We start from the raw sequence: 56,667 nt of genomic DNA, 5'->3' as shown, positions 1-56,667 counted from the left end.
GGATGACCTGGCCGCCTTCCGGGAGCGCTTCGGCGGGGAGCCCGAGGCAGCCTAGGCCGCGTCCGGCGAGGGCCGGTCCGGCCCGTCGGGGCGGCGGGCGAGGATGCGCCGGGTCAGCTCGGCGGCGGCGTCCTTGACGGTCCTCAGGTCCTTCTCGTCCCACGGCCTGGGCGTCCGGTCCTGGGCGCAGAGCGTGCCGAGGGCAACCCCCGAGGGGTCCATGAGCGGGGCGCCGAGGTAGGAGCGGATGCCGGCCTCGTCCACCACCGGGTTGGCGGAGAAGCGCGGGTAGTCGCGCACGTCGTCCAGCGCCAGGGCCCGGCGCCTGACGACCACGTGCGGGCAGAAGCCGTGGTCGCGCCCGGCGTCACGGACCAGCGGCTCGCCGGGCGGCAGGTGGAGGCCGGCGAAGTACTGCCGCGCGACACCGACGAGGGTGACCATCGCCTGCGGGGCACCCGTGGCCGCGGCGAGCTCCCGGGCGGCCGCGTCGAAGTCCGGCACCGGCGCCGGGGCGAGGCCCAGCTCGGCGTGGAGCTGGGCCCGCAGGGCGGCGTCGGGGTCGTCGGGGGTGAGCAGCAGGCGGCCGGTGTGGTCGTAGGCGGGGGCCGTGATCGGCATGGTCCTCCTCGGGTGGCGACGGGTGGGATGGCGGGCGGCGGGCGCGAGGCGGCTAGCGGTCGTCGGGCGCCCCGCCCTGGCGCGGCACGAGGTCCTGCTGGTCCCGGGCGCCGTCCCCGCCCCCGCCCCCGCCGGGCAACGCCGCGCCCGCCGCCGCCAGCGAACGCCAGGGCTGGTGGCGGCGTTCCTCCGCCTCCTCGGCCAGCAGCTCCTGCGGCAGCACCACCACCGCCTGAACGCCGCCGTAGACGTTGCTCTGCAGCTGCACCGCGACGCCGTGCCGCCTGGCGAGGGAGGCGACCACGAAGAGGCCGGCATGGCCGTCGTCGAGCAGCTCGTCGGCGTGCGCGCGCGGGTCGCAGGCGAGCACGGCGTTCAACCGCTCCCGCTCCGACGCGGTCATGCCGATCCCTCGGTCCTCCACCTCGACGACGAGGCCCGCCGCCGTCCCCCGCATCCGCAGCAGCACCTGCGTCTGCGGGGCGGAGAACTCCGCGGCGTTCTGGATGAGTTCGACGAGAAGGTGGACGACGTCGGCGACGGCCTGGCCGCGCAGCGAGCCCTCGACGGCGGGCGGCAGGATCCTGACGCGGGCGTAGTGCTCCGACTCGGCGACGCAGGCTCGCAGCAGCTCCGACATGCGGACCGGGCGGCTCCAGGGGCGGCGGGCGACGCTGCCGCCCAGGACGGCGAGGTTCTCCGCGTGCCGCCGGATGCGGGTGGCCTGGTGGTCGACCTGGCACAGGCCCTTGAGGAGCTCCGGGTCCTCCACCTCGTTCTGCAGCTCCTCGACGCACTCGATCTGCCGGTGGACGGAGCCCTGCATCCGGCGGGCGAGGCTGACGAAGAGGCCGATCCGCTCGTCGCGGGCGACCTGGTCCCGCCCGGGCAGGGCGATCGCCTCGGCCACCGTCGCCTCGGCGGCCCGGCGCAGCGCCGCGATCTCGTGGCGCAGCTGGGCGAGGGCGTCGCCCGCCGCCTCCCGCGTCTCCTCCGGCGCCTCCGGCGCCTGCCGCTCCTGCCGCGGGAGGCGCAACGGCGTGGCGCGCTCGCCGAGCTCCAGCTTGCGCAGCAGCGCCTGCAGCTCGATCCGGCCCCGGGCCGCCTGGCGGCACAGCGCGGCGATGCGGTCGGCCCGGGTGCCGGCCTCGGCCGCCGCCGCCACGGCCGCTCCGGTGACGACGGCGCCGGTGAGCAGCGCGGCCACGACCAGCACTCCCCACAACGCCTCGCCGCCCGGCTCGGGTTCGTCCTGCCGGACGGCGGCGCCGCCGAGCAACAGGAGCACGCAGACGACGACTGCGATCGCGATCGCGGCGACCAGCGCGGCGGGAAGTACGGCGAGGCGCAGCAGGGTGTGCCGGGCCGCGAATGGCTGGCGGCATGGCGGGTGGTGCATGGGCGTCCTTAGGGTCTCGTGTGGGGGGCGGGGGAGGCGAACCGGATGGCGCCGAAGCAACCGTATGCGTCAACAACCCTGCCAATAGGCACAGTTCCGGAAATCGCCACCCCGCGCCAGCTTCCAACGAGTGACCCGGGCGTTCGCGGACTTGACCGGCGCTCGGGCGGGCCGGAGGCGCGTTGGTAGCGCTCACGGCCGGGGGCGTGGATCACGCCCCGGGCCGAGGCGCGCCGCCGGGCGAACCGAGCCGGCACGCGACGACGCGGGCCCTCGCCCGGGCGGTCTCGCTGTGTCCGTCATCCGGTCCGGGCGGCGCAGCGCACCGTGCGCATCGCCTCGCGGGCGGCAGCCTGCGCGCGCGGATGGTGGCCTGGACCGTGCTGTGCCGGCGCTGACGCCGGGGCTTGTCGCGGAGCGGCCCGAGTACGCCGGCGCACGGCGGGGCGGCGTGCGGCGGCGTGCGGCGGCGTGGCGTCAGTGGTGGCCCCGGAGGGTGTCGGCGATGCCGCCCAGCAGGCGGGCGACGGCCCGGAAGGGGAGCATGACCAGGGTGGCGAGAGCGCCGCCGATCGCGCGGAGGACGTCGGCGAGTGCCGTCAGCATGGCTGCCTCCCGATCAGGCGCGGACCTTGGCCCGCGCGACGGCCGACACTCCCACGGCGGCGAGGGCGATCTGGATCGCCAGCTCGATCCAGTCGATGCCGTCGGTGTCGCCGATGTCGAACCCCTCGGCGATGGCCGAGCCGATCAGCGCGGCGACGATGCCCACCGCGATCGTCCACAGCAGGCCGATGCGCTGGCGGCCCGGGAGGACGAGCCGGGCCAGCAGACCGATCACCAGGCCGACCAGGATGGCGCTGATGATGCCGGTTATCTCCATCTCGATCACCTTTTCGGGGGGAACGTCCCCATCCGAGTGCCCCGGATCCGGCGGGGGACACTCCCCCGGTCGGGGACACTCCCCGGTCGGTGCCTAGCCCCGGGCCCTGGCCAGTGCCTCCAGGGCGCGCTGGACCTCGTCCCCCGTGTTGTAGAGGTGGAACGCCGCGCGCAGGTTGCCGCCGCGGCTGGCGACCCCGATGCCCTCCGCCGCCAGCCGGTCCACCAGCCCGCCCGCGTCCGGCACCGACACGATGGCCGATCCCGGCGCGGCCACCGGCGCCAGCCCCAGCGCCCGCACGCCGTCGCGGAACCGCTCCGCCAGCGCCGCGTCGTGCTCCGCGATCCGCTCCGTGCCGATCTCCTCGATCAGGGCGAGCGAGTGGGCGGCGCCGGCGTACGGCAGGTAGGCGTGCGCCTGGTCGAAGCGGCGGGCGGTGGCGGCGTACCGCCTGACGGGCCCGTAGCAGTCCGTCCAGGGGTCCTCGGCCGCCGCCCAGCCGGCGTACCGCTCGCGCAGGTCGCCGAAGTCCTCGGGCACGGCCAGGAACGAGGTGCCCTTCGGGCACAGCAGCCACTTGTAGGCGCCGCACACCACGTAGTCGTAGTCGGCGGCGCGTAGCGGCAGCCAGCCGACGGCCTGGGTGGCGTCGACGAGAGTGCGCGCCCCGTGGGCCCGCGCCGCCTCCCGCAGGGCGGCGAGGTCCGCGATGCGGCCGTCGGCGGACTGCACGGCGCTCACCGCCACCATCGCGGTTCCCGGGCGGACGGCGCCCGCGATCTCCTCCAGCGGCACGCCGCGGAGCACGAGGTCGCCGCGGGCGGCGAAGGGCGAGACCAGCGAGCTGAAGTCCCCGTCGGCGACGAGCACCTCGGCCCCCGCCGGCAGCGTCGCCGCCACCAGCGCGACGTGCACCGACACCGCGCTGCCCACCGCGACCCGGGCGGGTTCGACGCCCGCGATGCGGGCGAACGCCGCGCGGGCCGCGGCGGCCGTCTCGAAGTAGTCCGCGCCGAAGGCCCCGGTCGTGGCGCCGTCGTCGACGGCGGCGTGGAGGGCGGCGACGGTGCGGGCGGGCAGCAGGCCACGGGAGGCCGTGTTGAGGTGGACGGCCTTCGGCGCGAACTCGGAGGGGCACAGAGAGTCCATGAGCCGACTGTACGGGCCGGGCCCGGCTATCCGGCTCCGGCGTAGGCCTCCTCGCCGTAGAGATCCCGCAGCCGGTTCTTCTGGTAGACGGTGTCGAGGTAGCGCTCGCCGAGATCCGGTGCGATCGAGACCGCGGTGAGGTCACGGCCCGCGTGCGTTGCTGGCGGGTTTGGCCGGGGGTGGGGGCCGTCGGCGGATGCTGCTCGAAGGGCTGTCGGCACATCGGGTTATCGTGTCTCCCGGTCTGAGCACCCGCGAGTGACAGGACGAGGACGGAACGACGTGGCGCAGCCCGAATCGCCGTTGCGGCGCGCGTCCCTCAGCGTCCACCCGGTTCGCGTGGTGGTCCTGGCCTTCGGGATCGCCATCCTCATCGGGACCACGCTGCTGGCGCTGCCGGTCTCCTCCGAGGACGGCACCTCCGCGCCCCTGCTGACCTGCCTGTTCACCGCCACGTCGGCGGTCTGCGTGACGGGCCTGGTCGTGGTGGACACCAACGCCTACTGGAGCGGCTTCGGCGAGTGGGTCCTGCTGGCGCTGTTCCAGGCCGGGGGCTTCGGGATCATGACCGTCGCGTCGCTGCTGGCCCTGCTGATGGCGGGCAGGCTGCGGCTGCGGATGGCGCTGAGCGTGCAGGCCGAGACGAAGACCACCGGCATCGGCGAGGTGCGGCGCCTGCTGGTGCGGGTGGCCCTGATCAGCCTGGTGATCGAGTCCGTGACCGCCGCGATCCTCACGCTGCGCTTCCACCTCGGCCACGGCCAGCCCTTCGGCAACGCCCTGTATCACGGCATCTTCCACGGCGTCTCGGCGTTCAACAGCGCGGGCTTCGGCCTGTACTCCGACAGCCTCGCGGGATACGCCAGGGACCCCTGGGTCATGCTGCCGGTGACGACGGCGGTGATCCTCGGGGCGATCGGCTTCCCGGTGATCATCGAGGTGCTGCGTCACCGCCGGCGCAGGCGGACCACCGGGCTGCGGGGCTGGTCGCTGCACCTGAAGCTCACGCTCGCCACCTCGGCCGCGCTGCTGGCGGCGGGCACACTGCTGACGCTGGCGCTGGAGTGGGGAAACTCGGGGACCCTCGGCTCGCTGAGCGTGGTGGAGAAGGTGCTCGGCTCCTTCTTCCACTCGGCGATGAGCCGCTCGGCGGGCTTCAACGCCACGGACGTCGTGGCGATGGAGCCGGCGACGCTGCTGGCGACCTGCGTGCTGATGTTCATCGGCGGCGGCGCGGCGAGCACGGCGGGCGGCATCAAGGTCACCACCTTCGCGGTGCTCGGCGCGGCGATGCTGGCGGAGGTGCGCGGCGAGCCCGGCGCCGGCATCTTCCGCCGGGTCATCCCCGCGCAGGTGCTGCGGCAGGCGCTGACGATCGCGCTGCTCGGCATCGGCCTGGTGATCGCCGCCACCGTCGCGCTGCTGACGCTGGTCGGGGAGCGCTTCGAGATCGTGCTGTTCGAGGCGGTGTCGGCGTTCGGCACCGTGGGGCTGTCCGCCGGGCTGACCCCGGACCTGCCCGCCGCCGGTCAGCTGATCCTGATCGCGCTGATGTTCATCGGCCGGGTCGGCCCGGTCGCCCTCGTCTCCGCGCTGGCGCTGCGCGAGCGCAGGCGCCGGTACCGGCATCCGGAGGAGTGGCCCCTCCTCGGGTGACGGGGCCGGTGAAGGCGTCGGCGAGTGCGCCGCACGTTCCGCCGACGCGGCCAGTCACCCCGGTCACCCCGGGAGACGCGCCTCGATCGCGGAGACGATCTCCTCCGACTCCGGCTCGGTGCGCGGCCGGAAGCGGCCGGCGACCGCGCCCTCGGCGTCCACGAGGAACTTCTCGAAGTTCCACTGCACGTCGCCCGCCTCTCCCCCGCCGTCGGGCGTCCGCGCCAGCTCGGCGTACAACGGGTGCCGCTGCTCGCCGTTGACGTCGGTCTTCTCGAAGAGCGGGAAGGTGACCCCGTACGTCGCCGAGCAGAAGGTGGCGATCTCCTCGGGCGTACCCGGCTCCTGCTCCATGAACTGGTTGCACGGGAAGCCCAGCACCGTGAACCCCTGGTCCTGGTAGCGCTTCTGCAGCCGCTCCAGGCCCTCGTACTGCGGGGTGAGGCCGCATCGGGAGGCGACGTTCACGATCAGCAGGACGCGGCCCCGGTAGTCGGCGAGCGAGGCGGCCTCGCCGGACAGGGTGCGCAGCGGGATGTCGTACAGGCTCACGCGTGACTCCTCGGGACGGGTCGGGGGCGCGACGGGCCGGGTGCCGGCCCGCCGCCGTCGGCTGTTGTCAGCCCTGCCATTGTCACCCGCCTCGGACACCTGGCCGAACCGGTGGGGTTGACTGGGGGTACGGCACGCGTAGCAGCCCGGCCGACAGGAGAACGAGCCATGACCCCGCCGACCAAGCCGACCAAGCCGACCACGCCGCGCACGTTCCGCATCGCCGCGATACCCGCCGACGGGGTCGGCGCCGAGGTCGTCGCCGCGGGCCGCGCGGTCCTCGACGCCCTCGCCCAGGACTCCGCCGGACGGTTCTCCTTCGCCTGGGAGGAGTTCCCCTGGGGATGCGGCCACTATGAGCGCACCGGCCGGATGATGGACGACGACGGCCTGGAACGGCTGAGGGCGTTCGACGCGATCTACTTCGGCGCCGTCGGCTGGCCCACCGTCCCCGACCACATCAGCCTGTGGGGCCTGCGCCTGGCCATCTGCCAGAGCTTCGACCAGTGGGCCAACGTCCGCCCGGTCCGCTTCCTGCCCGGCGTGCCAAGCCCTCTGCGCGCAGCCGACGACCACGACCTGGACTGGGTCGTCGTCCGCGAGAACAGCGAAGGCGAATACGCCGGCCTCGGCGGCCGCAACCTCTCCGGACGCGGGCCCGGCGGCGAAGTAGCCGTCCAGTCCGCCCTGTTCACCGAGGTGGGCTGCGAACGCATCATGCGCTTCGCCTTCGGCCTCGCCCGCACCCGGGCCCGCAAGAAGGTCTCCAGCGTCACCAAGAGCAACGCCCAGCAGTACGGCATGGTGCTGTGGGACGAGGTCTTCCGCCGCGTGGCCGCCGACTACCCCGACGTGGAGACCGAGAGCGTCCTGGTGGACGCCATGTCCGCGAAGTTCGTGCTGCGTCCCCAGGACCTGTCCGTCGTGGTCGCCTCCAACCTCAACGCCGACATCCTCTCCGACCTCGGAAGCGCCCTCGCCGGCAGCCTGGGCCTGGCCGCCAGCGCCAACCTCAACCCCGAACGCCGCTTCCCCAGCATGTTCGAACCCGTCCACGGCTCCGCACCCGACATCGCCGGCAAGGGCTGGGCCAACCCCATCGGCGCCGTCGGCAGCGCCGCCCTCATGCTCGACCACCTCGGCCTGCCCGACCAGGCAGCCCGCCTGGAACAGGCCATCGCCGCCGCCACCACCGCCAGAACCCTCACCCGCGACCTCGGCGGCACCGCCAGCACCACCGACGTCACCACAGCACTCATCGACGCGCTGTGAGACCACCCGCTGCCCGCATCCGCGACCGATCGGGCCCCGGCATCCGCCATGACGGCTTCGGAAGCGCCGCCTGACACCTCACGGAGACCCCATGACCCTGCTCCTCGGCATCGACATCGGCACCTCCGGCTCCAAGGGCGTTCTCGTCCGCTCCGACGGCACCCTGCTCGCCCAGGCCTCGCGCGAGCACGCCACCGCCACGCCCCGCCCGGGCTGGGTCGAGCACGACGCGCTGGCCGTGTGGTGGCGGGACTTCGCCGCGCTGGCCGGGGAGCTGCTGCCGCGCCTGCCGCCGGGGGAACGCCTGGCGGCGGTGGGCGTCAGCGGCATCGGCCCCTGCCTGCTCCCCGTGGACGCGGACGCCGCGCCGCTGCGCCCCGCCATCCTCTACGGCGTCGACACCCGCGCGGGCGCGCAGATCGAGGACCAGGCGGCGCGGTACGGCGCGGAGCGGATCCTCCGCCGCTGCGGCTCGCCGCTGACCAGCCAGGCCATCGGCCCCAAGCTCGCCTGGCTGCGCGAGGAGGAGCCCGGGGTCTACGCCCGCACCCGCCGCTGGTTCATGGCCAGCTCCTACCTCGTGCACCGCCTCACCGGCGCGTACGTGCTCGACCACCACTCGGCCAGCCAGTGCGCGCCGCTGTACGACCTGCGGGGCGGCGGCTGGATCGAGGAGTGGTGCGAGGAGATCGCGCCGGGGCTCGCATGGCCGCGCCTGGTCTGGCCCGCCGACGTCGCCGGGGAGGTGACCGCGGACGCCGCGGCGGCGACCGGCATCCCGGCGGGCACGCCGGTGGTCGCCGGCACCGTCGACGCCTGGGCCGAGGCGACGGCGGCCGGGGTCACGGCGCCGGGCGAGACGATGCTGATGTACGGCACGACGATGTTCCTGGTGAACGTGCTCGACGGCCCGGCGCCCGACCCGCACCTGTGGTGCACGCGCGGCGCGTTCCCGGACACCTTCTGCCTGGCCGGGGGCATGGCCACCTCGGGCGCCGTCACGGGCTGGCTGCGCGAGCTGACCGGCGCGGACTTCGGCGAGCTGGTGGTGGAGGCGGCGGGCGTCCCGCCGGGCGCGGAGGGCCTGGTGATGCTGCCCTACTTCGCGGGCGAACGCACGCCCCTGTTCGACCCGGACGCCCGGGGCCTCGTCCTCGGCCTGACGCTGCGTCACGGGCGTGGCCACCTGTACCGGGCGGCACTGGAGGGAACGGCGTTCGGGGTACGGCACAACCTGGCGGCCATGTCGGGGGTGCGCGGCGAGGTCCGCCGACTGGTGGCGGTGGGCGGCGGCGCCCGCGAGCTGTGGACGCGGATCGTCTCCGACGTCACCGGCCGGCCGCAGCAGATCCCCCGCCACACCATCGGCGCGGCGTACGGCGACGCGTTCCTCGCCGCCGTCGGCACCGGGCTCGCCACGGTGGCGGACATCGCGGCCTGGAACCCGGTGGAGCACACCGTCGAGCCCGACCCGGCCACCGCCGGCGTGTACGAGGAGCTGTACGGCCTGTACCGCTCCCTCTATCCGGCCACCCGCGAGGCCGCCCACGCCCTGGCGGCCCGGCAGCGCGCGTCCTCGCGGGTGGAGACGTGACGCTGCCGGGGATGGCGTAGCGTCGCCGGCAGTGAACAAGGTCAGCCACGGCGCCATCGGCGAACGGGGCCTTGACGGTGACGATGACCGTCAAGGCCCCGGGTCGTGCGGGCGTCAGCCGACCGCGCAGGGCTCGCCGTTGAGGGAGAAGCGCGCGGGGGCGGAGGCGTCGCCGGTGTGGGTGGCCAGGTAGCCGATGGTGACACTGCCGCCGGGCTTGATGGCGGCGTTGTGGTTGGCGTTGGTGGCGGTGACGATGTCGCCGGTCTGGGTGGCGGTGGTGCTCCAGTCCGAGGTGAGGGACTGGCCCAGGGGGAGGGGGAAGGTGAGCGTCCAGCCGTCGACGGGGGTGGTGGCGGTGTTGGTGATGGTGAGGTCGACGGTCACGCCGCGGCCCCAGGCGTTGGTCTCGGCGTCGATCCGGCAGGCGGGCTCGACCCGCTCGAACGAGACGCGGTGCAGGCCGCCGGGCAGGTCGTTGACGACGTAGAACTCGCCCTCCGGGGTCTCGCCGAACGCCGTGACCTGGGTGGGCATCTCGCCGATCTCGGCCTGGAGGTAGCCGCCCCTGCCGTCCTCGCGGAGCGCCCAGACCGTGGAGGAGCAGTAGTCGGTGGCGATGTAGGTGCCGCCGACCAGGTCGGCGAACCGCTCTCCGTGATAGACGCGGCCCCCGATGACGGAGCAGCCGTGCGTGTAGGGCGAGTAGGTGAGGACGGGTTCGGTGTAGTCGGCGCCGGGCGCGCACTGCGCCTCGTCGAAGACCTGAAGGCCCTCGTAGCAGGACCAGCCGAGGTTGGCGCCGGCCTGCTCGCCGGGGGCGAGGTGGTCGATCTCCTCCCACCGGCCCTGGCCGACGTCGCCGATCCACAGCGAGCCGTCCGCGTGGTCGAAGGAGAAGCGCCAGGGGTTGCGCAGCCCGTAGGCCCAGATCTCCTCGCGGGCGCCCTCGACGCCGACGAAGGGATTGTCCTCGGGGACGCAGTAGGCGAGGTCCCCGCAGCTCCGGGCGACGTCGAGGCGCAGGATCTTGCCGAGCAGGGTGTCCAGCCGCTGCCCGGTGTCCAAGGGGTCGCCGGCGCCGCCGCCGTCGCCGATGCTCCAGTACAGGTGGCCGTCGGGGCCGAAGGCGAGCTCGCCGCCGTTGTGGTTGTTGTACTCGGCGTGCTCCTGGGAGAGCAGCACCTCGAGGCCGGTGCCGTCGAGGCCGTAGCGGGCGAGGGTCACCGCGCCGTCCGGCAGCGCGGTGTACGCCAGGTAGAGCTCCCGGCTCTCGGCGAAGTCGGGCGCGAGGGCCATGGCCAGCAGCCCGCGCTCGTTGCCCGACTCGTCGATCCGGGCGGTGATGTCGATCAGCGGCGTCGCGGCGACGCCGGTGTCGGGGTGGTAGACGCGGACCGTGCCGCGCTTCTCGGCGATGAACAGCCGGCCCGACCCGTCGTCGGGCGCGGCGATGGCCATGGGGCGCCGCAGGCCCGAGGCGACCTGGGTGGTGGTCGCCCTGACCTCCGCCAGCGGCACGGAGGAGGTCTCGGCCTGACGCGGGCGGGCCGGGCCCCCGGTGGCGTTGGCGTTGGCGGTGTCGGTGGCGTTGGCCGCGGCGGAGGCCATCACCGGGGCGAGGGGCAGTGACAGTGCCAGCAGCAGGAGAGCTGTCCAGCGTCGTCTTCGCATGTCGGCTCCATGGAGGGGTTCCTCGTGACGGAGGCGCATCCGCTCACATTCGGTTCAGAAACAGCGGAGTTCATCCATGACTCGGGCGAATTCGTGACCTGATGCGCCTGGCGGGACCGTACCGACTCCGCCACCGTCACGCCAGGTCCACAACTCAGACGACGATCCACAGGCCGAGGGCTATGAGGAACGCCGACATCCCGAGGGTGGTCTCCATGGGCGTCGCGGGCGTCGCGGGTGTCAGGGCGAACGCCGGGTCGTGGCGTCGGCCAGCACGACGCCGGCGGCGGCGCGGGCGAGGTGGCCGGTCCGGGAGACCAGGCCCTGAAGCACGCGCTCCCGGCCGGCCTCGATCTGCCCGACCACGAGCTCGCGGGCGCGGGCGCCGTCCCGCGCGAGCAGCGCGTCGTAGAGGTCGTGGTGCTCGTGCGTCATCTCCGAGGCGCTGTCGCGGTTGTCCAGGCTGATGAAGAACAGCCGCTGCATCTCCTCCAGCAGCACCCGCAGGGAGCGCGCGAGCCGCTCGTTGCCGGTCGCGCGGGCGATGCGGACGTGGAACTCGCGGTTGTCCTGCAGGAACCGCTCGTAGCTGGCGGTGTCGCCGGGCACGTAGGTCTGGTGCGCGAGCGTGTGCAGCGCCTCCAGCTCCTCCCGCGGGGCGCGCAGCGCGGCCAGCTCCACGGCGGCGGGCTCCAGCAGCAGCCGCATCTCGAACAGGTCGCGGACGCTGGCGAGCGTGACGGGCGAGACCCGGTATCCCTGGCGGGGCCGCACCTCGACGAAGCCCTCCTGGACGAGGCGGCGCAGCGCCTCCCGCACGGGGGAACGCCCGAACCCGGTGGACTCCGTCAGCGCGATCTCCCGCAGCTCCTCGCCGGGCGCCAAGTCGCTCGTGAGGATGAGGCGTTTGAGGTGCTCGTGGACCTTGTCGGTCGCGCTGCCGCGCTGGGGTGCCTTGCGCACCGGGGCTGTCATGAGCCGTCCACTCCTGCCGTCCCGCACTGGCACGTTTCGTGACACATCAGGCGCGTCGATCCTACCCCAGCGGCACGTCTCCCTACGCCGGTGTGCGGGTTTCCGCAGGCCAGGGCGCGAGCGTGCGGTCGGGCGCGAGGAAGCCGACGTCGCGCGCCGTCGTGCCGTCGGTCGCCAGGTCGGCGAGGACGCCGCCGACGGCCGGGGCGAGCCTGAAGCCCGCCCCGGGGAAGCCGCAGGAGCGGAGCGGGGCCGAGGGCAGCCTCCGTCACGTCCCGACGGCCTGCTTCGCGCGGTACGCGGCGCGCGCCTCGGCGCTGGTGTGGTGGCCCGACAGCTCGTGCAGGTCGGGCGGTCGTTCGCCGTCGACGACGGGGTGCAGGTGCACCACGGCCGACTCCAGGTGCGGGGTCGCGTGCAGCAACTCGTGCTCGACCCGGTCCGCGAGCCGGTGCCCTTCCAGGACGGACAGCTCACCGGAGACGGCGAGGTCGATGTCGGCTTCGAGGCGATGACCGCACCAGCGGGCGCGGACGCGGTCGACGGCCAGGACGCCCTCGACCGAGGCGGCCGTTGCGGTCATCTGGTCGATGACGCCGGGCTCGACGCCGTCCATCAGACGCCCGAAGACGGTGCGCATCGTGCTGATGAGGATGCCGAGGACCATCAGGCCGATGAGCAGGCCGATGATGGCGTCCGCGCGCTCGAAGCCCAGCCACACGCCGACGACGCCGACGACGACGGCGACGGAGCTGAGACCGTCGGCGCGGGCGTGCTGCCCCTCGGCGATGAGCGCGGCCGAGCCGATCCTGCGGCCGGTGCGGATGCGGTAGACGGCCACGATCTCGTTTCCGGCGGCGCCGACGAGGCCCGCCGCGAAGACCCACCACAGGTTGGTGAGCTCATGGGGATTGATCAAGGAGTCGATCGACTCCCAGAGGATGAGCACCACGGAGGCGGCGATCACCACGGAGATGAGCACCCCGGCAAGGTCCTCGGCACGCCGGTAGCCGTAGGTGTATCGCTTGGTCGCGGCCCGCCGGCTCAGGCGGAAGGCGATCACCAGCGGGATCGTGGTGACGGCGTGCCCGAGGTTGTGCAGCGTGTCGGCGAGCAACGCGACCGACCCGGAGAGGGCCACGATCACGATCTGCAGGACAGCGGTCGCCATCATCCCCGCCAGACCGATCCACGCGGTGCGGATGCCCTGCCCAGTGGTCTCCTCGGCCGACTGGATGACCTCGTTGGCGTCGTGCGAGTGCGGCACGACGGCGTGCTTGACCTTGCCCAGGAACCCGTGGCCGTGCTCGTGGCCCTGGTCGTGATCATGGTCATGCCCGTAACCGTGCTCGTGGTCATGGCCGTCGCCATGACCGTGGTGGTCGTGATCGTGCCGATGGTCGTGGCCGTGGCTGTCCGTGCTCATCGAGACGCGAGTTCCCGTCTGTGAAGTGGTGGACGAGTGTCCAGCACGTGATGTTTCACGAAGCACATTACCGCCGCTCCCGCGCGGCCAGGTCGCGCAGCCGCCGCCACGCCGGGCCGAGGGAACGCCGGCGACGGCCGAGACCGCGCGACGGGTCGCCGACGGCGTGCAGGCGGCCGGGAAGGGTGCGCAGCGTCCAGCGGCGCGGCCCGAGGTCCGGGTCGTCCAGCTCCTCCCAGGCCAGCGGGGTGGCCACGGGCGCGTGCGGCCGGGCGCGGACGGCGTAGGGCGCGACGGAGGTCTGGGCGTAGGCGTTGCGCTGGGTGTCGAGGTAGAGGCGGCCCCGGCGCTTGTCCTTGCGGGTCTCGGTGGTCAGCCGCTCCGGGTGGCGGGCGGCGAGCAGCTCGGCGGTCTCGCGGGCGAAGGCGCGCACGGTGTCGAAGTCGTCGCGGCGGTGCAGCGGCAGCAGCAGGCGCAGGCCGCGCGAGCCGGTCGTCATCACGGCGGGCCGCAGGCCGAGCTCGTCGAGGAGCCCGCCGAGGGCGCGGGCGGCGAAGCGCACGGTCTCGAAGTCGTCGCCGGGCGGGTCGAGGTCGAAGACCAGCCGGTCGGGGTGGTCGGGCCTGTCGGCGCGGCTGAGCCACGGGTGCGGCGTGACGCACGCCTGGTTGGCGAGGTACGCCAGGGTGGCGGCGTCGTCGCAGACCGCCATGGTGACGCTGCCGTCCTGCTTGGGCACCTCCTCGCGGCGGATCCATTCGGGGAAGTGGCCGGAGACCTCCTTCTGGAAGAAGGACTGGCCGTCCAGTCCGTCGGGGCAGCGCTCCATGGACACCGGGCGGCCGCGCAGGTGCGGCAGGATCGGCCGGGCGATCTCCCGGTAGTACGCCACGAGTCGGCCTTGGTGATCCCCTCACCGGGGAACAGCTCCTTGTCGGGCCTGGTCACCTCGACGGTCCGGCCGCCGGCCCGGACCTCGCGTCGGGCAGTCACCCCGCCCGGGTGCCCGCGCCGTGGCGGGCGGAAACGAGGCCGAGTCGGCGGGGGCGCGCCGGGTACCCGGCGCGCATGAGCGAGATAGTGAAGCGACTGGAAACCACCGGGGTGGCGGTCTGGCTGGACGATCTGAGCCGGGAGCTCCTGACCGGCGGCGAGCTCGGCCGGATGGTGCGCGACCTGGGCCTGAAGGGCATCACCAGCAACCCGACGATCTTCGCGCGGGCCGTGAGCAAGGGCGACACCTACGACGGGCAGCTGCGCGACCTGGCCCGCCGCGGCGTCGGAGCCGAGGAGGCGGCCCGCCTGCTGACCGCCTACGACGTGCGGTGGGCGTGCGACGTGCTGGGGCCGGTGTACCGGGCCACGGACGGCGAGGACGGCCGGGTGTCCATCGAGTGCGATCCGCGCCTGGCCCACGACACGGAGGCGACCATCGCCGAGGCGCGGTCCCTGTGGTGGCTGGTGGACCGGCCGAACCTGTTCGTGAAGATCCCCGCGACCGAGGAGGGCCTGCCCGCGATCAGCGCGGCGCTCGGCGAGGGCATCAGCGTCAACGTGACGCTGACCTTCTCCCTCGACCGCTACCAGCGCGTCGTCGACGCCTTCCTCACCGGGCTGGAGCGGGCGGTGGCCGCAGGGCACGAGCCGGCGCGCCTCGCCTCGGTGGCGTCCTTCTTCGTCAGCCGGATGGACACCGAGACCGACCGGCGGCTGGACGCCATCGGCACCCCCGAGGCGCGGCGGCTGCGCGGCCGGGCGGCCATCGCCAACGCCCGCCTGGCGTACGAGCACTTCGAGCGGATGCTGGGCGGCGAGCGGTGGCAGGCGCTGGCGGCGCTGGGCGCCCGCCCGCAGCGCCCGCTGTGGGCCTCGACGGGCGTGAAGGACCCGGCGTACCCGGACACCCGGTACGTGGACGCGCTGGTCGCGCCGACGACCGTGAGCACCATGCCGGAGCCGACGCTGCGCGCGGTGGCCGACCACGGCCGGGTGGACGGGAACGCCATCCGCGGCACGTACGAGGAGTCCCGCGAGACGCTGGCGGAGCTGGCGCGGGTGGGCGTCAGCTACGACGACGTGGTCCGCGCGCTGGAGGACGACGGCGTCGCCCGGTTCACCAAGTCGTGGCACGAGCTGCTGCAGACGGTGCAGGGCGGGCTCTCCTCGGGCGGGTGAGCGCTCGGGCGGGTGAGCGCTCGGCCCGGCCGCCCCGGCTGCGCACTCGCCCTTGCTCACCCCTTGTCGGCCTGGTCCAGCTGGAGCGATTGCTCCAGCTCGTGGATGCGCCGGTGCAGGTCCTCGGTGCGGCGGGCCCGTTCGGGTCCGGAGGGCGGGGGGTGTGAGGTGATGACGTACCGGGCGCAGCGGAGGGCGAAGGCGGCGGGGAGGGTGAGAGGCCAGGCGAGGCCGAAGAGGAAGGCGCTGGTCGCGGCGCTGGACCGGTCGTTGCTCTCGAATCGTGCGACGGGGTCGTCGTCGACGTGCCAGTCGGCCTCGCCCTCGATGATCCGGGCGCGCTGCCGTCCGTAGGCTGCCCGCGCCGTCAGGAGCGTGACGGCCAGGTAGCCGAGCGCGCCGGACAGCACATACCAGGCGAGCATGAGAGGACATCCCCTTCTTCGATCGCGACTAGGACGTCCCTTCCGGTTACCCGCCTGGCGCGGGGTCTCACCGATGCATCAGCCCCATCGCGGTGAAATAGGCGGTCCCGGTCACCACGGTCACCAGGCACGCCACGAACAGCACCCGCATCGCAACGCGACCTCCCACGCTCGGAGTCCCTTCCTCCTCTTCCCCAGACTCCCCCAGGCGCCGCGCACGCGCGCGTCGGGCGCTGACGTACGCGATGACCCGGGGAGGCGGTCGGGTGCCTCGCGGAGGAGGCCGGACACGCCGACCCCCCAGACGGAGAAGCAGCGCGGCAGCGGGATCCACCGGGGGTGAAGGCGTGGCCAGAACGCCCGACGGGCCGGGCCGTCGGGCGTTCTGGCCCGTGCGAGCGTCACGCCTGTCCGGCGGATCGGGAGGAAGGCTCCGCCGGACAGGCGCCCTGATCACCCGTCCGGGGGTCCGGGGACGGGCCAGGTCGTGAGGTGTGCCCGGGCGCCGGCCAGACCCGGGCCGATCCGGCATGACCGCCCGGACAGGGCTAGGTGAGCCAGCTCGGGAGCGCCGTGCGCACGGCGCTCAGCACCAGGTCGGACGCGGCCCGCGAAGCGTCCGCGTGCCCCGCGGCGTGGCCGGCGTGAGCGCTCGCGCCGTCCTGCGCCGCGTGCGCCGCGTGGGTGGCCTGCGCGTCCTGGACGGCCGGGGCGAACGAGTCGGCGACCTGCTCGGCGCTCATCGTCTGCCCGCTGCCGTAGGTGACCTCGCCGTTGCCGCCGTCGAAGACGATGTCGGAGCAGGAGTAGAAGTTCTCCTGGCTGTCGGAGCGGATCCAGTGCACGTAGAGGATGTGCTGGCCGGAGCGCTGCGGCAGCTGCACGTTCCAGTAGTAGTGACCAGCGTCGCTGCCCACGCTGCCGCGCTGCGGCGGGTCCGTCACGGAGCTGATCTTCTCCAGGTCACCCCAGGCGAGCTGCTGGCTCGGCGACCAGCCGCTCTTGGTGATGTAGACGTCGAACCTGCCCGGGTGGTGCGCCCAGTTGCTGTGCCGCAGCTCGATGGAGGAGCCGGAGGTGAGGTGCGTCTTCGGCCAGTCGCTGCGAACGGCGTTGTACGCCGCGAAGTTGAACGGGCCCCGGTTGCCGCCGCTGCACAGGGTCCCGTCGGGGACGTAACCGGTGGTCCGGCCGCCGCCGTTGGAGTCCAGCACGGCGAACCAGTTGTACAGCGGGCCGGTGCCGCCCTGCTGGACGGCCGCGGCGCACGCCGGGTTGTCGGGCATCTGGGTGCTGCTGTTCTCCAGCAGGTCCAGGTAGCACAGGTAGGTGCGGGAGCCCGGCATCACGGTCGCGCCGTGAGCCGAGGCGGGAGCGGGGATCAGGGCCATCAGGAGGCCGAACAGCCCGGCTCCCAGGACGCTCAGCAGGCGGATCTGGCGGATCTGGCGGATCCGTCTGCCAGAGGGCTTTCTTCGGTCGGTGGATCGCTTGGTCACGGGTTCTCTCCCAGAAGAGTCGTCTGCCGCGACGGGAGCAGGCAGCCGACAGCACCGCCCACTGACGGTCTGCTCGGTGCACCGGCGGCCCGTCGCCGGTGGTACGGCCGTGCATGTGGGAGCGCTCCCGCCCTCAACGTAGCGCCGGGGGGGTCATTCGGGAAGCCACCGTTCACACCGAAGAAAGCGGCGTCTTGGGCCCGTTCGGCGCGGGGTGCGCGGCCGCCCGCCCGCCGGGCGACCGGAAACCTTTCAAATCCTTCCGGTAGGCGGCGTTCGGCGACCGTTCGGCGAACCGCAAGGGCCCGAAGGCTTGACGCTCCTGACGAGGGTTCCTATCGTCCCGACGTCGTCGGCAGCCCTCCGGAAGTTTTCGATGGCCGCCCAGCGAGAGCCGCCCGGAGCGCGGAAGCGGCCGGCGACCCCCGAGCCCCGCCCTGAGGGAGAGTCATGCGACGGACGATCGCCGCCCGCCTCACCGGCCCCGCCAGGCCCTCCACGGCCCGCGGGCCGACGCGCGTTCCGGTGGCCGGACTGGTCGCGCTCCCGCCGTGCCTGCTCGCGGCTTCCCCGGCGCGGTCCACGCCCGCGAGGGGGGCGCCCGCCGTCAGCGACCCCGTCGTCGCGCCGCGGGTCCCGCTCCCCCTCTTCCGTTAGCGCCACACCCCCACACGAGCCGCCGGCCAGGAAGGACAAGGACCATGACAGGGACATTGATTGTCAGGAGCACACCAAAGAGAAGCGCGCCGCGAAGGAGGCTCCGGGCGGCGATCGCCGCGCTCGTCGGCGCGATCGTGCCGCTGCTGGCGGCGCTGACCGTCGCGGCGCCGCCCGCCTCGGCCGCGCAGCTCACCGAGGTCACGAACTTCGGCGACAACCCGAGCAACCTGCGGATGCACGTCTACGTGCCGGACAGCGTCACCGACAACCCGGCGGTGCTGGTGGCCGTGCACTACTGCACGGGCAGCGGCGAGGCGTTCTACTCCGGCACCGAGTTCGCCTCCCTGGCCGACCAGCACGGCTTCATCGTCGTCTACCCGACGGCCACCCGCAGCAGCAAGTGCTTCGACGTGTGGTCGCCCGAGGCGCTGACCCGCGACGGCGGCAGCGACCCGGTCAGCGTCAAGTCGATGGTCGACCACACCCTGACCACCTACAACGCCGACGCCGGCCGCGTCTTCGTCACCGGCGCCTCCTCCGGCGCGATGATGACCAACGTCCTGGCGGCCAACTACCCCGACGTCTTCGCGGCGGGCGCCGCTTTCTCGGGCGTGCCCTACAGCTGCTTCGCCACCGGCAGCAGCACCAACGAGTGGAACAGCACCTGCTCCGGCGGCCAGGACCAGCGCACGCCGCAGGCGTGGGGCGACCTCGTCCGTGCCAACAACCCCGGGTACAGCGGGCCCTGGCCGCGCATGCAGCTGTGGCACGGCACCGAGGACACCACGCTGGCGTACCCCAACTTCCAGGAGCAGATCGACCAGTGGACCAACGTCCACGGCCTCACGCAGACGCCCGACGCCACCGACACGCCGGAGCCGAACTGGACCCGCACCCGCTACGGCGGCACCGGCGACCGGGCCCCGGTCGAGGGCATCAGCATCGCCAACACCGGCCACACCCTCCCCACCAGCGGCATGGCCGCGCGGGTCATCCACTTCTTCGGACTCGACCAGTCCCAGTGACACCGCGATGAGCCGGGCGCCGGCCCGGGTGGCGATGGCGCCGCCCGGGCCGGCGCCCTCGGCGTGCGGCGTTCTCGCCCTCAGGCAGTGACCCACCGTGCCGCGCTACACCCGTGCCCCAAGAGCCGTGCCTATTCCCGCTCTTCACCGGAACGCCATCGAAGCAGGGCCCGGATGTCAGCTTGGCTCCACAGCATCGGGCGGGCAATTCCCGTCCCACCGCTGGAGGAACACGCATGTCAGCGCCTGCCAGACCACTCTCCCGCCGCGGCGTCCTCGGAGTCGGCGGCGCGGGGGCCGCCGCCATCCTGCTCGGGACCGGGGCGTGGAGCGCCTCGGCCGCGTTCGCCGCGCCCGGACGGGGCGTCAATCCGTTCACCCTGGGCGTCGCCTCCGGCGACCCGCTGCCCGACGGCGTCGTGCTGTGGACGCGGCTCGCGCCCGACCCGTTCGCCGTGGACGGCCGCGGCGGCATGCCGGACCGGCCCGTGCGGGTGGAGTACGAGGTGGCCCTCGACGAGCGGTTCCGGTCGGTCGTCCGGCGCGACAGCGTGGTGGCCACCCCGGAGCTGGGGCACTCGGTACACCCGGAGATCCGGGGCCTGAAGCCCGACCGCGCGTACTTCTACCGCTTCCGCTCCGGCGGGGAGATCTCGCCGACCGGCCGGACCCGCACCGTGCCCGCCGCGGGCTCCCGGCCCCGGGAGCTGAACTTCGCGTTCGCCTCCTGCCAGGCCTGGCAGGACGGGTACTTCACGGCGTACGAGCACATGGCCCGGGAGGACCTCGACCTCGTCGTGCACCTCGGGGACTACCTGTACGAGTACGGCGTGGGCACCAACAAGCGCGGCGTGACCGTGGACGAGCGGTTCCACGGCGAGACCTTCGACCTGGCGCGCTACCGGCTCCAGTACGCCCTCTACAAGGCCGAGGCGCCGCTTCAGGAGGCGCACGCCCGCTTCCCGTGGATCATGACCATCGACGACCACGAGGTGGAGAACAACTGGGCCGGCGACATCTCCCAGGCCGACACCGAGCCGGACCAGGACCCGGCCATCTTCCGCGAGCGGCGGGCCGCGGCGTTCCAGGCCATGTACGAGAACATGCCGCTGCGGCGCGCCCAGATGCCCGCCGGGCCCGACGTGCGGCTGCACCGGCGGCTGGCGTACGGCACGCTGGCCGACTTCACGATGCTCGACACCCGCCAGTACCGGGACGACCAGCCCTGCGGGGACGGCACCTCGGCCGACTGCGCGGACCGGTTCGACGAGGGCCGCACGCTCCTCGGCGCGGAGCAGCGCGCGTGGGTGCTGGAGGGCTTCAGCCGGTCGGCGGCCCGCTGGCAGGTGCTCGGCAACCAGGCGCCGATGGGCCAGACCGACCTGGACGCCAGCGCCGAGGTGACGCAGGTGTTCCTCGACCCGTGGGACGGCTACGTGGCCGACCGGGACCGGGTGCTGACGGCGGCTCAGGACCGGGGCGTGCGGAACCTGGTGGTGATCACCGGCGACCGGCACCAGAACTACGCCTGGGACCTCAAGCGGGACTTCGCCGACCCGGACTCGCCGACGGTGGCGAGCGAGTTCGTCGGCACCTCCATCTCCAGCGGCGCGGACGGCGCGGACATCACCGAGGAGGGGCAGCGCTTCCTGGCGGCCAATCCGCACATGAGGTTCTTCAACCAGCAGCGCGGCTACGTGCGGGTGAACGTCACCGAGGAGCGCTGGCGCAGCGACTTCCGGGTGCTGCCGTACGTCACGCGGCCCGGCGCGCCGGTCTCGACGCGCGCGAGCTACGTGGTGGAGGACCGGCGGCCGGGGGTGCAGGAGGCGTAGGCGCGCGGCTCCCCCGGCCCCGGGCGGCGCCGGGGGAGCACGTGGGCGAGGGGCGGGCCCCGGCGGATCCGGTCGAGACGGTCTAGGGAAGGGCGCCGGTGATGGGGTCGGTCAGGGTGGTGTCGGTCAGGGTGGTGTCCGTCAGCGGCTCGGCGTCCAGGGTGTCGAGGGCGTCGCTGCCGTCCTGGCGGGGCTCCGCGTCGGACGGCGACTCCTCGGGCTCGGGGAGAGGGACCAGCTCCGTCACCTCGCGGGCGGCGGCTCCGAGGGCGTCGACGGCACCGGCCGCCTCCTCGAAGGCCGCCCTGCCCGCCGGGCCGTCGCCGATGGGCCCGTCGGACCCGATGGGCTCGACGGGGTCGATGCGGAAGCCGGCGCTCACCCCCGTCCGGCAGTCGAGGTCGCCGACGCCGCCGCCGCCGAGGGGGTCGAGACCGTCCGCGTCGTCCAGGTCGTCCCTGTGGTCCGTGCCGGCGTGGTCGCCGCCGAGGCCGGTGGAGACGGAGACCGCCGCCTCCTCGTCGTCCGGCAGGTAGGGGCAGGACGACCCGGCGTCGCTGGCGTCGCCGCCCTGGGGCCGCGGCCCCGGCTCGGCGGGCGGCGGCGCGCCGTCCCCGGCCTCCTGCCCCGCGTCGGCGGGCTCGGCCTGGGCGGCGGGCTCGGCGTCCGGCGCCGAGGCGGCGGCGTTGCGCTGCTCGCCGGAGTCGAAGCCGGTGTCGGAGCCGGGCTGTTGGCTCATGCTGCCCGCCGTGAACGCGACGGAGGCGGCCAGGGCGAGCTTCGCCAGCACCCCTCCCCCGCCGCCCACGCCGGCGGCGGCCTCGGCCGTCGCGGGACCGGCGGCGCCGAGGCCACCCGCGCCGCCGCCGGCCTCCGGCCAGGAGGCGGCCACGGCCGAGGCGAGCCCGCCCGCGGCGGCGACCGGGAAGACCGCGCGCAGCGTGGCGTTGACGTCCATCAGCTCCAGGTACGCGGCGCGGCACCGCTGGCAGGCGTCCAGGTGACGCCTGAGGCCCCGCGAGGCCGCCGAGCCGCGGATGAACGCCCCGAGCTTGCCGGCGTAGCGGCGGCACGCCTCGCGCCCGGCGAGGTCGTCGCTGACGTGCGCCTGGAGGAACGCCTGCCGCAGCCCCTCCCGGGCCCGGAAGGCCAGCACGGCGGTGGCGTTGGTGGTCAGCCCGAGGGCGCTGCCGACGCGGCCGAGCGGCTCGCGCTCGACGGCGGTGCGCCACAGCACCTCCTGCCAGCGCCCCGGCAGAGTGGAGAACGCCGCCACCAGCAGGTCCCGGTCGGCCTTGACCATCGCCTGCGCCTCGGCGGACAGGTGCGTGGTCTCGCGCGGCGGTGGAGCGGCCGACGGCTCCCCGCCGTCGGCCGCCGGGCGTCCCGCCGCCAGGCGCCGGACCGTGGCCAGCAGGTGGTCGTGCAGCGAGGCGCGGGGGCCGCCGCCGTCGCGCAGCGCCTGGAGGGTCTGGGCGAACGCCTCCTCCGTCAGGTCCTCGGCGGTGTCGGCGTCCAGGCCGTGCTCGCGCGCGTGCCGCCACACGCCCTCGGCGTACCGCCGGTACAGCTCGGCGAAGGCGGCGGCGTCGCCCTGGCGGGCGCCCGTCAGGAGCGCGGCGTCGGGCTGCGCCTCCGGCGGCGCGGCCCGGTCGGCCCGGCGGTGCGCTCCGCGCCGGGCCGGTCGCGCCGGCCGGCGCCGGGTGAAGCGACCTATGTGTCCCGAGTGATCCCTGTGACCCGTCATGTGACACCATCCCGTTGTTCCGGCCCCCGCCTACCCCCGTGACGTCTTCGCAAGCCCCCCGTTTTCGCGTCCGTGCTCACGTCAGCTGACGGCGGACCAGCTCGTGGAAGAGTCCGCTGGAGTCGGCGAGCAGTTCGGCGGGCGTCCCCTGCTGCACGATCCGCCCGTGGGACATGGCGATGACCCGGTCGGCGTCCATGATGGTGGACAGCCGGTGGGCGATCACGACGCGCGTGGCGCGCAGGGCACGGGTGGACTCGATGACCACGCGCTGCGCCTCGTTGTCGAGCGCGCTGGTGGCCTCGTCGAGGAAGAGGACGCGTGGCTTGCGGATGAGGGCCTGGGCGATCATCAGGCGCTGCCGCTGGCCGCCGGAGACGGTGCCGCCGCCGTCGGACAGCATGGTGTGCATCCCCATGGGCATGGCCTTGATGTCCTCGGCCAGCCCCGCCATGGCGGCGGCCTCCCACGCTTCCTCCAGGGTGTACGCCTCGTCGCCGCGGATGCAGTCGAGGATCGAGCCGGTGAGGGGCTGGGCGTTCTGCAGCACGACGCCGCACTGGCGGCGCACCGCCGCGAGGTCGAGCGCGGCCAGGTCCTGGCCGTCGAAGAGCACGCTGCCCGAGGCGGGTTTGTCGAAGCCGATGAGGAGCCGCAGCAGCGTCGACTTGCCGCAGCCGCTGGGGCCGACGACGGCGAGGAACTCGCCGGGCCGGACGGAGAAGGTGACGTCGTCCAGGACGAGGGGGCCGCCGTCGGTGTAGCGGTAGGTCAGGCCGCGGGCCTCGACGCGGCCGCCGAGGGTGCCGGGCTGGGCGCTGCCGCCGGTCACCTCGGGGGTGGCCTGGAAGACGGGCCTGACCTGTTCGAACATCGGGAGCACGGCGGCCGCCGACAGCAGCGCGCCGGTCGCCTGGGTGACGGAGGAGAGCATCATCGTCACGGCGGTGGAGAAGGTGAGGAACGCGCTGGCGGACATGGTGCCGCGCGCGGGGCCGGCCAGCAGCATGAACATCACGAGGGTGGTGAGCGGCAGGCAGACGGCGTTGAGGACGGTGATGGCGTTCTTGATGCGGCCGACGCGCCACTGGAGTTCGCGGGAGCGGGCGAACTCCCCCGCCCAGGCGGCGTAGGCGAAGCTCTCGGCGGCGGCGACGCGCAGCTTGGGCAGGCCGCGCAGGGTCTGGAACGCCTGGTTGTTGAGCTTGTTGCTGAGCTCGATGAGCTGCCGCTGGTAGCGCAGCTGCCACAGCCCGAGGCCGAGGAAGACGGCGGCGATGGTGAGCAGCATGGCGAGGGCGACCAGCGCCAGCGGCACGCTGTACGCCAGCAGCAGCACGAGGTTGACGGCGCCGACGGTGCCGGCCTGGACGCAGACCGGGCCGATGCCGGACAGGGCGCGGCGGATGGCGCTGATACCCATGGCGGCGCTGGCCAGTTCGCCGGTGGAGCGGCCCGCGAAGAACGTCGTCGGCAGCCGCAGCAGCCTGTCCCACACCGCCGGCTGGAGGGTGGCCTCGACGCGGCCCTCGACGCGGAGGATGGCGATGTTCTGCATGAGCATGAAGACGGCGGCGACGACGCCGGTGGCGATGATGGCGATGCCGGTCTGCACGATGAGGCCGGTCTCGGCGCGGGGGACGTACGCGCCGAGGACGCGGCCGGTGGCGATGGGGACCAGGGCGCCCAGGCCGACGGCGACGAGCCCGCCGAGGAGGAGGCCGCGCAACTCGGCGCGGGTGCCGCGGACGCTGAAGCGCAGCAGGCCGATCAGGCCCAGCGGCTGGTCGGGCAGGGGGCGGTAGAGCATGACGGCCCGGCGTTCGAAGCGGGCGGCGTTGGCGGCGCGGACGGGTTCGCGGGTGCCGGTGGCGGGGTCGACGGCGACGTACCGGCCGCGGCGCCACAGCAGGGCGACGGGCGCGGCGTCGCGGACGCGGCGCCCGACGAGGGGGCCGGTGTTCTCGCGCCACCAGCGGCCGGCGAGGCGGACGGTGCGGGTGCGGACGCGGGAGGCGAGGGCGAGGCGCTCCACGGGGTCGAGGCGGCCGTCGCCGTCGCCGGCGCCGCCGGCGGAGCCGACCGGTTCGGCGAGGGTGATGCGGGCCTCGTCGGCGACGATGCGGCAGGCGGCGAGGGTCGCGTCGCCGCCGGGGTCGGGGCGGCTGGCGGCGGCGGAGCGGTCGATGGCGGCCAGCAGCGTCCGGTCGGCCCGGGTGCGGGCGGCCTCGCCGGCCCGGATGCCGGCCTCGGCGCGGTCGGCGTGGGCGCGCTCCATCTGGTCGATCCAGCGGTCCAGGGCGCTGAGCAGCCGGTGCTGATGGTCGACCATGCCCTGCCAGACGGCGGGGTCGATGAGGAGGGTTCCGGCCGCGTTGGCGTCGTACGCCGCTCCGTAGCGGACGCCGCCGGGGGTGACGTGGATCCACAGGATGTCGTCGTCGCCGCCGGCGCCGGCCTCGGCGTCCGGGGTGGCGCCGTCGAGCGGCGCCTGGTAGAGCACGCGCAGGCCGCGGCCGATGCCGCGCGCGAAGGCGTCCTCGAGGGGGGTGGGCGACGCGCCGCCGGCGGCGCCCTGCTGCCAGAGGTCGGCGTACCACTGCCCGGTGTCCCACCCGTCGGCGTACCCGCCGCCGTGCGCCTGGCCGTGCCCGCCGCCGTAGGTGTCGTACGGGCTCGCGAACTCCTGCTCGTACGCCGGGCGCTGCAGCTCGCGCAGCTCGATGCGGCGCAGCCAGCAGCCCGGGAGGGGGCGGGCGATCAGCGTGTGCTCGGGCCCCTGGACCGGGCCCAGCAGCAGCGTGCCCGCGTGCACCCGGCCGAGGAAGTGCCGGTGTCCCTCGAGCGCCGTGTCCACGGCGAAGAGGTCCATGGCGCCCTCGGCGACGAGCCACAGCACGAGGGGGCCCTCGAGGTTCACCGCGCGCAGCCCTGCGCAGTCGACCGGGGTGCCGAGCCCGCCCAGCGCCGCGATGACCGGGTCGGCCGGCCACGCGGTCGTCTCGGTCATCTCAGTGCTCCCTGACCAGCTCGGCGTACGGGCCGCCCGCGGCGAGCAGCGTCTCGTGGCGTCCGCGCTCGACGACCGTGCCCCGGTCGAGCACGAGGATCTCGTCGCTGTCGCGGATGGTGCTCAGCCGGTGGGCGATGACGACGCAGGCGCAGCCGCGGCGGCGCAGGTTGTCGATGATGAGCTGCTCGGTGACGGCGTCCAGCGCGCTGGTCACCTCGTCCAGGACGAGGACGCTGGGGCGGCGCACCAGCGCGCGGGCGAGCTCCAGGCGCTGGCGCTGGCCGCCGGAGAAGTTGCGGCCGTCCTGTTCGACGCGGCTGTGGATGCCGCCGGGGCGGCGGGCGACGACGCCGTAGACGGCGGCGTCCTTCAGGGCCTCGGTCACGGCCTCGTCGGGGATGGAGGGGTCCCACAGCGCGACGTTGTCGCGGACGGTGCCCTCGAAGAGGAAGACGTCCTGGTCGACGAAGGAGACGGAGGCGGCCAGCGCGCCGCGCGGGATGTCGGCCAGCGGCATGCCGTCGATGCGGATGGCGCCCTCCCACGGGGCGTGGAGGCCGGCGATGAGGCGGGAGACGGTGGACTTGCCGCTGCCGGAGCCGCCGACGAGCGCGACCTGCTGCCCGGGGCCGACGGACAGCGAGAAGTCCTTCAGCAGGGGCGGGTCGAGAGGGCTGTAGCCGAAGGTGACCCGGTCGAGCTCGACGTGGCCCTTCAGGCGGCGCGTGCCGGGGCCGCCAGGGCCGCCCGGCTCGCGGCGCGAGTAGACGGGGTCGGCGGGGAAGTTCTCGACGTCCTTCAGGCGGGCGAGGTCGGCGGCGAAGTCCTGCAGGCGGCCGGCGACGCCGTTGAGGCGGGTGATGGGCGCGGTGAAGCTGGTCACCAGCGCCTGGAACGCCACGAGCAGGCCGACGGTCAGGTGACCCTCGACCGCGCGCAGCCCGCCGATCATGAGGATCAGGGCGCTGTTGAGGGTGGCGAGGGTGGGGGCGACGACCCCGAGCCAGGCGCTGGGGACGCCGAGGCGCTGCTGCGTCTCCAGGGTGGTGGCGTGCTGCCCGGCCCAGCGGCGGAAGAAGGCGTTCTCGCCGCCGGTGGCCTTCATCGTCTCGATGAGCGTCAGGCCGCCGTAGGAGGTGTTGGTGAGGCGGGCGGCGTCGGCGCGGAGCTTGTGGGTGCCGGTGGCGCGCAGGCCGATGACCAGGCGCATGGCGGCGAGGTTGAGCAGCGCGATCATGACGCCGACGACGGTGAGCTGCGGGTCGTAGGTCCACAGCAGCACGGCGTAGAGCACGACGACGACGGCGTCCACGGCGGCGGCGGCCAGGTCGCGGGCGAGGGTCTCGGCGACGGTGTCGTTGGACTGCAGGCGCTGGACGAGGTCGGCGGGGCTGCGCTGGGAGTAGAAGGCGACGGGCAGTCTGAGCAGGTGCCGCAGGAAGCGGGCGCTGCCCAGGGTGGAGGAGATGATGCGCCCGCGCAGCAGGTTGGCCTGCTGGAGCGCTGTGAGGGTGAGGGCCAGCGCGAGGGCGGTCGCCATCGAGGCGAAGAGCACGCGGAGGAGGGAGGTGTCGCCGCCGATGAGGAAGGTGTCGATGTAGGTGCGGCTGAGCGCGGGCACCCAGGCGCCGGTGGCGACCAGCAGGAGGCTGGCGAGGACGGCGGCGAGCATGGTGCCGGAGGTGCCGCGCATGCGGGCGGGCATGGCGCGCAGCACGCCGGGCTTGCGGCCGGTGCGGCGGAAGCGGGCGCTGGGCTCCATGACGAGGACGACGCCGGTGAAGCTCACGTCGAACTCCTCGATCGGCACGAAGCGACGGCCCCTGGCGGGGTCGTTGACGTGGCAGCCGCGGCGGCCGAGGCGGCGGCCCGGGCCCTCGTAGACGACGTAGTGGTTGAACTCCCAGAAGAGGATGGCCGGGGCGCGGACCTCGCCGAGCGCGGCCAGGTCCATCTGCATGCCCTTGGCGTTCAGGCCGTAGCGCCGCGCCGCCTTGAGGATGTTGCTGGCGCGGGAGCCGTCGCGGGAAACGCCGCAGGCGATGCGGAGTTCCTCCAGGGGGACGAAGCGGCCGTGGTGGCCGAGGACCATGGCCAGCGCGGCGGCGCCGCACTCGACGGCCTCCATCTGCAGCACGGTGGGGGTGCGCACGCGCCTGCCGCGCGGGGGGCGGCGGCGCGGCGCACGGCGGGCCGCCCGGCCCGCCGGCCCGGCGCGGCGGCGGGCGCCGCCCTCGGCCTCGTGGCGGTGCCGCCGGGGCGCGGGAGGCGGCGGCCCGGGGGTGGCGGGCCGCGGGGAGGTGCGGCCGCCGCGGGCTCGTGGCGGCGTCACGGCAGCAGCCAGTCGACGGGGCGCTGCGCGGCGAGGTGGACGGCGCCGGTGACCGGGGTGCGCGAGGCGACGGCGTACGGGGGGCCGTCCGTGGAGGACCAGGCGTACCCGGACTCGGTGGCCCGGGAGCGCTCGAGACGGACGACGACGGCGATGGGGCTGCCCTCGCGGGAGAAGTGCTCGGCGAGCTGCTCGTCGCCGAGGAAGCCGCTGATCTGGCGCCGTGTCAGGGGGGCGCTGCCGACGGCCTCGACGCGGCCGCGCAGCACGCCGAACCGCTCGCGGGGCACGGACTGGACGCTGAGGTCGACGGAGGCGCCCACGGGGATGGCGGCGCCGCCGTCGCCGGGCAGGTAGAGCACGGCGACCAGCGGCTCGTCGGGGCCGCTGACGTGCTCCAGGGTGGCGACGTCCGCGCCGGCCGTCACCACGGCTCCGGCCCGGGCGATGACGGTGGTGAGCTGGCCGCCGGCCACGGCCTCGACGTCGCGGTCGCCGTCCTCGGTGCGCACCGTCAGCAGGGGCTCGCCGGGATCCAGCAGCTGGCCCTCCTCGGCGAGGACGCTGGTGACCTGGCCGGCGACCGGGCTCTGGAGGGTGTAACTCCCCTCGGCGTGGGTGAGGATGCCGGACGCGGTCACCTTCGAGGAGACCGAGCCGGTCAGCGCCCACACGCCCGCGGCGGCCATGACGACGACGGTGACGGCCAGCACGAGGCGCCCCTGGGGGCGGGCGAGGCGTACGGGGAGATCGAGTTCTTCGGGCGACTGCAGTCGGGACAGCGCTCGTTGGCGGAACTGCACGGCTCTTCCTTCGGCCCTCGTGCCTTCGTGCCTTTGTCACCCCGGTAGCCATGAACCCCGGAGCCGCTCGGTCCGGGGTTCATGGGTACCTCTCAGAGACCGACGAGGCCAGTGAGGGAGCCGGTGTTGGCGGAGACGCCGGTGTAGCCCGACACGGTGCCGGTCGCCTCGCCCGCCACGCCCTGCAGGTAACCCACGGTCTCCAGCGAGCCCACGGCGTTGGAGACGTCCGAGGTCACGGCGCCGACCAGGCCACCGGAGATGGAGGCGTAACCGCCCAGGCCGCCGGCGACGGCGTCGAGCTCGGCGTCCGCGATCTCCTGAGTCTCAAGGTCCTTACGCAAGATGCATATTCCCTTCACTTGTCAGCTTCATCACAATCCGGCGAGCGGATCGCAACAACGGGTCGTGATGTAAGCACGGGGACAGCGAGCTGTGCCAGCCTTGTTGCCGCGCCCGGCCGGAGCGGCATCGCCGCTGGTCACCGCCGTGCAGCTTTTTTCTCCAAGGAAGGCCAACTTTTTCGCGTAATGGGGTCGTGGGAGGCCGGGCCACCCTCCGCGAAGACAAGGGCAGAATGCGACAAACCCCCACACCCAGCGTGTGTCCGTCATACCAGGACTCCCGGAGACACGTGCCTGCGGTTGCACGCAAGGTGTGAAGGTTTGCCGAAGGGTGTTTGTGGCCGGGTCAGCTCCCGCAGCCCAGGCGTTCGGTGGACAGGGCCAGGTCGTCCAGCCGGAGGTCGTAGGAGGCGGGCGTGGGGTCGGCCTGGTAGAGCTGCCAGCCGATGCGGACGGTGTCGAACTCCGGGAAGAGGAAGTCGACCGCGTTGCCGCCGTGGTCGGTGGTGGTGGCGGTCATCTCGGGCTTGGCCTCACCGTCGATCCAGACCGAGACCCGGTTGTCGGAGGCGTCCAGCTCCCACTCCAGGCACAGCCAGCGCCCGGCCTCCGCGGGGGCGGTGGCCTGCCAGTCGGTCCAGTCGCCGGTCGGGCCGCCGTCGGAGCCGACGCCCCACAGCGCCGCGCCGTCCCCCTCGGTCGGCACCCACTGGCCGCCGATCGGGCGGACCATGGTGCCGTCGCCGACGCCGGTGGCCTCGACGAGCGTGAAGTGGGCCCAGTCGGGGGCGGTGGGGAACGCGTCGACCTTCACCCGCATCCGGCCGAAGAAGCTGTTGCCGGGCGCGGCGAAGTCCTCGACCTCCAGGAAGGCGTGGCCGTTGCCGTCGGTGTGAACGCCCAGCACCTGGCCCTGGCGGCCGGGCTTCACGCTCAGCGTGCCGTTGCCGGTGTCGGCGGCCCAGTCGGCGCCGGTGCCCGCGCCGGGCTCGAGGTCCTCGAAGTCCTCGCAGAACAGGAGCGCCGGGTCGGACTCGCAACCGGCGCGGGGGTGGGGGCGTTCGGCCGAGGCGGGCGCGGTGCCGGCGACGGTCACCAGCGTGGCGGCGGCGGCGAGGGTCGCGAGCACGGGCTTTATGTGTGGGAGCGTCATCGCTTCTCCGTGGGGGTGGTGTTGTGGGGGTTACTGGTGTGCCGGCCGTGACAGGGCCGACGCCGGAGATTTCCCCCACTGCGCCCCTTCCCGAAACCTGGGGCTTCGCCCGCTACGCGAGCTGGCCGCTGTGCAGCGTCGTGTACACGCCGCCCCTGCGGAGCAGTTCCTCGTGGCCGCCGATCTCCTGGATGGCGCCGTCGCGCATGACGACGATGCGGTCCGCGCCCCGGATGGTCGACAGGCGGTGGGCGACGACGAAGGTGGTCCGGCCGTGGAGCAGCCTGCCGAGGGCCTCCTGGACCAGCGCCTCGGAGCGGGTGTCCAGGGCGGAGGTCGCCTCGTCGAGGATCAGCACGCGCGGGTCGCGGATCAGGGCCCGCGCGATCGCCAGGCGCTGCCGCTGGCCGCCGGAGAGCCGGGCGCCGCGCTCGCCCACCACCGCGTCGAGGCCGCCGGGCAGCCGGTCGACGAACTCCAGGGCGTTGGCGTCCCTCAGCGCCGCGCGGACCGCCTCCTCGTCGGCGTTCTCCATGCCGTAGGCGACGTTCTCCCGGACGGTGCCCTCGAAGAGGATCGACTCCTGTGGGACCACCGAGACGAAACGCCGGTAGGTGCGCAGGTCCAGCTCGTTCATGTCGTGGCCGTCGAGCAGCAGGCGGCCCGTGGTGGGGCGGATGAAGCCGATCACCAGGTTGACGACGGTGGACTTGCCCGCGCCCGAGGCGCCGACGAGGGCGATGGTCTCGCCGGGGGCGACGGCGAGGGTGAAGTCGCGCACGGCGGGCCGCCCGCCCGTCTCGTAGGTGAGGCCGACGCCCTGGAACTCGAACGCCCCGCGCACCCCGGTCACCCCGGCCTTGCCCTCGTTCTCCTCCAGGGCGGGGGCCTGGAGCACCTCGCCGGCCGAGCGGACCGACTCCAGTCCCTTGCTGATGACGGGCGCGAGGCCCAGCAGGGTGCTGGTGGAGTTGGTGAGGGTGGTGAGGAAGGCGCTGAGCATGACGACGTCGCCGGGGGTGACGCCCCACAGGCCGTGGTAGGCGACGAGGGCGGCGGCGGTCAGGAAGGTCACGCCGAGGGCGTTGAGGAAGACCCATGCCAGGGAGGCGAAGCGGCCGTTCACCAGGTCCAGGCGCAGGCCCGAGGTCAGCACCCGCCGCAGGGTGGTGTCCATGCGCCGCAGCGCGTCGCGCTCCAGGCCGTGGGCGCGGGTGACGGAGATCAGCCGGGTCATCTCGTTCACCCGCGAGGAGAGGTACTCCACCTCCTGGCGGAACGTCTCGTTGTGGGTGCGCAGCCGGAGGCGCAGCCGCACCACCAGCAGCGCGGCCACGGGCACGACGAAGAGGAAGACCGGCAGGAACTCCGGGGTGCGCACCGCGATGATGACGAGGCCGCCGAGCAGCACGGTGGTGGCGCCGAGCCCCTGCTCCGCGGTCTGCTGCACCATCTGCTCGACGGTCTCGACGTCGCGGACCACCTTGGCCTGGAGGACGCCCGCGCTGACGCGGTTGTGGTAGCCGATGGACAGCTGCTGGAGCCTGGTGCACAGGGCCGAGCGCAGGGCTGTGCCGGTGCGGCGCACGCTGCCGTACATCAGGCGGACCCACAGCAGGTGCAGAGGGGTGTTGAGGGCCAGGACCACCATGATCATCCCGGCGGCGATCCAGATCCGGCGCAGCGGCAGGTGGAGCACGACGGTGTCGATGATGACGCCGGTGACGAGCGGCAGCAGCCAGACCGGGCTGTGCTTGACGACGAAGACGCAGAACGCGGCGGCCAGGCGCCAGCGGTCGCCGCGGAAGAGGTAGGCGAGGGTGCGGATGGGGTGTTCGCCCCGGTAGCGGTGGTCGAGTGGGCCTTCGGACAACGCCGCCACAGCCATCACTTCAGCGTCCCTTCCGGTCCGTGTTTGGCCGGGCGTCCGGCACGAACGCACAATTTCCCACTCTATCGATCCTTCGTCAGCCGTTTTCGGCACCCGGCACTCTCGAAAACATTTCGAGCGGTTGCCGGGGTGGTGGCGTAGCCGGTGCGCGTCGCCGGACCGCTGCGGGCGGCCCGCCCAGCGACGCCGAGCCGTGCGGCGGCTGCGCGGCCACAGCACCGGCCACCTGCTGTCGGGGCTCGCCCTGACCTACGCCAACACGTCACCTTCGGACCGGTCGTGCCGGCAGGGGCCTACGGGGACCAGCAGCTGACGGCGATGCCGACGCCGGACGTGGCCTCGGTGAGCCAGCAGGCGGGCGACAGCCTCGGCTTCACGGGCACCGCCGACGGGCAGCGGCGGCGTTGCCGAGGGTGCAGACGGCCTGGGCGCTGCCGGCGAGGGCGACGAGCGCGCCGGCCGCGAGAGCGCCGGCCTGCCTCGCCGAACAGCTCTTCGCTTATGGTCAGTAGGGGCCGTCCCATCCGTGACCGCCGTGCCTGGAGGATCCGTGACGCAGCAGCAGTCCGCCGAGTCCGTGCTGACTGGGGTGCGCAACTTCCGCGACGTGGGCGGGCTGCCGACGGTGGACGGGCTGCGGGTGCGCGACGGGCGGCTCTACCGCAGCGGGCACCTGGCCCACGCCACCGAGCAGGACCGGGCGTTCCTCGCCGGACTCGGGCTGCGGACCGTCTTCGACTTCCGCAACTCCGCCGACCAGGCCCTGGAGGGGCCGGACGTCACGCTGCCCGGCGTGCGGAACGTGAACATACCGCTGACCGACCCCTCGGACAGCGCCGACTTCTGGCGGCTGGTGCGCGAGGGCACCCTCGCGCAGCTGCGCGCCGCCCTCCCGGACGGGCAGGGCGCGGCGTCGATGGCGGCCTCCTACCGGGAGATGGTGCTCACCCGCACCGCCGAGCACGGGCGGGTGCTGCGGGCCCTGGCCGCCGGCGAGGTGCCCGCGCTGCTGCACTGCTCGGCCGGGAAGGACCGGGCCGGGCTCGCGGTCGCGGTGGTGCTGCTGGCGCTCGGCGTGGAGCGGGACGCCATCACCGCCGACTACCTGAAGTCCGGCGCCCCGCACCGGCGGTACCGGGTGCGGCGCGGCCCGGACGCGGAGGGCGGACCGTCGCCGGAGGTGATGGAGCTGCTGGCGCCGCTGTTCGACGCGCACGAGGAGTACCTCCGGGCGGCGTTCGGGCAGATCGACCACACCTGGGGCGGCGTCGACCGGTACCTGGCGGAGGGGCTCGGCCTCACCCTGGCGGACCGGGAGCGGCTGCGGGGCCACCTCCTCACGCGCGGCTGACCGCCGCCCGCGGCGGGGCGTTACGCCGGGCGCCGCTACTTCCGGCGGACCACGACGAAGTCGGCCAGCGCCTCGAAGCGGTGCCGCACCCCGGCCGGCAGCGCCGCCGCCCCGCGCAGCGCGGCCAGGGCCTCGTCGTGCTGCCGCCGGGCCTCCGCCTCGGCCCAGCTGCGGCCGCCCGCCTCCTCGACCAGGGCGGCCCTGACGGCGAACTCGTCCTCGCCGAAGTCGTCGAACTCCTCCCGGCTCTTCTTCACGTCCGCCGTCAGCAGCGCGGTGAGCCGGTCGGCGGCGGCGTTGCGGGCGGCGAGCGCGGCGACGACGGGCAGCGACTTCTTGCGCTGGCGCAGGTCGCTCCAGGCGCGCTTGCCCGTGGCGCGCGGGTCGCCCCAGATGCCCAGCAGGTCGTCGACGGCCTGGAAGGCGAGCCCGAGGTGCTCGCCGTAGGACAGCAGCGCGGCGGCCGTGGCCTCGTCCGCGCCGCCCAGCACGGCGCCGATGGCGGCGGAGCACGCCAGCAGCGCGCCGGTCTTGTTGCCCTCCATCTCCCGGCACTCTTCGACGCTGACGCGCTCGCGGTGCTCGAAGGTGATGTCCTGGGCCTGGCCGTCGATCAGCCGCCGGCTGGCGTCGGTCAGCAGCCGGGCGGCGCGCGCGGCGGACTCGTCCCCGGCCCGCAGGATGACCTCCAGCGCCAGGGCGTAGAGGGCGTCGCCGACGAGGATGGCCTGGGCGGGGCCGTGGGCCTTCCACACGGTGTCCCGGTGGCGGCGCTGCTCGTCGCCGTCCATCAGGTCGTCGTGGAGCAGCGAGAAGTTGTGCACCAGCTCGACCGCGACGGCGCCGGGCACGCCGGCCGCGGGGTCGGCGCCCGCGGCCTCGGCGGAGAGCAGCGCGAGTGCGGGGCGCAGCGACTTGCCGCCGTCGCCGTCGGCGGGGCGGCCCTGGGCGTCGATCCAGCCGAAGTGGTACGCGGCGATGGTGTCCATGGGCGGGGCCAGGCGCGCCACCGCCTGCTTCAGGGCGGGCGTGGCCAGGGCCCGCCCGCGCTCCAGCAGCGCGGCGACCTCTTCGTGGGCCGTGTCGTCGGGGTGTGCGGCGTTCACGCGGTCTCCTTAGCCGTGGTGCGATGGCCTGCTGCCGCCCTGGCGGCGGCGAGCCCGCTGCGCACCGCGCCCTCCATGGTCGCGGGCCAGCCGGTGGCGGTCCAGGCGCCCGCCAGGTAGAGGCCGGGGGCGCGGGTCACGGGTCCTGGGCGCAGCCGTCCCACGCCGGGCGCGGGCGCGAAGGTGGCGGCGCGCTCGCGGGTGACGAAGGCGTCGCACACCCGGGCGGCGCGGGCGGCGGGCAGCAGGCGGGCCAGCTCGGGCAGGTAGCGCTCGCGCAGGACGCCGGTGGGCAGCCCGATCTCCTCGTGCGCGGCGGACTGCGACAGCACCAGGTACTGGTGGCGGCGCCCGTCGAGGCCGGAGGGCGCGGTGCGGTCGAAGACCCACTGGACCGGGCTGCCGAGCGCGGCGAAGAAGCCGCGGCGCAGCACCGGCCGGTCGTAGATGACGTGGACGTTGAGGATCGGGGCGGTCTCGATGCGCAGCAGCCGCCCCGGCTCGGGCAGCGCGCCGGGCGGCAGCAGCCGGTGGGTCTCGCGCTGCGGCGCGGCGAGGACGACGCTGTCGGCCGCCAGCTCGCGGGCGGGGAGTCCCGTCCGGCCAGCGACGGTCACCCGCCAGCCGCCGCCGGAGGCGTCGCGCCGCACGCCGCGGGCGCGGGTGGCCGTCAGCACCTCGACGCCCGCGCGGGCCAGCGCCCCGCGGGCGAGGGTGTGGTGGAGGGTGCCCAGCGGCACCCGTGGGATGCCGATGTCGGCGGCGCCGGGCTCGGTGAGCAGCCCGGTGCGGAAGACCATGGCGGCCAGGGCGAGGGAGGCGTCGGCGGCGCGGGCGTTGAGGGTGGCGACGCCGACCAGGTCCCACAGCGCCTCGACGCAGCGGTCGCTCTGACCGTGGCGCCGCAGCCAGCCCGCGAAGTCCTGGGCGTCGAGCGCCGGGTCGGCCGGGTCCAGGCGGCGCAGCGCGAGCGCGGCACGGGCCACGGCGAGGCGTTCCCCGGGGGTCAGGTGCGGGTAGCGGGCGAGACCGGGGGCCAGGTGCAGCGGCACGGGCAGCGCGGTGCGGCGCAGCCGGCCGAGCCTGCCGCGGGCGGCGTCGAGCACCGGCACGTCGAGGCGCCGCTGGAGGGGGGCGAGGCCGGCGCCTCCGATGCGGCGCAGGAAGGCGCGGTAGGCGGTGCAGCACCGCAGGTAGACGTGCTGCCCGTTGTCGACGGTCAGCTCGCCGAGGGAGGTGGCGCGCCGGAAGGAGAACGCCAGCCCGCCCAGGCGCGGCCGCGCCTCGACGAGCGTGACGCCGATCCCCCGGTCGGCCAGCGCCAGCGCGGCGGTGATCCCGGCGAGCCCGCCGCCGACCACGACGGCGCTGGGGGGGCGCGCCCCGCGGGGGCCGCGAGCCGCGACGGCGCCGTCCGGTCCGGGCCCGTCCGGATCGGGCCCGTCCGGATCGGCCGGGCCGGGGGCCGTGGCGGGGTGGGCGGGCGGGGTCACGCGCCGTACCGCCGGATGTCGATGCCGGCCAGGCCGCGGGCCGCGACGAGGGCCTTCTGGGGGGCGGGCAGCGCCACCCGGCCCCGCAGGACGGCGGCGGGGTCGGCGTCGATGCGGTCCAGCAGCCGGTGGTAGATCCCGGCCATCGCCGCCGTGCACGCGGCCGAGCGGCGGTCGAGCACCGGCAGCAGCCGGAAGCCCTCGGCGAACAGCTCGCGGGCGCGCCGCACCTGGAAGCGCACCAGTCCGGGGAAGTCGTAGCCCCGCGCGCGGCGGGTGATCCGGCCGGCGTCGTCGCCGTCCGGGCAGCCGAACTTGCGCAGGTCCTCGGCGGGCAGGTAGGTGCGGCCGTCGGCGGCGTCCTCGCGCACGTCGCGGAGGATGTTGGTCAGCTGGAGGGCGAGCCCGAGGGTGTCGGCGTGCTCGGGGGCGCGGTCCGTGCCGCGCGCCCCCGGGGCGGTGCCGAAGACGCCGAGCGCGAGGCGGCCGATGGAGCCGGCGACGCAGCGGCAGTAGCCGCGCAGCTCCTCCCAGCTCTCGTAGCGCCGGCCGCGCACGTCCATCAGCACGCCGTCGATGAGCTCGTCCAGCGCGCCGAGCGGGATCGGGAAGCGGCGGGCGGCGTCGCTGAGGGCGACGGCGACGGGGTCGGTGGCGTCCTCGGGGACGGCGTCGGCGCGCATCCGGTCCAGCAGGGCGCGGGTCTTCCTCAGACGCGTGTCCTTCGTGGCGGACGGCAGCAGGCCGTCGCCGATGTCGTCCACGCGGCGGGCGAAGGCGTAGACGGCGGACAGGGCGCGCCGCTTGGCGGCGGGCAGCAGCCGGATGCCGTAGGCGAAGTTGCGGGCGTGCTGGCCGGTGACGACCTCGCAGTAGCGGTACGCGGCGACAACCGCGGGCGGCGGGGGTGGCGGGCCGTGGGCCGCGCGCTTGGCGCTCATGTTCCTCTTCGCAGTCTCATGTCCCGGCCCAGCCGTTGCCGAACGGGCCCGGGGATGTGATCCCAGGGCCGTCCCAGGGTCGTTCCGGTCGCACGCAGCAGGCCGCGCCTCGTCGGCCGGGGCGTGCCCGCCAGCACGTCGTAGCCAGCGTCGGCGATGGCCTGGGCCGCCGCCCGGCCGCCGCCGACGAAACCGGCGAGCAGCAGTCGCAGCCGCCCCCGGACGCTGCCCACCAGGGGGGCGCCCTCGTCGAGCAGCCTACGTGCCCGTTCCGTGAGGTATGCGACCAGGGTCCGCATCGAGGCGTTGGCGGTGAGGGCGGCGAGGTCGGCCTCGGTGACGCGGAAGCGGCGCATGTCGGCGGCGGGCAGGTAGATCCGGCCGCGGGCGAGGTCCTCGGCGACGTCCTGGAGGTGCTCGATGAGCTGCAACGCGGTGCAGACGGCGTCGGACCGGCGCAGGCGCTCGGGGGTGGCGGTGCCGGTGATGGCGAGGACCAGGCGGCCGACGGGGTTGGCCGACAGCTCGCAGTAGGCCAGGAGCTGCTCGTGGTCGGCGTAGCGGTGGCGGCGCTGGTCGAGGCGGTTGGCCTCGATGAGGTCGGCGAAGGGGCGGGGGGTGAGGCCGTGGCGCCGCACGGTGGGGATGAGGTCGCGCAGCAGGGGGTGGCGGGGCGGCGAGCCGCCCTGGGCGCTGTCGAAGACGCGCCGCAGGTCGGCGTCGAGCGCGTCGAGGACGGTGAGGGGCTCCCACTCGCCGTCGGGGACCGGGCCGATGCCGAGGAGGGCGGCGTGGACGCGGCGGTGGCGCGGGGACAGGTCGCCGTCACCGATGTCGTCGACCAGGCGGGCGTATCCGTAGACGGCCATCAGGTCCTCGCGCCAGGCGCCCGGCAGGAAGCGGGGTGCCACCGGGAAGTTCTCCCGCTCCGCCCTGGCCAGCAGCGCCCGGGCCTCGTCCTCGGCCCGGGCGGCCTCCGACGGGGGGACCGGGAGCGGCCCCGGCGTCACCAGGGCCGCCGAGGGCCGTCGCAGTCCGTCATATGAGCTTTTTTACCGCACGGTCTCCTGGTTCCGCTTCCGGACACGCGGCCCGTTCCCCTGCTGCCGGGGACGCGGCCGTGGCCTGCTGGGGCCGCCGGCGGCGCGGTCGGTGTGCTCCTCGTACGCCTTGAGCACCTCGTCGGTGGGGCCGTCCATGACGAGCTCGCCCTTCTCCAGCCACAGCACCCGGTCGCAGGTGTCCCGGATGGACTTGTTGCTGTGGCTGACGAGGAAGACCGTGCCGGCCTGCGAGCGCATCTCGCGGATGCGGGCCTCGGAGCGCTTGCGGAACATCTTGTCGCCGGTGGCCAGGGCCTCGTCGACCATCAGCACGTCGTGGTCCTTCACGGCGGCGATGGAGAACCGCAGGCGGGCCTGCATGCCCGAGGAGTAGGTGCGCATGGGCATGGCCATGAAGTCCTGCCCCCGCTCGTTGAGGCCGGAGAAGTCGACGATCTGCTGGTAGCGCTCGCGGATCTGCTCGCGGCTCATGCCCATGGCCAGGCCGCCGAGGATGACGTTCCGCTCGCCGGTGAGGTCGTTCATCAGGGCGGCGTTGACGCCCAGCAGCGAGGGCTGGCCGTTGGTGTAGACCCTGCCCTTCTCGGGAGGCAGCAGGCCGGCGATGGCGCGCAGCAGGGTGGACTTGCCGGAGCCGTTGGAGCCGATGAGGCCGATGGCCTCGCCGCGGTAGGCGACGAAGCTGACGCCGCGCACCGCGTGGATCTCCTGCACCCGGCGGGAGCGCTGGCCACGCAGCATCCGGCTCAGCGCCGCGCTGCCGCTGCCCCGGCTGCGGACGCCGTAGACGCGGTAGACGATGTGGACGTCGTCGGCGATGACGGTCGGCGTGCGCTCGCCGCCCGTCTCCGGGGCCTCGCCCGTGTTCGCCGGCGTCGCCGGGTCAGTCGCGGCCATAGCGGTCCTCCGCCTTCCAGAAGTAGATGAAGCCTCCGATGCCGATCACGACGGCCCAGCCGAGGGCCAGCAGCCAGGTCTCCCCGGGCACGGTGTTCGGGTAAGGGCCGTCCATGAGGGCGTAACGCATCAGGTCCATGTAGACCGCGGCGGGGTTGGCGGCCAGGACGTCGGCCACCCAGCCGGGCGCATTCGCCCTCTCCTCCAGCATGTGCCGCAGCGGGAACATCACGCCGGAGAAGTACATCGCCGTCCGGAGCACGAATGGCATGATCTGGACCAGGTCCGGCATGGAGCTGCCCCAGCGGGCGAAGGCCAGGGCCATGCCGGTGTTGAACGCCAGCTGCGCCAGCAGCACCGGGATCACCAGCAGCCAGGTGGCGTCGGGATAGTGCCCGAAGCCGACCATGACGATGACGAGCACGATCATCGAGTAGAGCAGTTGCTGGAGCTGCTGGAGGCAGAAGGCGATCGGCAGCGAGGCCCGGGGGAAGTGCAGGGCCCGCACCAGGCCGAGGTTGTTGGCGATCGACTTGGTGCCGGACATGATCGAGCTCTGGGTGAAGGCGAAGACGAACACGCCGGTCACCAGGAACGGGACGTAGTCCTCGTCGCTCATGCCGCCCTTGGCGCCGATGATCTTCCCGAAGATCAGGTAGTACACGAAGGCGTTGAGCAGCGGGGTCAGCACCTGCCAGACCTGGCCGAGCCTGGCCTTGCTGTACTGCGCCGTCAGTTTCGCCTGGGAGAAGGCGACGATGAAGTGGCGGCGCCCCCACAGCTGGCGTACGTACTCGGGCAGCGGTGGCCTGGCACCGCTGACGGACAGCCCGTGGCGGGCCGCCAGATCGGCCAGTGACTCATCCTGGGGGGAGGCACCGACTCGCGTTGTCTGACTCACTTGAAACTCTCGTCCTCGCAGAGCGCAACACCTGGCACGAACGGCCGCGCGCAGGTTCCGTGTGCGCAAGTTTTATCAGGGTACTTACGACGGTGCGGTAATCCCTCGGATACTCGCAGACCCCATGGATCCTGCCAGACCCGGCCCCGGTCAGATGACAGGCGGTCGCCCGAGCCGCGTCAGGCGCCACACGGTACGCCAGCGCATCGGCCGGCGCGGCCCGCACGGGGTACGCCAGCCCTCGACGAAGCCGCCCAGCCACGCCTTCAGGCCGGGCCAGGCGGGCCGCCGGGCCAGCGTGATCAGCAGCCAGACCAGCAGGTAGACGGGAACCAGGGGCAGGGGCAGGTTGCGCCGTGCCAGCCACACCCGGTTCCGGGCGGTCATCCGGTGGTAGAGCGGGTGGCGGGAGGGCAGCGTCGCCGGGTGGTGCAGCACGAGGTCGGCGCGGTAGTCGATGCCCCAGCCGGCGTCCAGCGCCCGCCACGCCAGGTCGGTCTCCTCGTGGGCGTAGAAGAAGTGGTCGGGCAGCTCGCCCACCTGCTGGAACACCTGGGTTCGCACGGCGTTGGCGCCGCCGAGGAAGGTGGTGACCCTGGAGGAGCGCAGCGGGTCGGAGGCGCGCAGCCGGGGGACGTGGCGCCGCTGCGTGGTGCCGGTTTCGGGGTCGGCGATGCGGAAGCTGACGATGCCGAGCTGCGGGTCGGCGTCGAAGGCGGCGCGCACCGTTTCGGCCGTGGCTTTGTCCGGAAGCAGTCCGTCGTCGTCCAGAAACAGCAGCACGTCGACGTCGGAGCCGCCGGGTCCGAACGCCTCGATCCCGACGTTGCGCCCGCCGGGGATGCCGAGGTTCTCCGGCAGCTCCACACTGCGCACCCCGGCCGGGAGGTCGGGAAGGGACGCGCCGTTGCCGACCACGACGACCTCGATGGCGTCGCCGTCCTGCCGGGCCACCGAATCCAGCAGCATGCGGAGTTCCTCGGGGCGTTCGCCCCTGGTCAGGACCACCGCGCCGAGTTTGAGCTGCGCCGTACCCACCGCGATCACCGCAGCCTGCTGGAGGCGAGGATGGACACCAGGTGCAGCACGGCCTGCAGCAGCGCGATGGCGGCGAGCGCGGCGACGGCGAACCGGGTGAAGAACAGGTCGCCGCCGAGTCCGTCGAGGACGGCGGCCAGCAGGATCAGCAGGGACGCCTCGACGCCGCCCACCAGCCGGTGGAAGCGCAGCGAGGCGGCGGCTCTGCGGGCCAGCGCGAGCCCGGCGGAGCGCGGGGCGGCCGAGGCGTCGGCGGCGGCCGGCAGCCCGGCGCGGCTGCGGGCGACGTCCACCAGATCGGTCTCGGCCTTGATCAGTATCGCCCCCAGCGCGGCGACCACCCCGAGGAAGGCCCACAGCCAGTCCGGGGCGGGGCCCTCGCGGGCGAAGACGTCGGCCGCGCGCAGGCCGAGGCCGGCCAGCAGGGCGGCCTCGGCCAGGTAGTGGCCGACGCGGTCGAGGTAGACGCCGGTGACCGAGGTCTGGCCGCGCCAGCGGGCGACCTCGCCGTCGACGCAGTCCAGCAGCAGGTAGAGCTGGATGAGCAGGGCGGCGGCCACCGCGCCCGGCAGGCCGGGCACGAGCAGCGCCGCTCCGGCGGCCAGCCCGGCGAAGACCATCAGGTAGGTGAGCTGGTTCGGCGTGACCCGGGTGGTGACCAGGTGCCGGGTCCAGCGCAGCGAGATGGCGCGCATGTACATGCGCCCGGCCCAGTGCTCGCCGCTGCGCCGGTCCGTCACACCCGGCGGGTGCACGACCGGCCGGAGTTCAGCTACTGATGGCTTTGACATAGTCCGCGTACGCGTCCCTGATCTCGTCGGTGGTCAGGTCGAGGTGTTCGAGGATGGTGTAACGGCCGGGGCGGGTCTCGGGGGCGTAGGAGACCGCCGCGGTGAACTCCTCGGTGGTGAAGCCGATCTCCTCGGGCAGCACGGGCAGCCCGTGGCGCCTGAGCACCTCGGCGATCAGCACGGCCCGCCGGCCCTCGCCGCGCAGGTGGGTGGCGAAGGCCGCGCCGAGGCCGACCTGCTCCCCGTGCAGGGCGGAACGCCGGGGGTAGAGAAGGTCGAGCGCGTGGGAGATCTCGTGGCAGGCGCCGGAGGACGGCCGGGTGTGCCCGGCGATCGACATGGCGATGCCGGAGAGCACCAGCGCCTCGGCGAGCACGGTGAGGAACGAGTCGTCGTCGCAGCCTCCCGGGTGCCGCAGCACCGCCTCGCCCGCCTGCCGTGCCATGGCGGCGGCCAGCCCGTCGATCTGCTCGCCGGTCTCGCGGTGGGACAGCTCCCAGTCGGCGACGGCGGAGAGGTTGGAGACGGCGTCGCCAATGCCGGAGCGGACGTAGCGGACGGGGGCCTGGCGGATCACGTCGAGGTCGACGACGAGGGCGATGGGGGTGGGTACGCCGTAGGAGCCGCGCCCGGCGTCGTTGTCGAGGATGGACACCGGGGAGCAGATGCCGTCGTGGGAGAGGTTGGTGGCGACGGCGACCATGGGGAGGCCCACGCGTGCCGAGGCGTACTTGGCGGCGTCGATGATCTTGCCGCCGCCCAGGCCCACCACGGCGTCGTAGTGCTTGACGCGCATGGCGTCGGCGAGCTGCACGGCGGCGTCGATGGTGCCGCCGGACACCTCGTACCAGTCGGCGCCGGGCAGGGCGGGGGTCAGGCGGTCCCGCAGCGCCGCGCCGGAGCCGCCGCTGATGGCGACGGCGAGCCGGCCAGAAGGGGAGATCCGCTGGTCGGCGAGGAGTCCCGCCAGGTTGTCCAGAGCCCCGGCGGCGATGTCGACGGAGACCGGTGAGGGGATGAGGCGGGTCAGTACCGGCACGCGATCTCCCTGCCCCGGGCGAGATCGGCGTGGTTGTCGATCTCCACCCAGCTGATGTCGCCGATGGGCGCGGTGTCGATGCGGAAGCCGCGGTCGGCCAGCTCCTGGTAGCCGTCCTCGTAGTACAGCTGCGGGTCGCGCTCGAAGGTGGTGCGCAGCGCGTCGGCGAGGTCGGCGGCGGCCTCGGGCTCGATGAGGGTGACGCCGATGTACTCGCCGGTGGCCTCCTCGGGCGGCATCAGCTTGGTGATGCGGCGTACGCCGGTGACCGGGTCGGCGACGACCTTCATCTCCTCGTCGGCCAGGGACTTGACCGTGTCGAGGGCGAGCACGATGCGGCGGCCGGGGCCGCGCTCGGCCAGCAGCGTCTTCTCGACCGAGGCGGGGTGGACGGTGTCGCCGTTGGCGAGGATCACACCCTCGGCGAGGGCCTCGCGGGCGCACCACAGGGAGTAGGCGTTGTTCCACTCCTCGGCCTTGTCGTTCTCGATGAGGGTGAGGCGGACGCCGTGGCGGCGCTCCAGGGCTGCCTTGCGCTCGTGGACCGCCTCCTTGCGGTAGCCGACGACGATGGCCGCCTCGGCGAGACCGACCTCGGCGAAGTTGGCGAGGGTGAGATCCAGCACCGTTCTCTCCTCGGCGCCGCCGTCCGGGGCGACGACCGGCACCAGTGCCTTGGGCAGGGTGTCGGTGTAGGGGCGAAGGCGCCGGCCGGCGCCGGCGGCCAGCACGAGGCCGATCATCCGGGTACTCCTGTTTCGTCGTGTACGGCTGGTGCCCGGGAGGAGACCCAGAAGCGGATGCTCTCCCCCAGCACCACGAGCGCCAGGGCCCCGCCAAGGACCGCGAGCGCGGCGGTGAAGCCCTGCCCCCCCGCCCACAGAGCGGCGGCGGCGCTGACCGCCAGCGCGCGCCCCTCCTGGCCGCCGGTTGCCCTGACCAGCCAGCGCGGGGGCGCCCCGGCGCCGCCTCGCAGGCGGTACACCGTGTCGTAGTGATGGTAGGCGCAAGCCGCCACCAGAAGGAAAGCCGCTGGCAAGACTCCGTTCATCTTCCCGTCGGCCTCGGCGGCGACCGCGAGGAGCAGGACGCAGCCGTACTCGCCGGCGCGGAACAGCGGAGGCAGCAGCCAGTCCAGGGGGCGGTCGAGGGGCCCGGCGACGCCGAGGCCGGCGCAGAGGGCGTACGCGGCGGCCGCGGCGAGGGCGTACCAGCCGGGGTCGTCGCGGGTGAGGAGGAGGACGGCCAGCAGCAGCGCGGTGCCCGCGACGCCGAGGAGGGCCCCGCCCAGGGGGCGGCGGCTGACGACGGCCCTCACCACCGCCGGCGCGGTGCGGGCGGCCGGGGGTCCGGGGGTGGAGCCCCCGCACCGGGCGATCAGCTCCGCGGCGGGACCGCTGTCGGTGAGCGCGCGCAGTGCCCGCGCCGAGGGCGCGGAAAGACGCGCTCCGCGCCGCGAGCGCAGCACGCGGCCCGCCGTCGTGTAGCACGCCGCAAACCCGCCGGCCGCCAGCAGCACGACGAAGGTGGTGCGCGGCGTGGTCAGCGCCGTGAGCACGGCGATGAGGGCCCAGCGCTCACCGATGGGCAGCACGACCACGCGGCGCGCCCACACGGTCCAGCCGATGCGGTCCAGCCGCCCGGAGAGGGCGGCGGCGGGGGTCGCGGCGCCCGTCGTGTCGCGCTGGTGGGCCTCGGCGAAGGAGAAGTCCACGACGTGGCGGCAGGTCTGGAGCACCATGGCGGCCAGCGCCAGCGCCCACACGTCGTCCCCGCCGCGGGCGGCGCCGAGCGCCAGGCCGGCGTAGAAGGCGTACTCCTTGGCCCGGTCGAACGTCGCGTCCAGCCAGGCGCCGAGCGTGGAGTAGCGCAGGGAGTAGCGGGCGAGCTGGCCGTCGGTGCAGTCCAGCACGAAGGAGCCGAGCAGCAGCACGGCGGCGACGACGAATCCGGGGCGGGTTCCGGTGGCGGCGCAGCCGGCGGCGGCGAGCGCGGTGAGGAGGGAGGCGGTGGTGACCTGGTTCGGGGTCAGGCCGCGGCGGGCGCACCAGCGGGCCAGGTAGCGGGAGTAGGGGCTGACGCAGAAGGTGGTGAAGAGGCCGTCGCGGGTCTTGACCGCGCCGCGCAGCCGCACGGCCTCCTCGTCGACCTCGGCGGTCCTGGCGGCCGCGCGGGCGCGGGCGGCGTCGTCCTCGGCGACGGTGGCCACCAGGGGTCCGAGGTCGGGGCGGTGAACGGGGGTGCCGTCGGCCGCCATGCGGGCGGCGAGCCGGTCGGGCAGGCAGGTGGCGCGCCGCGTGGCCGTGGGCGCCGCCCCGGATCCGGGGCGTTCGTCGTCGTACGCCGCGTGCGCCGCGCCGCCGAGGGCCTTCGCCAGCGCGCCGCGGGCGGCGGGAAGCACGGTGACCGCGCCGGGAATGGCGGCGGCCGGGAAGCGGGGGTCGGTCAGGCCGAGCCGCAGGCTGTGGCGGTGGCCGGTGAACCGGGGATCCACGACCGCGACCCGCTCCCCCGCCGGCACCGCGTCCAGCGCCGGGGCGAGGCCGGCGTCCGGCTCCGCCACCAGCACCGCGAAGCCCAGCGCGCGCAGGTCGTCGGCGAGCGGCGTCCCGGGGACGGTCGGGCCGGTGAGGATCGCGGTGGACAGCGGAACTCACTCCTCTCCGGGCCGGATCTGCTCCCGGTGCGGGCTGGACAACGGGCTGAGATTATCTGATGACAACCATGAGGACAGAATGGCGTTGGACTGAGGAAACCTGGAGTTCATCCTGGAGCCCTCAGAAGCATTGGCGTGACCTTACGCGATCAACCAACTACGGAACGAAGCGGTTGCGGCGTCGGCGTTAGGCTGCGGCCATGAGTTGGCTGATCACCGGCGGGGCCGGCTACATAGGGGCCCACGTCGTCCACGCCATGACGGAGGCGGGCGAGCGCGTGGTGGTGCTGGACGACCTGTCCACCGGCATGGCCAAGCGCCTGCCCGACGGCGTACCGCTGGTGCGTGGCTCGGTGGCGAACCGGGAGCTGGTGGGCGACGTGCTGGCCGGCCACGGCGTGACCGGGGTCGTGCACCTGGCGGCGCTGAAGCGGCCCGCGGAGTCCGTGGACTCGCCGCTGCGCTACTACCGGGAGAACGTGCACGGGCTGACCGTGCTGCTGGAGGCGGTGGCCGCCGCCGGGGTGCGCCGCTTCGTCTTCTCCTCCTCGGCGGCGGTGTACGGCTCGCCCGACGCCGAGCTGGTGACGGAGGACACGCCGTGCCTGCCGGTGAATCCCTATGGCGAGACGAAGCTCGCCGGGGAGTGGCTGGTGCGGGCGGCGGGGCGGGCGCACGGCGTCGGCACCGCCTGCCTGCGGTACTTCAACGTGGCCGGCGCCGCCCGCCCGGAGCTGGCCGACACCGGGGCGTTCAACGTCGTCCCGATGTTCTTCGAGCGGATCAGCCTGGGCGAGGCGCCGGTGATCTTCGGCGACGACTACCCGACGCCGGACGGAACGTGCGTGCGCGACTACGTGCACGTCGCGGACCTGGCCGGGGCGCACCTGGCGGCGGCGCGGTGGCTGGCCGGGCCCGGGGCGGCGGGGGCGGACGGGCCCGCCGAGCTGACGGTGAACATCGGCACCGGCCGGGGCGTGTCGGTGCGCGAGCTGGCCACGCTGGTCGCCGAGGTGACCGGCCACCCGGCGCCGCCGAGGGTGGCGGCCCGGCGGCCCGGCGACCCGGCGCGGGTGGTCGCCTCGGCGGACCGGGCGCGCGAGCTGCTGGGCTTCACGGCCCGCCGGGGCGTGGCGGAGATGGTCGCCTCGGCCTGGCGCGGCTGGCTGGAGCACCGTCCCTGACGCCCTGACGCGCGCCATCGTCACGGGCGGCAGCGGCCGACCCGATCGCCTCGCCGCTGATCGCGCTGCCGATCGTGCCGGTGTCGCGCACCGCACGTTCCAGCCCGAACCGTACGGGCGTGCGGAGCATGAACCGAGGCGGTGCCGCCGAGGCCGCCCCGCGCGCCAGGGCAGACTGAGGGGCATCCGGGACGGCCACCGGGGCCGAAGCGGAAGCCGAACGAGATCCGGGAAGGGAAGTCCATGCCCCACAGCGCAGCGCCCAGCGGCGCGGTCCGTCAGGGTGCGCCCGCCGTCGCGGCGGAGCCGATCATGATCGAGCTGGTGGACGAGGAGGGCGTCACGACCGGCACCGCGGAGAAGCTCGCGGCCCACCGGGCGCCCGGCCGGCTGCACCGGGCGTTCTCGGTCTTCCTCTTCGACGCCGCGGGGCGGCTGCTGGCGCAACGCCGGGCGCCGCAGAAGTACCACTCCCCCGGCGTGTGGTCGAACACCTGCTGCGGGCACCCCTATCCCGGCGAGCCGCCGTTCCTGGCCGCCACGCGGCGCACGGCCGAGGAGCTGGGGGCGGCGCCCGCGCTGCTGCGGGAGGCCGGCACGGTCAGCTACCGCCACCCCGATCCGGTCTCGGGGCTGGTCGAGCGGGAGTACAACCACCTCTTCGCGGGGCTCATCACGGCGCCGCTGCGGCCCGACCCGGCCGAGATCGCGGAGACCGCGTTCCTCACGCCGGCCGAGCTGGAGCGGCGGCGCGCGGGCGAGCCCTTCTCGGCCTGGTTCGGCACGGTGCTGGAAGCGGCCCGGCCGGTGATCCGCGAGGTCACGGGGGACGCCGCCGGCTGGTGACGCCGCCCGCGCGGCGCGCCACCAGCCCGCCCAGCGCCTCAGGGGCTCGGCGCCTCAGCGCCTCGGGGCCTCGGGGCCGCGGGCGAGATCGAGCGGCAGGGCCGCCCAGACCGCCTTGCCCCCGGCGGCGGTCGGCTCGACGCCGCAGCAGCCGCCCGCCTCGTGGGCCGTGGCCTTGACCAGCAGCAGGCCGCGGCCCCCGGTGTGGCCGTGCTCCGGCGCCGCGTGCAGGGCGGCGGGGCGGTAGGGGTGGCCGTCCTCCACCGCCAGCCGCACCCATCCGCCCTCCAGCCGGACTTCCACGCCGATCACGGGCGTGAGCAGGGCGGCGTGGCGCACGGCGTTGGTGACCAGCTCGGAGAGGATCAGCAGGACGCCGTGGAGCAGCTCGGCCGAGAGCGGGGCGCCCTGGCGGCGCAGCAGTTCGCGCACGGCGTGGCGCGTCTGCGGCACGGAGACGTCGGCGGGGGCGACGGTGAAGCGCCAGGCGCCGGTGAGGGTGGGAGCGGGCGGGGCGGGGGGCGGGGCGACCGATCGGGTGTCCATGTTCTTCGAGTCTTGGCATGTGCCAGGGCTACATGACCCGCTGACCCGAACTAGCCGCACATTGAGCGAAAGACGGCAAGTTCGGCCCGTTTCCCTTCACTTGAGGACCGAACGCGGCCAAGCTCCGTGCGACGACGCGAGGTTCGCCGCGTTCCGCCCCTACTCCGCCCCGTCACCCGACTGGCCGGGCGCATCGTTGCGAATGCCGCCGCGGGGGGCGGGTGGCGCGAGCGCCGGTCGAGCATCGGAGTTGTTTCGCGACGATACGGAAGTTGAGAAATCTGACAACAGGGCAGCGAGGAGGCCGTCCGTTTTCGGCGACCTCGGCGATCCCGCGTTATGACTATCACTATGCATATGAATTGAGCCCTAACAACAAGAAAAGGGGAGAGTCCGGCGCTACTCACATTTCGGTGAGTGTTCGAGTGGCTTCGGGGGCAAGGTCATTCCGACCGAAATCCCTGGACGATCCGGACGATGGAGCGCTGCTCACATGGCCCTGCCGAAAGGCCCCCTGGACCACCGCTACCAGGGGGAACACCCGGTGCGAACACTCCTGTACCTCTTCCGGGACCACCGGCTGAGAATCCTGGTGGCGGTGCTGGCCTTCATCGTCAAGCACAGCCCCGTCTGGCTGCTGCCGCTGATCACCGCGAACGTCATCGACATCGTCGTCGAGCGGCGGCCGGTCTCCGGGCTCGGCGTCAACACCGCCGTGCTCCTGTTCGTCCTGATGCTCAACTACCCCACCCACCTGCTCTACGTCCGCTGCATGCACGGCAGCGTGCGCCGCACCGGCACCGCGCTGCGCTCGGCGCTGTGCCGCAGGATGCAGGAGCTGTCAATCGGCTATCACTCCCGGACGTCCGCCAGCGCCCTGCAGACCAAGGTGATCCGCGACGTGGAGAACATCGAGCAGTCGGTGCAGCAGACCGCGGACAACGGCCTGAACGCAGTCATCACCCTCGCCGGCGGGCTGCTGGTCATCGCCTTCCGCGTCCCCGAGGCGCTGCCCGTCTTCCTCGTCGTGGTGCCGGCCGCCACCTTCCTGGTGCGCAGGCTGCGCGGGCGCATGCGCAGCCGCAACGAGCACTTCCGCCGCGAGGTCGAGCAGCTGTCCACCCGCGTCGGCGAGATGACCAGCCTGATCCCGGTCACCCGCGCCCACGGCCTGGAACACACGGCGGTCGCGCGCGTGGACGGCTCGCTGCGGCAGGTCCTGACCGCGGGCATACGGCTCGACCTCCTCAACGGCCACTTCAGCGCCCTGGCCTGGATCCTGCTCCAGGCCCTCGGCATCGGCTTCCTCGCCGGCGCGGCGCTGGTCTGCTACTACAGCTGGCTGCCCATCACCACCGGCGACGTGGTGATGCTCAGCACCTTCTTCACCACCCTCACCGGCTCCATGACCACGCTGATGGCGCTGACGCCCATCATCAGCAAGGGCCTGGAGTCGGTGCGCTCCGCCGGGGAGGTGCTCCAGGCGCCCGACCTGGAGGTGAACGCCGGCAAGGCCAAGGTCGCCGCCGTCAAGGGCCGCCTGGAGTTCGAGCGGGTCACCTTCCGGTACGAGGAGGACGGCCCGGACGCCGTCAGCGACTTCAGCCTCCGCGTGCCGCCCGGCGAGACCATCGCCCTGGTCGGCGCCTCCGGCGCGGGCAAGTCCACCATCCTCAACCTGCTCATCGGCTTCATCCGTCCCGTCTCCGGCCGCATCCTGCTCGACAGCACCGACATGGCCACCCTCGACCTGCGCACCTATCGGCGTTTCCTGTCGGTGGTGCCGCAGGAGTCCGTGCTGTTCGAGGGCACCATCGGGGAGAACGTCGGCTACGGCATGCGCCAGGTCGACGAGCGCAGCGTCCGCGAGGCCCTCAAGGACGCCAACGCCCTGGAGTTCGTCGACCGCCTGCCGAACGGCCTCGACACGGTCGTCGGGGAGCGCGGCGCCCGCCTCTCCGGCGGGCAGCGCCAGCGCATCGCCATCGCCAGGGCGCTCATCCGCGATCCGCGCATCCTCGTGCTCGACGAGGCGACCTCCGCCCTCGACACCCGCTCCGAGGCGCTGGTGCAGGAGGCGCTGAACCGCCTGATGCGCGGCCGCACCGTCTTCGTCGTGGCCCACCGGCTCTCCACGGTCCGCAGCGCGGACCGCATCGTCGTCATGGAGGCCGGCCGCATCCGCGAGATCGGCACCCACGCCGAGCTGCTGCGGCGCGGCGGCCTGTACGCCCAGCTCCAGTCCTCCCAGCTGTCCTGACCCGCCGGCTCGTCACGGCGCCTGCGGCGGCCCCGTCTCCGTCAGCTCCTCGTCCAGGGTGAGCCACCGGGTGATGCCGAGCTCCTGAAGGAAGGGCAGGTCGTGGCTGGCGACCAGCAGCGCGCCCCGGTAGGACTCCAGGGCGGTGGTGAGCTGGCGGACGCTGGACAGGTCGAGGTTGTTGGTGGGCTCGTCCAGCATCAGCAGCTGGGGCGCGGGCTCGGCGAGCATCAGCGCGGCCAGCGAGGCGCGGAAGCGCTCGCCGCCCGAGAGCGTGCCGACGAGCTGGTCGGGCCGGTCCTTGCGGAACAGGAAGCGGGCGAGCTGGGCGCGGATGCGCTGCGGATCGGCGCCGGGCGCCAGCAGGCGGACGTTCTCGGCGATGCTGAGCCGCTCGTCGAGGATGTCCAGGCGCTGCGGCAGGTAGCGCATCGGCACGTGGGCGGCGACCTCGCCCTCCCGCGGGGTGAGCTCCCCCACGATGGTCGACAGCAGGGTGGTCTTGCCGGCGCCGTTGCGGCCCAGCAGCGCGATCCGCTCCGGGCCCTGCACCTCCAGCTCGGCGCGGGGGCCGTAGCGCAGCGCGAGACCGCGCAGGCTCAGCACCCGGCGGCGGGAGGGCACCGCGGTGTGCGGCAGGTCCACGCGGATCTCGTCGTCGTCCCGCACCGCCCCCTCGGCATGCTCGAGGCGTTCCTTCGCCTGGTCCAGCCGGTCCTCGTGCAGGTTGAGGTGCTTGCCGGCGGACACCTGTGCGGTGCGTTTCCTCATCCGCATGACGGCGCGCGGCGCGCGCTTGTTCTCGAACGCCTTCTTGGCGTAGCGCATCCGCCCGGCCAGCTTGTCGTGGGCCTCGATGAGCTCGCGCTTCTGCCGCCGCACGTCGGCCTCGGCGGAGCGGACCATGCGCTCGGCGGCATCCTGCTCGACGGCCAGCGCCTCCTCGTACGCCGAGAGCGTGCCACCGAACCAGTGCACCTCGCCGTCGTGCAGGTCGGCGATCTGGTCGACGCGCTCCAGCAGCTCGCGGTCGTGGCTGACGACGACCAGCAGGCCGTTCCAGGCGTCCACGGTGGCGTACAGGCGCCGGCGGGCGTCCAGGTCCAGGTTGTTGGTGGGCTCGTCCAGCAGCAGCACCTCGGGGCGGCGCAGCAGCAGCCCGGCCAGCCGCAGCAGCACGGTCTCGCCGCCGGAGACCTGGCCGACGGTGCGGTCCAGGTCGATGTGGGTGAGGCCGAGCTGGTCGAGGGTGGCGCGGGTGCGCTCCTCGATGTCCCAGTCGTCGCCGACCGCGGCGAAGTGCTCCTCGGCGACGTCGCCGGCCTCGATGGCGTGCAGCGCGGCGCGGGCGCGGTCGACGCCGAGGACCTGGTCGACGCTCAGGCGGGTGTCGAGGGTGAGGTTCTGTGGCAGGTAGCCGACCTCGCCGGAGACCCGGACGGTGCCGGAGGCGGGCGTGAGCGCGCCGGCGATGAGCTTGAGCAGCGTCGACTTGCCGGAGCCGTTGAGCCCGATCAGGCCGGTGCGCCCGGGGCCGGCGGCGAGGTCGAGGCCGGTGAACACGGGGGTGCCGTCCGGCCAGGCGAAGGCGATGCCGCTGAGGGTGACGTGTGTGGTGGGGGCAGCCATGTGCGGTCCTCCGGGTGTCGGTGTCCAGCGGGGGTGGAGATGCGACGCGTGGACACCGGGCCCGGGTGGGCGCTGGCGTTTCGGAGGGATGGGCTGGCTGTCGCGGGGGCGCGGCCGCTCGGCTCCGAGGTCGTGCGCGTGAGGCCGCAGCGCGGTGGCGCTGCCGGCGGGCTCACGGTGTCCGACGACCTCAGATGCTCAACGGCCTCTCCCATCGGCGACAACAGGGCCACCCACGAGGGTAGGGGGGCGGGGGTGCCGGGGCAACGGGATTTCGTGCGTGCCGGGCAGCCCTCAGCCGTCGAAGCGGCGGCGGGCGGCCTCGATGTGACCGAGGTACCGGTGGGTCCAGACGCACATGCCGTCGACCGTGGCGCGCAGGGCCTGGCCCGGCTCGGTGAGGGTGTACTCGACCCGCGGCGGCACGGTGGGGTGCACGGTCCGCTCGATCAGGCCGTAGCGCTCCAGCATGCGCAGGTTCTGGGTGAGCATCTTGTGGCTGACGCCGCCGACCTCGTTACGCAGTTCGCTGAAGCGCAGGGTGCGCTCGCCGAGAGTCTCGATGATCAGGAACGCCCACTTGTTGGCGACGTCGGAGAAGATCTCGCGCGCCAGTGAGTCCGCGCGCCTCAGGTCCGCGTCTTCGGGCGAGCCCGTGAACTGCTTGGTCACCATCAGGTTCCTCAGTTCCCGCAAAGTGCGTTCTTCCAGGTCAGGCAATCACTCTCCTACAGTTTCCGAGTAACCACAAGAGACAGCGTGCTCTCATGGCAGGGGGTCCCGAACCACTACGGCGCCACCCGCGACCAGATCGTCTCGCAGACCCTGTACGTGGTGGACCTGCGGCGGAACGCCGAGGCGATCAGCTTCGTCGTCGACACCAGGCTGCCCGCCTGAGGCCGGGGCTAGCGGCCGCGCTCGGGGCCGAGCAGGCCCGCGCGGCGGAGGGCGTCGGCCATGGCGCTGTTCGCGGGGGGTGCCTCGCGGCGCCCCGCGCCGCCGCCGCGGCGGTCGCGCTGGCGCGGGGTGCCGCCCCGGCCGCCGCGCCGCTGCTCGTCCCGCTCGCGCTCGCGCTCGCGGCCCCGGCCGCGCCCGGCGCCGCCGCCCGCGCCGGACTCCTCGTCCAGCCGCAGCGTCAGCGAGATCCGCTTGCGCGGCACGTCCACGCCGAGCACCTTGACGGTGACGATGTCGCCGGGCTTGACGATCTCGCGCGGGTCGGAGACGAACTTCTTCGACATCGCCGACACGTGGACGAGCCCGTCCTGGTGGACGCCGATGTCCACGAACGCCCCGAAGGCGGCGACGTTGGAGACGACGCCCTCCAGGATCATGCCGGGCGCCAGGTCCCCGATGGTCTCCACGCCCTCCTTGAAGCGCGCGGTCTTGAACGCCGGCCGCGGGTCGCGCCCCGGCTTCTCCAGCTCGCCGATGATGTCGGTGACGGTCGGCAGCCCGAAGGTGTCGTCGACGAAGTCGCCCGCGGTGAGGGAGCGCAGCAGGCGGGCGTTGCCGACGAGCTCGGGCACCTGGCTGCCGGAGGCGGCGGCGATGCGCCGCACCACGGGGTACGCCTCGGGGTGGACGGCCGAGGCGTCCAGCGGGTCGTCGCCGCCGCGGATGCGCAGGAAGCCGGCGCACTGCTCGAACGCCTTGGGGCCCAGGCGCGGCACGCCCTTGAGCGCGTCCCGGTGGCGGAAGGGGCCGTTGGCGTCGCGGTGGGAGACGATGTGCTCGGCCAGCGTGCCGCCGATGCCGGAGACGCGGGCCAGCAGCGGCGCCGAGGCGGTGTTGACGTCCACGCCGACGCCGTTGACGCAGTCCTCCACGACGGCGTCGAGGGAGCGGGAGAGCTTCACCTCGGACAGGTCGTGCTGGTACTGGCCGACGCCGATCGACTTCGGGTCGATCTTGACGAGCTCGGCCAGCGGGTCCTGCAGGCGGCGTGCGATGGAGACCGCGCCGCGCAGCGACACGTCCAGCTCCGGCAGCTCCTGGGCGGCGTAGGCGGAGGCGGAGTAGACCGAGGCGCCCGCCTCGGAGACGACCATGCGGCTCAGCTTCAGTTCGGCGTGACGGGCGATCAGCTCGCCCGCCAGCTTGTCGGTCTCGCGGGAGGCGGTGCCGTTGCCGATGGCGATCAGCTCGACGCCGTGCTCGCTCGCGAGGGCGGCGAGGCGGGCGAGGGACTCGTCCCAGCGCCGCTGCGGGGCGTGGGGGTAGATGGTGTCCGTGGCGGCCACCTTGCCGGTGGCGTCGACGACGGCGACCTTCACGCCGGTGCGCAGGCCGGGGTCGAGCCCCATGGTGGGGCGGGTGCCGGCGGGGGCGGCGAGCAGCAGGTCCCGCAGGTTGGCGGCGAAGACGGTGACCGCCTCGTCCTCGGCGGCGGTCCGCAGCCGGGTGCGCAGGTCGATGCCGAGGTGGACCAGGACGCGGGTGCGCCAGGCCCAGCGGACGGTCTCCGCCAGCCAGCCGTCGGCCGGGCGGCCCTCGTCGCGTACGCCGAAACGCCGGGCGATGGCCCGCTCGTACCAGCTGGGGCCCTCCTCCGCGGCGTCGGTGGGCTCGTCCGGCGCCAGCGTGAGGTCGAGGATCTCCTCCTTCTCGCCGCGGAACATGGCCAGCACCCGGTGGGAGGGAAGCTGGGCGAACGGCTCGGCCACGTCGAAGTAGTCGGAGAACTTCGCGCCCGCCGTCTCCTTGCCCTCGCGCACCTTCGACACCAGGTAGCCGGCGTTCCACATCCGCTCACGCAGCTCGCCGAGCAGGTCGGCGTCCTCCCCGAAGCGCTCGGTGAGGATGGCGCGGGCCCCGGCGAGGGCGGCGTCGGCGTCGGGAACGCCCTTGTCCGGGTCGACGAAGGCGGCGGCGGCGGCCTGCGGCGGCACGGTGGGGTCGCCGAGCAGGCCGTCGGCCAGCGGTTCGAGCCCGGCCTCGCGGGCGATCTGCGCCTTGGTGCGGCGCTTGGGCTTGTAGGGGAGGTAGATGTCCTCCAGGCGGGCCTTGGTCTCGGCCGCGCGGATCTTCGCCTCCAGCTCCTCGTCGAGCTTGCCCTGGGCGCGTACCGACTCCAGGACCGCCTCGCGCCGCTCCTCCAGCTCCCGCAGGTACCGCAGTCGCTCCTCGAGGGTGCGCAGCTGCGTGTCGTCGAGGGCGCCGGTGGCCTCCTTGCGGTACCGGGCGATGAACGGCACCGTGGCTCCGCCGTCGAGCAGCCCCACGGTGGCCGCCACCTGCCACTCGCGAGCGCCCAGCTCCTCGGCGATCCTGCCTTCGATGGACCGGCCTGCCACGGGTCCTGCGACGGACTGTGTCACGATCAACGCTCCGCTTTCCCGGCGCCGGGTGCGCCGCGCTGTGCATTGTGACAGGAGCCGCGGACGCGGGGGTGCGGGGGCACGCGCAACGGCCGGGCGTTCCCGCTAGGCGCGGTCGGTGCGGAGCGCGAGCGCGGCGTCGCGGACGTCGGGGACGGGGTGGCGGCGCAGCCAGCGCACGAGGTCGCGCCAGGGTGGCGTCCAGCCCGCGCGGGCGCCGCCGGCGCGCGCGAGCTGGACGGCGAACTGCCCGGTGGCGGCGCCGCCCTGCGCGCCCAGCTCGCGGGCGACCGCGAGCAGGGTGGCGGGGTTCCCGGGCCGCGGGGGCGCGGCCAGAGTGCCGTGGAGCGCCCGCGCGGTGCGGGCGGCGAGGGCGGGGCGGTCCTGGTGCAGCCAGGCCAGCCGGGCCAGCGCCGGGCCGAGCGTGCGGGGATCGGCGTCCAGGTCGACGGCGTTCAGCAGCGCCTCGGCCGCGTCGGGGACGAAGTCCGCGTGCCGGGCGAGGACTTCGCCGGCCTCGGCGGCGAGTGTGCGCAGCTGCTCGGGGTTCCCGTGGGCCGCCCGTGCCAGGCGCCGGGCGAGCACGTGGACCCGGCGGCGGGCGGGACGGTCGGCGTCGGCCTGGGCGTCGGGGGTGTCCTCGCGGGCGTCGAGGGCGGCGAGGTGGTCGAGGACGGCGAGCAGCGTTGCGCGGACGGCGGGATCGGCGGGGGTGGTGACGGCCATGTTCATCAGGGCGTGGGCGGCCGAGTCCCAGGGGCGCCCGTCGTCCCCGCCGGTGACGGCGCGGGCCAGGACGGTGGTGACCTCCGGCGCCCAGGGGGCCCAGTCGGGCAGCTGGCCGTACGCCTCGGAGGCGATCCGGACGCCGGCGGTGCCGGTGAGGGCGACGATCAGCCGGGCGTAGCGGGTCCGGTGCCGCTCGGGGAGGTCGAGGGGGTCGACGCGCAGCACGGGGTGGCGCAGCTCGACGCTCTCGGGGCCGGGGTGGGAGGCGGCGTGGGTGACGATCCGCCAGCCCTGCTCGTCGTCGAGTAGCCGGAGGGCGGAGGCGACGCAGGCGGCACGCACGTCCTCGTGCCGGCCGGGGTGGTGGTAGACCTCGGCGAGCAGGACGGCGGCGTCGGGGACCGGCAGCAGGCGGGCGGCCAGCCGGACGGCCGCCTTGCGGCTGGTGACCTTGACCGTGTCCTGCCGTTCGCTCTCCGGGGCCTGGGGGGCGGGCAGCAGCAGGGCGCCCAGCCGGGGGGCGAGCGCGGAGGGCGGCACGTGGGCGGCGGCGCGGCCCGCGGCGTGCATCGCGACGCGGGCGCGGTCGTCGCTGGCGTGCGCGAGGAGGCCCGGCAGGTGCTCGCCGGGCCGGTCGGTGCGTGCCAGGGCCACGAGCGCCGCCTCGGCCAGCGCCACGTCGGGCGAGCCCGCCCAGCGGCGGAGGTCCTCGGCCGCCTCGGCCTCCGGGACGCGGGCGAGGGCGGCGACGGCGGCCGCGCGGCGGTGGGGCC

Annotated in this window: 47 protein-coding genes and 2 pseudogenes (2 of these 49 running past the window's edge); 13 read left to right on the top strand and 36 right to left on the bottom strand. The window is 74.1% G+C overall.

Annotation, left to right across the window (positions count from 1 at the left end; genetic code table 11):
- On the top strand, positions 1-55 hold the end of the coding sequence (metG, locus tag ACTWQH_RS00695; protein ID WP_443284269.1) for a methionine--tRNA ligase. Its footprint begins 1,688 nt before the window's first position; the window shows 55 of its 1,743 coding nt (coding positions 1,689-1,743); its start codon lies beyond the left edge, outside the window; it ends in the stop codon at positions 53-55.
- Here metG and ACTWQH_RS00690 read toward each other — a convergent pair.
- From ACTWQH_RS00690 to ACTWQH_RS00665, 6 genes and pseudogenes are all read right to left on the bottom strand, one after another.
- Complete coding sequence (locus ACTWQH_RS00690; RefSeq protein ID WP_443284268.1) at positions 52-621, bottom strand: GAF domain-containing protein; 570 nt, start codon at positions 619-621, stop codon at positions 52-54. The two genes, metG and ACTWQH_RS00690, sit on opposite strands and share 4 nt — an antisense overlap.
- Before the next feature lie 52 nt (positions 622-673).
- The gene (locus ACTWQH_RS00685) at positions 674-2,020 is read right to left on the bottom strand and encodes a sensor histidine kinase (RefSeq protein WP_443284267.1); all 1,347 of its coding nucleotides are present in this window, start codon (positions 2,018-2,020) and stop codon (positions 674-676) included.
- 477 nt (positions 2,021-2,497) lie between these two features.
- Positions 2,498-2,626 (bottom strand): LPFR motif small protein, encoded by a 129-nt coding sequence (locus ACTWQH_RS00680; RefSeq protein ID WP_443284266.1) that lies wholly within the window; start codon positions 2,624-2,626, stop codon positions 2,498-2,500.
- A 13-nt stretch (positions 2,627-2,639) separates the two neighbouring features.
- A complete protein-coding gene (locus ACTWQH_RS00675) occupies positions 2,640-2,903 on the bottom strand; it encodes a GlsB/YeaQ/YmgE family stress response membrane protein (RefSeq protein WP_443284265.1) in 264 nt (87 codons plus the stop codon).
- Between the two features lie 93 nt (positions 2,904-2,996).
- Positions 2,997-4,052 carry an aminotransferase class V-fold PLP-dependent enzyme gene (locus ACTWQH_RS00670; RefSeq protein WP_443284264.1) on the bottom strand — a complete coding sequence of 352 codons (1,056 nt, stop codon included), beginning with the start codon at positions 4,050-4,052 and terminating at the stop codon, positions 2,997-2,999.
- A gap of 26 nt (positions 4,053-4,078) precedes the next feature.
- Positions 4,079-4,207 (bottom strand): annotated as a pseudogene (locus ACTWQH_RS00665) (2,3-diaminopropionate biosynthesis protein SbnA); the annotation flags it as partial.
- Positions 4,208-4,334: 127 nt separating this feature from the next.
- Here ACTWQH_RS00665 and ACTWQH_RS00660 point away from each other — a divergent pair.
- Positions 4,335-5,708 carry a TrkH family potassium uptake protein gene (locus ACTWQH_RS00660; protein ID WP_443284263.1) on the top strand — a complete coding sequence of 458 codons (1,374 nt, stop codon included), beginning with the start codon at positions 4,335-4,337 and terminating at the stop codon, positions 5,706-5,708.
- A 63-nt stretch (positions 5,709-5,771) separates the two neighbouring features.
- Here ACTWQH_RS00660 and ACTWQH_RS00655 read toward each other — a convergent pair whose 3' ends face one another.
- A complete protein-coding gene (locus ACTWQH_RS00655) occupies positions 5,772-6,260 on the bottom strand; it encodes a glutathione peroxidase (protein ID WP_443284262.1) in 489 nt (162 codons plus the stop codon).
- Between the two features lie 168 nt (positions 6,261-6,428).
- Between ACTWQH_RS00655 and ACTWQH_RS00650 the strand changes: the two genes are divergently transcribed.
- Positions 6,429-7,532, top strand: coding sequence for a tartrate dehydrogenase (locus ACTWQH_RS00650; RefSeq protein ID WP_443284261.1), 1,104 nt, complete (start codon positions 6,429-6,431; stop codon positions 7,530-7,532).
- A gap of 91 nt (positions 7,533-7,623) precedes the next feature.
- A complete protein-coding gene (locus ACTWQH_RS00645) occupies positions 7,624-9,126 on the top strand; it encodes an FGGY-family carbohydrate kinase (protein WP_443284260.1) in 1,503 nt (500 codons plus the stop codon).
- A gap of 114 nt (positions 9,127-9,240) precedes the next feature.
- On the opposite strand, the gene ACTWQH_RS00640 is transcribed toward ACTWQH_RS00645, so the two are convergent.
- The 4 genes from ACTWQH_RS00640 to ligD all read right to left on the bottom strand — a co-directional run bounded on the left by ACTWQH_RS00640 (position 9,241) and on the right by ligD (position 14,093).
- On the bottom strand, positions 9,241-10,800 hold the full coding sequence (locus ACTWQH_RS00640; protein ID WP_443284259.1) for a PQQ-dependent sugar dehydrogenase: 1,560 nt from the start codon (positions 10,798-10,800) through the stop codon (positions 9,241-9,243).
- A gap of 240 nt (positions 10,801-11,040) precedes the next feature.
- A complete protein-coding gene (locus tag ACTWQH_RS00635; RefSeq protein WP_443284258.1) occupies positions 11,041-11,775 on the bottom strand; it encodes a GntR family transcriptional regulator in 735 nt (244 codons plus the stop codon).
- A 268-nt stretch (positions 11,776-12,043) separates the two neighbouring features.
- Positions 12,044-13,201 (bottom strand): cation diffusion facilitator family transporter, encoded by a 1,158-nt coding sequence (locus ACTWQH_RS00630; RefSeq protein ID WP_443284257.1) that lies wholly within the window; start codon positions 13,199-13,201, stop codon positions 12,044-12,046.
- Positions 13,202-13,268: 67 nt separating this feature from the next.
- A complete protein-coding gene (gene ligD / locus ACTWQH_RS00625) occupies positions 13,269-14,093 on the bottom strand; it encodes a non-homologous end-joining DNA ligase (RefSeq protein WP_443284256.1) in 825 nt (274 codons plus the stop codon).
- Between the two features lie 176 nt (positions 14,094-14,269).
- On the opposite strand from ligD, the gene tal reads away from it, so the two are divergent.
- A complete protein-coding gene (tal, locus tag ACTWQH_RS00620; protein WP_443284255.1) occupies positions 14,270-15,376 on the top strand; it encodes a transaldolase in 1,107 nt (368 codons plus the stop codon).
- Positions 15,377-15,432: 56 nt separating this feature from the next.
- On the opposite strand, the gene ACTWQH_RS00615 is transcribed toward tal, so the two are convergent.
- Positions 15,433-15,801, bottom strand: a complete 369-nt coding sequence (locus ACTWQH_RS00615) for a hypothetical protein (protein WP_443284254.1) — start codon at positions 15,799-15,801, stop codon at positions 15,433-15,435.
- Between the two features lie 548 nt (positions 15,802-16,349).
- On the bottom strand, positions 16,350-17,300 hold the full coding sequence (locus ACTWQH_RS00610; RefSeq protein ID WP_443284253.1) for a lytic polysaccharide monooxygenase auxiliary activity family 9 protein: 951 nt from the start codon (positions 17,298-17,300) through the stop codon (positions 16,350-16,352).
- 450 nt (positions 17,301-17,750) lie between these two features.
- Between ACTWQH_RS00610 and ACTWQH_RS00605 the strand changes: the two genes are divergently transcribed.
- From ACTWQH_RS00605 to ACTWQH_RS00595, 3 genes are all read left to right on the top strand, one after another.
- Positions 17,751-17,957 (top strand): hypothetical protein, encoded by a 207-nt coding sequence (locus ACTWQH_RS00605; protein WP_443284252.1) that lies wholly within the window; start codon positions 17,751-17,753, stop codon positions 17,955-17,957.
- A 44-nt stretch (positions 17,958-18,001) separates the two neighbouring features.
- Positions 18,002-18,985: an extracellular catalytic domain type 1 short-chain-length polyhydroxyalkanoate depolymerase gene (locus tag ACTWQH_RS00600; protein ID WP_443284251.1), complete on the top strand. Its 984-nt coding sequence runs from the start codon at positions 18,002-18,004 to the stop codon at positions 18,983-18,985.
- A 236-nt stretch (positions 18,986-19,221) separates the two neighbouring features.
- On the top strand, positions 19,222-20,820 hold the full coding sequence (locus tag ACTWQH_RS00595) for an alkaline phosphatase D family protein (RefSeq protein ID WP_443284250.1): 1,599 nt from the start codon (positions 19,222-19,224) through the stop codon (positions 20,818-20,820).
- Positions 20,821-20,902: 82 nt separating this feature from the next.
- On the opposite strand, the gene ACTWQH_RS00590 is transcribed toward ACTWQH_RS00595, so the two are convergent.
- The 7 genes from ACTWQH_RS00590 to ACTWQH_RS00560 all read right to left on the bottom strand — a co-directional run bounded on the left by ACTWQH_RS00590 (position 20,903) and on the right by ACTWQH_RS00560 (position 32,100).
- Positions 20,903-22,567, bottom strand: coding sequence for an RNA polymerase sigma factor (locus ACTWQH_RS00590; RefSeq protein ID WP_443284249.1), 1,665 nt, complete (start codon positions 22,565-22,567; stop codon positions 20,903-20,905).
- 76 nt (positions 22,568-22,643) lie between these two features.
- On the bottom strand, positions 22,644-25,577 hold the full coding sequence (locus ACTWQH_RS00585; RefSeq protein ID WP_443284248.1) for an NHLP bacteriocin export ABC transporter permease/ATPase subunit: 2,934 nt from the start codon (positions 25,575-25,577) through the stop codon (positions 22,644-22,646).
- A 1-nt stretch (position 25,578) separates the two neighbouring features.
- Positions 25,579-27,924, bottom strand: coding sequence for an NHLP family bacteriocin export ABC transporter peptidase/permease/ATPase subunit (locus ACTWQH_RS00580; RefSeq protein ID WP_443284442.1), 2,346 nt, complete (start codon positions 27,922-27,924; stop codon positions 25,579-25,581).
- Positions 27,909-28,715 (bottom strand): hypothetical protein, encoded by an 807-nt coding sequence (locus tag ACTWQH_RS00575; protein WP_443284247.1) that lies wholly within the window; start codon positions 28,713-28,715, stop codon positions 27,909-27,911. The genes ACTWQH_RS00580 and ACTWQH_RS00575 overlap by 16 nt, the downstream gene beginning before the upstream one ends.
- A gap of 92 nt (positions 28,716-28,807) precedes the next feature.
- On the bottom strand, positions 28,808-29,059 hold the full coding sequence (locus ACTWQH_RS00570; protein WP_443284246.1) for a hypothetical protein: 252 nt from the start codon (positions 29,057-29,059) through the stop codon (positions 28,808-28,810).
- Positions 29,060-29,405: 346 nt separating this feature from the next.
- Positions 29,406-30,212, bottom strand: coding sequence for a hypothetical protein (locus ACTWQH_RS00565; protein ID WP_443284245.1), 807 nt, complete (start codon positions 30,210-30,212; stop codon positions 29,406-29,408).
- Between the two features lie 112 nt (positions 30,213-30,324).
- Complete coding sequence (locus ACTWQH_RS00560; RefSeq protein WP_443284244.1) at positions 30,325-32,100, bottom strand: ABC transporter ATP-binding protein; 1,776 nt, start codon at positions 32,098-32,100, stop codon at positions 30,325-30,327.
- 553 nt (positions 32,101-32,653) lie between these two features.
- On the opposite strand from ACTWQH_RS00560, the gene ACTWQH_RS00555 reads away from it, so the two are divergent.
- Positions 32,654-33,454, top strand: a complete 801-nt coding sequence (locus ACTWQH_RS00555; RefSeq protein WP_443284243.1) for a tyrosine-protein phosphatase — start codon at positions 32,654-32,656, stop codon at positions 33,452-33,454.
- A gap of 35 nt (positions 33,455-33,489) precedes the next feature.
- On the opposite strand, the gene ACTWQH_RS00550 is transcribed toward ACTWQH_RS00555, so the two are convergent.
- The 11 genes from ACTWQH_RS00550 to ACTWQH_RS00500 all read right to left on the bottom strand — a co-directional run bounded on the left by ACTWQH_RS00550 (position 33,490) and on the right by ACTWQH_RS00500 (position 45,371).
- Entirely contained in the window at positions 33,490-34,560 is a 1,071-nt protein-coding gene (locus ACTWQH_RS00550; RefSeq protein ID WP_443284242.1) for a polyprenyl synthetase family protein, read from the bottom strand.
- Positions 34,557-36,053, bottom strand: coding sequence for a hydroxysqualene dehydroxylase HpnE (gene hpnE / locus ACTWQH_RS00545; RefSeq protein ID WP_443284241.1), 1,497 nt, complete (start codon positions 36,051-36,053; stop codon positions 34,557-34,559). Before hpnE ends, ACTWQH_RS00550 begins: the two co-directional genes overlap by 4 nt.
- Positions 36,050-36,994 carry a presqualene diphosphate synthase HpnD gene (gene hpnD, locus ACTWQH_RS00540; RefSeq protein ID WP_443284240.1) on the bottom strand — a complete coding sequence of 315 codons (945 nt, stop codon included), beginning with the start codon at positions 36,992-36,994 and terminating at the stop codon, positions 36,050-36,052. Before hpnD ends, hpnE begins: the two co-directional genes overlap by 4 nt.
- Positions 36,991-38,004, bottom strand: a complete 1,014-nt coding sequence (hpnC, locus tag ACTWQH_RS00535) for a squalene synthase HpnC (protein WP_443284239.1) — start codon at positions 38,002-38,004, stop codon at positions 36,991-36,993. Before hpnC ends, hpnD begins: the two co-directional genes overlap by 4 nt.
- Positions 38,005-38,046: 42 nt before the next feature.
- Entirely contained in the window at positions 38,047-38,955 is a 909-nt protein-coding gene (locus tag ACTWQH_RS00530; RefSeq protein WP_443284238.1) for an ABC transporter ATP-binding protein, read from the bottom strand.
- Entirely contained in the window at positions 38,942-39,856 is a 915-nt protein-coding gene (locus ACTWQH_RS00525; RefSeq protein WP_443284237.1) for an ABC transporter permease, read from the bottom strand. The genes ACTWQH_RS00530 and ACTWQH_RS00525 overlap by 14 nt, the downstream gene beginning before the upstream one ends.
- A gap of 150 nt (positions 39,857-40,006) precedes the next feature.
- Positions 40,007-40,903, bottom strand: a complete 897-nt coding sequence (locus tag ACTWQH_RS00520; RefSeq protein WP_443284236.1) for a glycosyltransferase family 2 protein — start codon at positions 40,901-40,903, stop codon at positions 40,007-40,009.
- Positions 40,900-41,685 carry a CDP-alcohol phosphatidyltransferase family protein gene (locus tag ACTWQH_RS00515; RefSeq protein ID WP_443284235.1) on the bottom strand — a complete coding sequence of 262 codons (786 nt, stop codon included), beginning with the start codon at positions 41,683-41,685 and terminating at the stop codon, positions 40,900-40,902. Before ACTWQH_RS00515 ends, ACTWQH_RS00520 begins: the two co-directional genes overlap by 4 nt.
- Positions 41,663-42,724, bottom strand: coding sequence for an iron-containing alcohol dehydrogenase family protein (locus ACTWQH_RS00510; protein ID WP_443284234.1), 1,062 nt, complete (start codon positions 42,722-42,724; stop codon positions 41,663-41,665). Before ACTWQH_RS00510 ends, ACTWQH_RS00515 begins: the two co-directional genes overlap by 23 nt.
- Positions 42,712-43,467: a phosphocholine cytidylyltransferase family protein gene (locus tag ACTWQH_RS00505; protein ID WP_443284233.1), complete on the bottom strand. Its 756-nt coding sequence runs from the start codon at positions 43,465-43,467 to the stop codon at positions 42,712-42,714. Before ACTWQH_RS00505 ends, ACTWQH_RS00510 begins: the two co-directional genes overlap by 13 nt.
- A complete protein-coding gene (locus ACTWQH_RS00500; protein ID WP_443284441.1) occupies positions 43,464-45,371 on the bottom strand; it encodes a DUF5941 domain-containing protein in 1,908 nt (635 codons plus the stop codon). The genes ACTWQH_RS00505 and ACTWQH_RS00500 overlap by 4 nt, the downstream gene beginning before the upstream one ends.
- A 209-nt stretch (positions 45,372-45,580) precedes the next feature.
- Here ACTWQH_RS00500 and galE point away from each other — a divergent pair, with 209 nt between their 5' ends.
- Positions 45,581-46,564, top strand: a complete 984-nt coding sequence (gene galE, locus ACTWQH_RS00495; RefSeq protein ID WP_443284232.1) for a UDP-glucose 4-epimerase GalE — start codon at positions 45,581-45,583, stop codon at positions 46,562-46,564.
- A gap of 243 nt (positions 46,565-46,807) precedes the next feature.
- Positions 46,808-47,410 carry an isopentenyl-diphosphate Delta-isomerase gene (gene idi, locus ACTWQH_RS00490; RefSeq protein ID WP_443284231.1) on the top strand — a complete coding sequence of 201 codons (603 nt, stop codon included), beginning with the start codon at positions 46,808-46,810 and terminating at the stop codon, positions 47,408-47,410.
- A gap of 54 nt (positions 47,411-47,464) precedes the next feature.
- On the opposite strand, the gene ACTWQH_RS00485 is transcribed toward idi, so the two are convergent.
- A complete protein-coding gene (locus tag ACTWQH_RS00485) occupies positions 47,465-47,956 on the bottom strand; it encodes an ATP-binding protein (RefSeq protein WP_443284230.1) in 492 nt (163 codons plus the stop codon).
- A 493-nt stretch (positions 47,957-48,449) separates the two neighbouring features.
- Here ACTWQH_RS00485 and ACTWQH_RS00480 point away from each other — a divergent pair, with 493 nt between their 5' ends.
- On the top strand, positions 48,450-50,216 hold the full coding sequence (locus ACTWQH_RS00480; RefSeq protein ID WP_443284229.1) for an ABC transporter ATP-binding protein: 1,767 nt from the start codon (positions 48,450-48,452) through the stop codon (positions 50,214-50,216).
- Between the two features lie 12 nt (positions 50,217-50,228).
- Here the strand turns inward: ACTWQH_RS00480 and ACTWQH_RS00475 are convergent, their stop codons facing one another.
- Positions 50,229-51,845 (bottom strand): ABC-F family ATP-binding cassette domain-containing protein, encoded by a 1,617-nt coding sequence (locus ACTWQH_RS00475; protein WP_443284228.1) that lies wholly within the window; start codon positions 51,843-51,845, stop codon positions 50,229-50,231.
- A 294-nt stretch (positions 51,846-52,139) separates the two neighbouring features.
- A complete protein-coding gene (locus tag ACTWQH_RS00470; protein ID WP_443284227.1) occupies positions 52,140-52,520 on the bottom strand; it encodes a winged helix-turn-helix transcriptional regulator in 381 nt (126 codons plus the stop codon).
- 102 nt (positions 52,521-52,622) lie between these two features.
- Here ACTWQH_RS00470 and ACTWQH_RS00465 point away from each other — a divergent pair.
- Positions 52,623-52,742: pseudogene (locus ACTWQH_RS00465) on the top strand (RidA family protein); the annotation flags it as partial.
- Between the two features lie 8 nt (positions 52,743-52,750).
- On the opposite strand, the gene ACTWQH_RS00460 reads toward ACTWQH_RS00465, so the two are convergent.
- Both ACTWQH_RS00460 and ACTWQH_RS00455 read right to left on the bottom strand, forming a co-directional pair.
- Positions 52,751-55,141, bottom strand: coding sequence for a Tex family protein (locus tag ACTWQH_RS00460; RefSeq protein WP_443284226.1), 2,391 nt, complete (start codon positions 55,139-55,141; stop codon positions 52,751-52,753).
- A 129-nt stretch (positions 55,142-55,270) separates the two neighbouring features.
- Positions 55,271-56,667 carry the 3' portion of a hypothetical protein gene (locus ACTWQH_RS00455; protein ID WP_443284225.1) on the bottom strand. It continues 2,059 nt past the right edge of the window, so the window shows 1,397 of its 3,456 coding nt (coding positions 2,060-3,456); its start codon lies off the right edge, out of view; its stop codon occupies positions 55,271-55,273.

It is taken from the genome of Streptomyces sp. 6N223 (assembly GCF_052246635.1).
Lineage (GTDB): Bacteria > Actinomycetota > Actinomycetes > Streptomycetales > Streptomycetaceae > Streptomyces.
This window is presented reverse-complemented; position numbering and strand designations above follow the sequence as displayed.

What these genes read in the sequence shown, in the direction of transcription:
- ACTWQH_RS00690 (WP_443284268.1), bottom strand. Translation starts at nt 621, where the DNA reads ATGCCGATCACGGCCCCCGCCTACGACCACACCGGCCGCCTGCTGCTC.
- ACTWQH_RS00685 (WP_443284267.1), bottom strand. Translation starts at nt 2,020, where the DNA reads ATGCACCACCCGCCATGCCGCCAGCCATTCGCGGCCCGGCACACCCTG.
- ACTWQH_RS00680 (WP_443284266.1), bottom strand. Translation starts at nt 2,626, where the DNA reads ATGCTGACGGCACTCGCCGACGTCCTCCGCGCGATCGGCGGCGCTCTC.
- ACTWQH_RS00675 (WP_443284265.1), bottom strand. Translation starts at nt 2,903, where the DNA reads ATGGAGATAACCGGCATCATCAGCGCCATCCTGGTCGGCCTGGTGATC.
- ACTWQH_RS00670 (WP_443284264.1), bottom strand. Translation starts at nt 4,052, where the DNA reads ATGGACTCTCTGTGCCCCTCCGAGTTCGCGCCGAAGGCCGTCCACCTC.
- ACTWQH_RS00650 (WP_443284261.1), top strand. Translation starts at nt 6,429, where the DNA reads ATGACCCCGCCGACCAAGCCGACCAAGCCGACCACGCCGCGCACGTTC.
- ACTWQH_RS00645 (WP_443284260.1), top strand. Translation starts at nt 7,624, where the DNA reads ATGACCCTGCTCCTCGGCATCGACATCGGCACCTCCGGCTCCAAGGGC.
- ACTWQH_RS00640 (WP_443284259.1), bottom strand. Translation starts at nt 10,800, where the DNA reads ATGCGAAGACGACGCTGGACAGCTCTCCTGCTGCTGGCACTGTCACTG.
- ACTWQH_RS00635 (WP_443284258.1), bottom strand. Translation starts at nt 11,775, where the DNA reads ATGACAGCCCCGGTGCGCAAGGCACCCCAGCGCGGCAGCGCGACCGAC.
- ACTWQH_RS00630 (WP_443284257.1), bottom strand. Translation starts at nt 13,201, where the DNA reads ATGAGCACGGACAGCCACGGCCACGACCATCGGCACGATCACGACCAC.
- tal (WP_443284255.1), top strand. Translation starts at nt 14,270, where the DNA reads ATGAGCGAGATAGTGAAGCGACTGGAAACCACCGGGGTGGCGGTCTGG.
- ACTWQH_RS00615 (WP_443284254.1), bottom strand. Translation starts at nt 15,801, where the DNA reads ATGCTCGCCTGGTATGTGCTGTCCGGCGCGCTCGGCTACCTGGCCGTC.
- ACTWQH_RS00605 (WP_443284252.1), top strand. Translation starts at nt 17,751, where the DNA reads ATGCGACGGACGATCGCCGCCCGCCTCACCGGCCCCGCCAGGCCCTCC.
- ACTWQH_RS00600 (WP_443284251.1), top strand. Translation starts at nt 18,002, where the DNA reads ATGACAGGGACATTGATTGTCAGGAGCACACCAAAGAGAAGCGCGCCG.
- ACTWQH_RS00595 (WP_443284250.1), top strand. Translation starts at nt 19,222, where the DNA reads ATGTCAGCGCCTGCCAGACCACTCTCCCGCCGCGGCGTCCTCGGAGTC.
- ACTWQH_RS00590 (WP_443284249.1), bottom strand. Translation starts at nt 22,567, where the DNA reads ATGACGGGTCACAGGGATCACTCGGGACACATAGGTCGCTTCACCCGG.
- ACTWQH_RS00585 (WP_443284248.1), bottom strand. Translation starts at nt 25,577, where the DNA reads ATGACCGAGACGACCGCGTGGCCGGCCGACCCGGTCATCGCGGCGCTG.
- ACTWQH_RS00565 (WP_443284245.1), bottom strand. Translation starts at nt 30,212, where the DNA reads ATGACGCTCCCACACATAAAGCCCGTGCTCGCGACCCTCGCCGCCGCC.
- ACTWQH_RS00560 (WP_443284244.1), bottom strand. Translation starts at nt 32,100, where the DNA reads ATGGCTGTGGCGGCGTTGTCCGAAGGCCCACTCGACCACCGCTACCGG.
- hpnD (WP_443284240.1), bottom strand. Translation starts at nt 36,994, where the DNA reads ATGAGCGCCAAGCGCGCGGCCCACGGCCCGCCACCCCCGCCGCCCGCG.
- ACTWQH_RS00530 (WP_443284238.1), bottom strand. Translation starts at nt 38,955, where the DNA reads ATGGCCGCGACTGACCCGGCGACGCCGGCGAACACGGGCGAGGCCCCG.
- ACTWQH_RS00515 (WP_443284235.1), bottom strand. Translation starts at nt 41,685, where the DNA reads ATGTCAAAGCCATCAGTAGCTGAACTCCGGCCGGTCGTGCACCCGCCG.
- ACTWQH_RS00505 (WP_443284233.1), bottom strand. Translation starts at nt 43,467, where the DNA reads ATGATCGGCCTCGTGCTGGCCGCCGGCGCCGGCCGGCGCCTTCGCCCC.
- galE (WP_443284232.1), top strand. Translation starts at nt 45,581, where the DNA reads ATGAGTTGGCTGATCACCGGCGGGGCCGGCTACATAGGGGCCCACGTC.
- idi (WP_443284231.1), top strand. Translation starts at nt 46,808, where the DNA reads ATGCCCCACAGCGCAGCGCCCAGCGGCGCGGTCCGTCAGGGTGCGCCC.
- ACTWQH_RS00485 (WP_443284230.1), bottom strand. Translation starts at nt 47,956, where the DNA reads ATGGACACCCGATCGGTCGCCCCGCCCCCCGCCCCGCCCGCTCCCACC.
- ACTWQH_RS00480 (WP_443284229.1), top strand. Translation starts at nt 48,450, where the DNA reads ATGGCCCTGCCGAAAGGCCCCCTGGACCACCGCTACCAGGGGGAACAC.
- ACTWQH_RS00475 (WP_443284228.1), bottom strand. Translation starts at nt 51,845, where the DNA reads ATGGCTGCCCCCACCACACACGTCACCCTCAGCGGCATCGCCTTCGCC.
- ACTWQH_RS00470 (WP_443284227.1), bottom strand. Translation starts at nt 52,520, where the DNA reads ATGGTGACCAAGCAGTTCACGGGCTCGCCCGAAGACGCGGACCTGAGG.